This window comes from Halobacillus amylolyticus (genome assembly GCF_022921115.1).
GTDB lineage: Bacteria > Bacillota > Bacilli > Bacillales > Halobacillaceae > Halobacillus_A > Halobacillus_A amylolyticus.
In genome coordinates, this window is the sequence record NZ_CP095075.1 from 1,211,101 (window position 1) to 1,268,086 (window position 56,986).

The 56,986-nt window shown below is 40.0% G+C and carries 61 protein-coding genes, 2 pseudogenes and 1 other annotated feature (2 of these 64 running past the window's edge); of the genes and pseudogenes, 22 read left to right on the plus strand and 41 right to left on the minus strand.

Annotation, left to right across the window (positions count from 1 at the left end):
* Both MUO15_RS06375 and MUO15_RS06380 read left to right on the plus strand, forming a co-directional pair.
* Positions 1-787: the 3' portion of a DUF3231 family protein gene (locus MUO15_RS06375; RefSeq protein ID WP_245034472.1), read on the plus strand. The gene continues 281 nt to the left of window position 1, outside the view; only the last 787 of its 1,068 coding nucleotides appear in the window; the start codon falls outside the window, past its left edge; it ends in the stop codon at positions 785-787.
* 26 nt (positions 788-813) lie between these two features.
* Entirely contained in the window at positions 814-1,818 is a 1,005-nt protein-coding gene (locus tag MUO15_RS06380) for a DUF3231 family protein (protein ID WP_245034474.1), read from the plus strand.
* A gap of 42 nt (positions 1,819-1,860) precedes the next feature.
* Here the strand turns inward: MUO15_RS06380 and mgtE are convergent, their stop codons facing one another.
* A complete protein-coding gene (gene mgtE, locus MUO15_RS06385; protein WP_245034476.1) occupies positions 1,861-3,225 on the minus strand; it encodes a magnesium transporter in 1,365 nt (454 codons plus the stop codon).
* A gap of 180 nt (positions 3,226-3,405) precedes the next feature.
* Between mgtE and MUO15_RS21875 the strand changes: the two genes are divergently transcribed.
* From MUO15_RS21875 to prpE, 3 genes and pseudogenes are all read left to right on the plus strand, one after another.
* Complete coding sequence (locus MUO15_RS21875; protein WP_318036198.1) at positions 3,406-3,690, plus strand: hypothetical protein; 285 nt, start codon at positions 3,406-3,408, stop codon at positions 3,688-3,690.
* A complete protein-coding gene (locus tag MUO15_RS06390) occupies positions 3,687-4,577 on the plus strand; it encodes an FtsW/RodA/SpoVE family cell cycle protein (RefSeq protein WP_318036199.1) in 891 nt (296 codons plus the stop codon). The genes MUO15_RS21875 and MUO15_RS06390 overlap by 4 nt, the downstream gene beginning before the upstream one ends.
* Positions 4,578-4,685: 108 nt before the next feature.
* Positions 4,686-5,425, plus strand: a pseudogene (prpE, locus tag MUO15_RS06395) (bis(5'-nucleosyl)-tetraphosphatase PrpE).
* Between the two features lie 248 nt (positions 5,426-5,673).
* On the opposite strand, the gene MUO15_RS06400 reads toward prpE, so the two are convergent.
* Genes MUO15_RS06400 through MUO15_RS06410 form a run of 3 tightly spaced genes read right to left on the minus strand, consistent with a single transcriptional unit; the run spans position 5,674 to position 8,010 of the window.
* Positions 5,674-6,549 carry an RluA family pseudouridine synthase gene (locus tag MUO15_RS06400; protein WP_245034478.1) on the minus strand — a complete coding sequence of 292 codons (876 nt, stop codon included), beginning with the start codon at positions 6,547-6,549 and terminating at the stop codon, positions 5,674-5,676.
* A complete protein-coding gene (locus MUO15_RS06405; protein ID WP_396266325.1) occupies positions 6,549-7,355 on the minus strand; it encodes an NAD kinase in 807 nt (268 codons plus the stop codon). Before MUO15_RS06405 ends, MUO15_RS06400 begins: the two co-directional genes overlap by 1 nt.
* A 16-nt stretch (positions 7,356-7,371) precedes the next feature.
* Positions 7,372-8,010, minus strand: coding sequence for a GTP diphosphokinase (locus MUO15_RS06410; protein ID WP_245034482.1), 639 nt, complete (start codon positions 8,008-8,010; stop codon positions 7,372-7,374).
* 172 nt (positions 8,011-8,182) lie between these two features.
* On the opposite strand from MUO15_RS06410, the gene MUO15_RS06415 reads away from it, so the two are divergent.
* The 4 genes from MUO15_RS06415 (at position 8,183) to MUO15_RS06430 (ending at position 11,284) form a co-directional block, all read left to right on the plus strand.
* Complete coding sequence (locus tag MUO15_RS06415) at positions 8,183-8,764, plus strand: CYTH domain-containing protein (protein WP_245034484.1); 582 nt, start codon at positions 8,183-8,185, stop codon at positions 8,762-8,764.
* Between the two features lie 55 nt (positions 8,765-8,819).
* Positions 8,820-9,221 (plus strand): globin domain-containing protein, encoded by a 402-nt coding sequence (locus MUO15_RS06420; protein WP_245034486.1) that lies wholly within the window; start codon positions 8,820-8,822, stop codon positions 9,219-9,221.
* Positions 9,218-10,105 (plus strand): ClpXP adapter SpxH family protein, encoded by an 888-nt coding sequence (locus MUO15_RS06425; RefSeq protein ID WP_305853282.1) that lies wholly within the window; start codon positions 9,218-9,220, stop codon positions 10,103-10,105. Before MUO15_RS06420 ends, MUO15_RS06425 begins: the two co-directional genes overlap by 4 nt.
* Before the next feature lie 999 nt (positions 10,106-11,104).
* On the plus strand, positions 11,105-11,284 hold the full coding sequence (locus tag MUO15_RS06430) for a hypothetical protein (protein ID WP_245034488.1): 180 nt from the start codon (positions 11,105-11,107) through the stop codon (positions 11,282-11,284).
* Positions 11,285-11,364: 80 nt separating this feature from the next.
* Here the strand turns inward: MUO15_RS06430 and pepF are convergent, their stop codons facing one another.
* From pepF to mecA, 3 genes are all read right to left on the minus strand, one after another.
* A complete protein-coding gene (gene pepF, locus MUO15_RS06435; RefSeq protein ID WP_245034490.1) occupies positions 11,365-13,176 on the minus strand; it encodes an oligoendopeptidase F in 1,812 nt (603 codons plus the stop codon).
* A 64-nt stretch (positions 13,177-13,240) separates the two neighbouring features.
* Complete coding sequence (locus MUO15_RS06440; RefSeq protein WP_245034492.1) at positions 13,241-14,389, minus strand: competence protein CoiA; 1,149 nt, start codon at positions 14,387-14,389, stop codon at positions 13,241-13,243.
* Between the two features lie 95 nt (positions 14,390-14,484).
* Positions 14,485-15,189 carry an adaptor protein MecA gene (mecA, locus tag MUO15_RS06445; RefSeq protein ID WP_245034494.1) on the minus strand — a complete coding sequence of 235 codons (705 nt, stop codon included), beginning with the start codon at positions 15,187-15,189 and terminating at the stop codon, positions 14,485-14,487.
* 279 nt (positions 15,190-15,468) lie between these two features.
* On the opposite strand from mecA, the gene MUO15_RS06450 reads away from it, so the two are divergent.
* The gene (locus tag MUO15_RS06450) at positions 15,469-16,137 is read left to right on the plus strand and encodes a TerC family protein (RefSeq protein ID WP_245034496.1); all 669 of its coding nucleotides are present in this window, start codon (positions 15,469-15,471) and stop codon (positions 16,135-16,137) included.
* Between the two features lie 41 nt (positions 16,138-16,178).
* Here MUO15_RS06450 and spxA read toward each other — a convergent pair whose 3' ends face one another.
* The 10 genes and pseudogenes from spxA to MUO15_RS21880 all read right to left on the minus strand — a co-directional run bounded on the left by spxA (position 16,179) and on the right by MUO15_RS21880 (position 26,896).
* Positions 16,179-16,574, minus strand: a complete 396-nt coding sequence (gene spxA, locus MUO15_RS06455; protein WP_079529418.1) for a transcriptional regulator SpxA — start codon at positions 16,572-16,574, stop codon at positions 16,179-16,181.
* A gap of 314 nt (positions 16,575-16,888) precedes the next feature.
* Complete coding sequence (locus MUO15_RS06460) at positions 16,889-17,470, minus strand: GNAT family N-acetyltransferase (RefSeq protein ID WP_245034498.1); 582 nt, start codon at positions 17,468-17,470, stop codon at positions 16,889-16,891.
* Positions 17,471-17,623: 153 nt separating this feature from the next.
* Positions 17,624-18,832 (minus strand): putative glycoside hydrolase, encoded by a 1,209-nt coding sequence (locus MUO15_RS06465; protein ID WP_245034500.1) that lies wholly within the window; start codon positions 18,830-18,832, stop codon positions 17,624-17,626.
* A 155-nt stretch (positions 18,833-18,987) separates the two neighbouring features.
* On the minus strand, positions 18,988-19,932 hold the full coding sequence (locus MUO15_RS06470) for an ABC transporter ATP-binding protein (RefSeq protein WP_245034502.1): 945 nt from the start codon (positions 19,930-19,932) through the stop codon (positions 18,988-18,990).
* Positions 19,929-20,986, minus strand: a pseudogene (locus MUO15_RS06475) (ABC transporter ATP-binding protein). Before MUO15_RS06475 ends, MUO15_RS06470 begins: the two are co-directional and overlap by 4 nt.
* 15 nt (positions 20,987-21,001) lie before the next feature.
* Positions 21,002-22,132 (minus strand): oligopeptide ABC transporter permease, encoded by a 1,131-nt coding sequence (gene opp3C / locus MUO15_RS06480; protein ID WP_245034504.1) that lies wholly within the window; start codon positions 22,130-22,132, stop codon positions 21,002-21,004.
* Positions 22,133-22,140: 8 nt separating this feature from the next.
* Complete coding sequence (opp3b, locus tag MUO15_RS06485; protein ID WP_245034506.1) at positions 22,141-23,067, minus strand: oligopeptide ABC transporter permease; 927 nt, start codon at positions 23,065-23,067, stop codon at positions 22,141-22,143.
* A 160-nt stretch (positions 23,068-23,227) separates the two neighbouring features.
* Positions 23,228-24,919, minus strand: a complete 1,692-nt coding sequence (locus tag MUO15_RS06490) for a peptide ABC transporter substrate-binding protein (RefSeq protein WP_245034508.1) — start codon at positions 24,917-24,919, stop codon at positions 23,228-23,230.
* A 310-nt stretch (positions 24,920-25,229) separates the two neighbouring features.
* Positions 25,230-26,450: a peptide ABC transporter substrate-binding protein gene (locus MUO15_RS06495; RefSeq protein ID WP_318036200.1), complete on the minus strand. Its 1,221-nt coding sequence runs from the start codon at positions 26,448-26,450 to the stop codon at positions 25,230-25,232.
* Positions 26,447-26,896 carry an ABC transporter substrate-binding protein gene (locus MUO15_RS21880; protein WP_318036201.1) on the minus strand — a complete coding sequence of 150 codons (450 nt, stop codon included), beginning with the start codon at positions 26,894-26,896 and terminating at the stop codon, positions 26,447-26,449. The genes MUO15_RS06495 and MUO15_RS21880 overlap by 4 nt, the downstream gene beginning before the upstream one ends.
* A 171-nt stretch (positions 26,897-27,067) precedes the next feature.
* Here MUO15_RS21880 and MUO15_RS06500 point away from each other — a divergent pair, with 171 nt between their 5' ends.
* Positions 27,068-27,436 carry a DUF3899 domain-containing protein gene (locus MUO15_RS06500; RefSeq protein ID WP_245034510.1) on the plus strand — a complete coding sequence of 123 codons (369 nt, stop codon included), beginning with the start codon at positions 27,068-27,070 and terminating at the stop codon, positions 27,434-27,436.
* A 588-nt stretch (positions 27,437-28,024) separates the two neighbouring features.
* Positions 28,025-28,202, plus strand: a binding site (T-box leader).
* A 57-nt stretch (positions 28,203-28,259) separates the two neighbouring features.
* Positions 28,260-29,258 carry a tryptophan--tRNA ligase gene (gene trpS, locus MUO15_RS06505; protein ID WP_245034512.1) on the plus strand — a complete coding sequence of 333 codons (999 nt, stop codon included), beginning with the start codon at positions 28,260-28,262 and terminating at the stop codon, positions 29,256-29,258.
* 217 nt (positions 29,259-29,475) lie between these two features.
* Here trpS and MUO15_RS06510 read toward each other — a convergent pair whose 3' ends face one another.
* Entirely contained in the window at positions 29,476-30,237 is a 762-nt protein-coding gene (locus tag MUO15_RS06510) for a DUF3603 family protein (RefSeq protein WP_245034514.1), read from the minus strand.
* A 78-nt stretch (positions 30,238-30,315) separates the two neighbouring features.
* A complete protein-coding gene (locus tag MUO15_RS06515) occupies positions 30,316-30,528 on the minus strand; it encodes a YuzI family membrane protein (protein WP_245034516.1) in 213 nt (70 codons plus the stop codon).
* A gap of 161 nt (positions 30,529-30,689) precedes the next feature.
* Here MUO15_RS06515 and MUO15_RS06520 point away from each other — a divergent pair, with 161 nt between their 5' ends.
* Entirely contained in the window at positions 30,690-31,673 is a 984-nt protein-coding gene (locus tag MUO15_RS06520) for an LCP family protein (RefSeq protein WP_245034518.1), read from the plus strand.
* A gap of 71 nt (positions 31,674-31,744) precedes the next feature.
* On the opposite strand, the gene fabF is transcribed toward MUO15_RS06520, so the two are convergent.
* Both fabF and MUO15_RS06530 read right to left on the minus strand, forming a co-directional pair.
* Positions 31,745-32,986: a beta-ketoacyl-ACP synthase II gene (fabF, locus tag MUO15_RS06525; RefSeq protein ID WP_245034520.1), complete on the minus strand. Its 1,242-nt coding sequence runs from the start codon at positions 32,984-32,986 to the stop codon at positions 31,745-31,747.
* An 18-nt stretch (positions 32,987-33,004) separates the two neighbouring features.
* Positions 33,005-33,946, minus strand: coding sequence for a beta-ketoacyl-ACP synthase III (locus MUO15_RS06530; protein WP_245034522.1), 942 nt, complete (start codon positions 33,944-33,946; stop codon positions 33,005-33,007).
* A gap of 343 nt (positions 33,947-34,289) precedes the next feature.
* Between MUO15_RS06530 and MUO15_RS06535 the strand changes: the two genes are divergently transcribed.
* The gene (locus MUO15_RS06535; RefSeq protein ID WP_245034524.1) at positions 34,290-34,487 is read left to right on the plus strand and encodes a hypothetical protein; all 198 of its coding nucleotides are present in this window, start codon (positions 34,290-34,292) and stop codon (positions 34,485-34,487) included.
* Positions 34,488-34,519: 32 nt separating this feature from the next.
* Here the strand turns inward: MUO15_RS06535 and MUO15_RS06540 are convergent, their stop codons facing one another.
* A complete protein-coding gene (locus tag MUO15_RS06540) occupies positions 34,520-35,470 on the minus strand; it encodes a BMP family ABC transporter substrate-binding protein (RefSeq protein WP_245034526.1) in 951 nt (316 codons plus the stop codon).
* Positions 35,471-35,549: 79 nt separating this feature from the next.
* Entirely contained in the window at positions 35,550-36,089 is a 540-nt protein-coding gene (locus MUO15_RS06545) for a hypothetical protein (RefSeq protein WP_245034528.1), read from the minus strand.
* A gap of 136 nt (positions 36,090-36,225) precedes the next feature.
* Here MUO15_RS06545 and MUO15_RS06550 point away from each other — a divergent pair, with 136 nt between their 5' ends.
* Positions 36,226-36,399, plus strand: a complete 174-nt coding sequence (locus MUO15_RS06550; RefSeq protein ID WP_245034530.1) for a DUF2929 family protein — start codon at positions 36,226-36,228, stop codon at positions 36,397-36,399.
* A gap of 154 nt (positions 36,400-36,553) precedes the next feature.
* Positions 36,554-37,360, plus strand: coding sequence for an undecaprenyl-diphosphate phosphatase (locus tag MUO15_RS06555; RefSeq protein ID WP_245034532.1), 807 nt, complete (start codon positions 36,554-36,556; stop codon positions 37,358-37,360).
* A gap of 422 nt (positions 37,361-37,782) precedes the next feature.
* Here the strand turns inward: MUO15_RS06555 and moaD are convergent, their stop codons facing one another.
* From moaD to MUO15_RS06580, 5 genes are all read right to left on the minus strand, one after another.
* Positions 37,783-38,016, minus strand: coding sequence for a molybdopterin converting factor subunit 1 (gene moaD / locus MUO15_RS06560; protein WP_245034534.1), 234 nt, complete (start codon positions 38,014-38,016; stop codon positions 37,783-37,785).
* The gene (locus tag MUO15_RS06565; RefSeq protein ID WP_245034536.1) at positions 38,013-38,480 is read right to left on the minus strand and encodes a molybdenum cofactor biosynthesis protein MoaE; all 468 of its coding nucleotides are present in this window, start codon (positions 38,478-38,480) and stop codon (positions 38,013-38,015) included. The genes moaD and MUO15_RS06565 overlap by 4 nt, the downstream gene beginning before the upstream one ends.
* Complete coding sequence (mobB, locus tag MUO15_RS06570; protein ID WP_245034538.1) at positions 38,473-38,997, minus strand: molybdopterin-guanine dinucleotide biosynthesis protein B; 525 nt, start codon at positions 38,995-38,997, stop codon at positions 38,473-38,475. The genes MUO15_RS06565 and mobB overlap by 8 nt, the downstream gene beginning before the upstream one ends.
* 279 nt (positions 38,998-39,276) lie before the next feature.
* A complete protein-coding gene (locus tag MUO15_RS06575; protein ID WP_245034540.1) occupies positions 39,277-39,588 on the minus strand; it encodes a metal-sulfur cluster assembly factor in 312 nt (103 codons plus the stop codon).
* A gap of 77 nt (positions 39,589-39,665) precedes the next feature.
* Positions 39,666-40,433, minus strand: a complete 768-nt coding sequence (locus tag MUO15_RS06580) for an alpha/beta fold hydrolase (RefSeq protein WP_245034542.1) — start codon at positions 40,431-40,433, stop codon at positions 39,666-39,668.
* A 185-nt stretch (positions 40,434-40,618) separates the two neighbouring features.
* Here MUO15_RS06580 and MUO15_RS06585 point away from each other — a divergent pair, with 185 nt between their 5' ends.
* The 3 genes from MUO15_RS06585 to MUO15_RS06595 all read left to right on the plus strand — a co-directional run bounded on the left by MUO15_RS06585 (position 40,619) and on the right by MUO15_RS06595 (position 41,893).
* The gene (locus tag MUO15_RS06585; protein ID WP_245034544.1) at positions 40,619-41,443 is read left to right on the plus strand and encodes a Cof-type HAD-IIB family hydrolase; all 825 of its coding nucleotides are present in this window, start codon (positions 40,619-40,621) and stop codon (positions 41,441-41,443) included.
* Positions 41,444-41,541: 98 nt separating this feature from the next.
* Complete coding sequence (locus tag MUO15_RS06590) at positions 41,542-41,682, plus strand: hypothetical protein (RefSeq protein ID WP_245034546.1); 141 nt, start codon at positions 41,542-41,544, stop codon at positions 41,680-41,682.
* Between the two features lies 1 nt (position 41,683).
* Positions 41,684-41,893, plus strand: a complete 210-nt coding sequence (locus tag MUO15_RS06595; RefSeq protein WP_245034548.1) for a DUF3813 family protein — start codon at positions 41,684-41,686, stop codon at positions 41,891-41,893.
* Between the two features lie 114 nt (positions 41,894-42,007).
* Here MUO15_RS06595 and MUO15_RS06600 read toward each other — a convergent pair whose 3' ends face one another.
* Positions 42,008-42,835 carry a DUF2785 domain-containing protein gene (locus MUO15_RS06600; RefSeq protein WP_245034550.1) on the minus strand — a complete coding sequence of 276 codons (828 nt, stop codon included), beginning with the start codon at positions 42,833-42,835 and terminating at the stop codon, positions 42,008-42,010.
* A 131-nt stretch (positions 42,836-42,966) separates the two neighbouring features.
* Between MUO15_RS06600 and MUO15_RS06605 the strand changes: the two genes are divergently transcribed.
* Positions 42,967-43,230, plus strand: a complete 264-nt coding sequence (locus MUO15_RS06605; protein ID WP_245034552.1) for a NifU N-terminal domain-containing protein — start codon at positions 42,967-42,969, stop codon at positions 43,228-43,230.
* 275 nt (positions 43,231-43,505) lie between these two features.
* Here MUO15_RS06605 and MUO15_RS06610 read toward each other — a convergent pair whose 3' ends face one another.
* Both MUO15_RS06610 and MUO15_RS06615 read right to left on the minus strand, forming a co-directional pair.
* Positions 43,506-44,444, minus strand: a complete 939-nt coding sequence (locus tag MUO15_RS06610) for a BsuPI-related putative proteinase inhibitor (RefSeq protein WP_245034554.1) — start codon at positions 44,442-44,444, stop codon at positions 43,506-43,508.
* A 33-nt stretch (positions 44,445-44,477) separates the two neighbouring features.
* Entirely contained in the window at positions 44,478-45,329 is an 852-nt protein-coding gene (locus MUO15_RS06615; RefSeq protein ID WP_245034555.1) for a YitT family protein, read from the minus strand.
* A 202-nt stretch (positions 45,330-45,531) separates the two neighbouring features.
* Here MUO15_RS06615 and MUO15_RS06620 point away from each other — a divergent pair, with 202 nt between their 5' ends.
* Positions 45,532-46,392: a DegV family protein gene (locus tag MUO15_RS06620; protein ID WP_245034557.1), complete on the plus strand. Its 861-nt coding sequence runs from the start codon at positions 45,532-45,534 to the stop codon at positions 46,390-46,392.
* A gap of 97 nt (positions 46,393-46,489) precedes the next feature.
* Here the strand turns inward: MUO15_RS06620 and MUO15_RS06625 are convergent, their stop codons facing one another.
* The 3 genes from MUO15_RS06625 to MUO15_RS06635 form a co-directional block, all read right to left on the minus strand.
* On the minus strand, positions 46,490-48,010 hold the full coding sequence (locus MUO15_RS06625) for an alpha-amylase family glycosyl hydrolase (RefSeq protein ID WP_245034559.1): 1,521 nt from the start codon (positions 48,008-48,010) through the stop codon (positions 46,490-46,492).
* A gap of 285 nt (positions 48,011-48,295) precedes the next feature.
* Positions 48,296-50,140 carry an asparagine synthase (glutamine-hydrolyzing) gene (asnB, locus tag MUO15_RS06630; protein WP_245034561.1) on the minus strand — a complete coding sequence of 615 codons (1,845 nt, stop codon included), beginning with the start codon at positions 50,138-50,140 and terminating at the stop codon, positions 48,296-48,298.
* Positions 50,141-50,353: 213 nt separating this feature from the next.
* A complete protein-coding gene (locus tag MUO15_RS06635) occupies positions 50,354-50,713 on the minus strand; it encodes a YisL family protein (protein WP_245034563.1) in 360 nt (119 codons plus the stop codon).
* Positions 50,714-50,870: 157 nt separating this feature from the next.
* Here MUO15_RS06635 and MUO15_RS06640 point away from each other — a divergent pair, with 157 nt between their 5' ends.
* Positions 50,871-52,064, plus strand: coding sequence for an ornithine--oxo-acid transaminase (locus MUO15_RS06640; RefSeq protein WP_245034565.1), 1,194 nt, complete (start codon positions 50,871-50,873; stop codon positions 52,062-52,064).
* A 297-nt stretch (positions 52,065-52,361) separates the two neighbouring features.
* Here MUO15_RS06640 and MUO15_RS22120 read toward each other — a convergent pair whose 3' ends face one another.
* The 7 genes from MUO15_RS22120 to MUO15_RS06670 all read right to left on the minus strand — a co-directional run.
* Positions 52,362-52,532, minus strand: a complete 171-nt coding sequence (locus MUO15_RS22120; RefSeq protein ID WP_396266326.1) for an ArsR/SmtB family transcription factor — start codon at positions 52,530-52,532, stop codon at positions 52,362-52,364.
* Between the two features lie 202 nt (positions 52,533-52,734).
* Positions 52,735-53,004, minus strand: coding sequence for an iron-sulfur cluster assembly accessory protein (locus MUO15_RS06645; protein ID WP_245034567.1), 270 nt, complete (start codon positions 53,002-53,004; stop codon positions 52,735-52,737).
* Positions 53,005-53,036: 32 nt separating this feature from the next.
* Entirely contained in the window at positions 53,037-53,984 is a 948-nt protein-coding gene (gene trxB, locus MUO15_RS06650; protein WP_245034569.1) for a thioredoxin-disulfide reductase, read from the minus strand.
* 20 nt (positions 53,985-54,004) lie between these two features.
* Positions 54,005-55,780 (minus strand): arsenical pump-driving ATPase, encoded by a 1,776-nt coding sequence (gene arsA / locus MUO15_RS06655; RefSeq protein WP_245034571.1) that lies wholly within the window; start codon positions 55,778-55,780, stop codon positions 54,005-54,007.
* Positions 55,781-55,796: 16 nt separating this feature from the next.
* Positions 55,797-56,165, minus strand: coding sequence for an arsenite efflux transporter metallochaperone ArsD (gene arsD, locus MUO15_RS06660; RefSeq protein WP_245034573.1), 369 nt, complete (start codon positions 56,163-56,165; stop codon positions 55,797-55,799).
* Positions 56,166-56,256: 91 nt separating this feature from the next.
* On the minus strand, positions 56,257-56,676 hold the full coding sequence (arsC, locus tag MUO15_RS06665; protein WP_245034575.1) for an arsenate reductase (thioredoxin): 420 nt from the start codon (positions 56,674-56,676) through the stop codon (positions 56,257-56,259).
* A 114-nt stretch (positions 56,677-56,790) separates the two neighbouring features.
* Positions 56,791-56,986, minus strand: the end of a protein-coding gene (locus tag MUO15_RS06670) for an arsenic transporter (RefSeq protein WP_245034577.1). Its footprint extends 1,103 nt past the window's final position; 196 of the gene's 1,299 nt are visible here — the last part of the coding sequence; its start codon lies off the right edge, out of view; it ends in the stop codon at positions 56,791-56,793.

The following is a 56,986-nucleotide window of genomic DNA, read 5'->3' on the forward strand; positions in this document are numbered from 1 at the left end:
TGGTCCGTCAGATATAAATAAAAGCGCCCCCCGCTTATTTGAAGATACCTATATACTATTTTACATTCAGCAGATGAGTATTAGCGCGTATGGACAATATACGAGAGCTTTAACGACCTCCATACGTCAAGATATTATCGATTTCTATCAACAAGGAATTCGTGAATTAAATGAAATATATGAACGGTCAACCCATCTCCTGCTTAAGAAAGGAACGATTAGCAAGCCACCGAAAATTCCCTACCCCAAAAAGGTGGATTTTGTTGAAAACACTTCCTTCACCTCTGTTTTTTCTAAGAAAAGCCGTCCATTAGCTTCTCTTGAGATCAAATACTTATCTATAAATATTTCAACCAATATTTTAGGAAAAGCCTTAATGATGGGGTTTAGTCAAGTCGCTTCTTCAAAAAGGTTAAGAAAGTTATTCCAAACCGGAAGAGACCTTGCAAATAAGCAAATAAAACAATATGGAGCTTTACTTACAAACGATAATATACCTAGCCCTACACTGATGGATTCGAGCGTCACAGATTCACAAGTAGCCCCGTTTAGTGACAAATTAATGCTGTATCATGCTAGTTTGGCAAATCAAATAGGGTTAGAAAATATCGGAACATCGATGTCAAGAACGTTACGACACGATATTCATGTCAAATACGAAAAATTCATTATTGAAATTGGTTTATATTCCAATCATGGACAACAGTTAATGATCGATCATGGTTGGTTTGAGCAGCCCCCATTAGCCCCTGACCGTGACAAAATCGTCCGGAACACGATTCAATAGGATTAAACTTGATTGGAGAATTAAAGATGGAAATTCACCATAACACTAGATTAACTTCAGCAGAGATCTCACAAATATGGGGATCTTATCAAAACGATACATTAACGGTTTGTGTCCTTCGTTATTTTTTGGCACATGTTGAAGATGACGATATCCGCCGCCTGTTACAATATAATTTGGAGGTAGCAGAGTCCCACGTCCACAAGCTAACAACGATGTGTAAGAATGAGAACTTCCCCGTTCCCGTTGGCTTCACTGAGGATGATGTACACGTGGATGCACCAAGGCTTTTTTCGGACACATTTATGTTGTTTTATGCCCAACAGATTGGAAAATTGGGGATGAATGCACACAGTGTATCTACAGCTCTGTCAGCACGACCAGATATTCATGCTTATTTTTTTGAGTGCTTGAAGGAATATGGCGATCTCCATGAGAAAGCTAACCATTTATTATTATCAAAAGGACTTTATGTTCGTCCCCCTTATATTCCTTATCCTGAACAAGTCGATTTTGTGTCAAACCGTGATTTCCTTACAGGTTGGTTTGGTGACAGACGACCTTTGACTTCTTTAGAAATAACCAATCTGTATGACAATATTCAACGAAACAGTTTAGGAGTAGCGGTTTTAATGGGATTCAGCCAAGTTGCTAGATCAAAAAAAGTAACCCAGTACATGAGAAGAGGTAAAAAAATTGCAGCTAAGCACGTGGAAGTATTTGGCTCAATATTAACTGAAGATGATATACCATCAGCCGTTACATGGGATTCAGAAGTGACTAGATCAACTACTGCACCTTTTTCCGACAAACTGATGATGTTTCACGTTACAGCGCTGATCGCCATTGGAATCGGTTATTATGGAACAAGCATGTCTACATCAATGAGAAGGGACATTCCTTTAAAATACACACGCCTTACAGCCGAAATTGCTAAGTACTCTGAGGATGGAGCTAAACTTATGATCGATAACGGATGGCTGGAGAATCCACCGCAATCCCCCGATCGCGATAAATTAGCCAAAGAATAGAGAAACCCCGGTCCCTTTTTGATAAGGTTCCGGGGTTTTTGATTATATAAGCAGATTCATAAACGCAGTTGCCATCCCAAAATAAATCAAGATTGATATAATATCGTTAATCGTTGTAATAAATGGACCTGAAGCAACGGCCGGATCAATATTAAAACGATGCATCACAAGCGGTACAAGTGAACCCGCCAATGTCGCCACAATTAAGGTGGCCATAATCGATAGCCCGACTAATAACCCGAGATAAAAGTTATTTTGCCAAAAATAGACTATAACCGTAATAATAATGCCGCAACTTACCCCCGTAATCAATCCTGTTCCTGCTTCACGCATAATCATTTTAAATTTACCTTGCTTATCAATCTCACCTGTAGCAATCCCGCGAACAGCCACAGCCAGCGCCTGTGTTCCCGTGTTTCCAGCCATTCCGGCAATTAATGGGATGAATATAGCTAAAATCGCTACTTGATCTAATGTATTTTCAAAACGACCTATCAAGCTAGCTGTTAAACTTCCAAGAAACAAAAGGATAACGAGCCATGGCAGTCGTTTTTTTGCTGAAGCAAATGCGTTTTCATCTGGAGAATCTACATCAGAGATCCCGGCAAGTTTAGAATAATCATCACTCGCTTCTTCCTCCATGACATCCATAATGTCGTCAACGGTAATAATTCCAAGTAAATGGTCTTGAAAATCAACGACGGGTAAAGCAAGAAAGTCATAGTCACGCATCATGCGGGCAATCTCCTCCTGATCCTCACCAACAGGGACGGAAACCACACGTTCACTCATCACATCGGATATATACCAGTCTTCCTCTGATATAATAAGGTCACGAAGCGAAATCACACCAACTAAACGTTTATCTTCATCAATGACGTAGGTATAATAAATCGTTTCCGCATCAGGCGCTTCTTTTCTTAAATGAAGCATTGCTTCACGAATCGTCATACCTGTTTTCACCACAACGAATTCGGTCGTCATAATCGAACCGGCCGTTTTTTCCTCATAATGAAGCAAATCTTTAATTTCATCTGCTGCATCGTCATCCATAATTGTTAAAAAACTGGCCACTTTGTTCTTATCCAATTCATTAAGAATATCAACCGCATCATCTGTAGACATTTCAGCGAAAACTTGGGCCGCAAATCTAGGATCCATTTCAGTAAAAAATGGCTCAATTTCTTCAAAGTCGATATGTTCCATAACATCGGCAACTTCTTCAGGGGATAAGTACGTATAGATTTGCAGCCGAACATCATCAGCTACCTCTTGAAAGATCTTTGCCTGGTCATATGGATGAAGTTCAAGGAACTCTGCTCTAAATTGGTCTATATGATCATGGAGAAGAGCATCTTGAATCGTTTGCCATACATCCTGGCGTTCTCGGTCATCTAAATGCTCCAAACATCTCCCTCCCTTTTGTTCATCGAAACTTGTTTTATGTTAATTGTACGTCATACTTTTGTCAATGAATGTCGATTCTTTTTCTAAAATGAAAAACGTGACTTAAAAAAAATGGTTGAATGATGTACACTTACTATTATACATGAGTTTAACAGACTGATTTAGAGAAAGGGAACATACATGAATGAAAATCAACATACCTCGCCAATAGATTATACGATCATTTTCGTTGTTATTGCGCTAGGAATTACCAGCTGCTTCACTTTATATACACTAGACCCACTTTTAGGATCTGCGGATCAAGGTTCCTACCTAAAACAAATGGTTTGGTATCTGTTAGGCGGAATAGGTGCCGCCGTAGTTATGATTATGGATTACGACCGCCTGCATCAACTCGTCTGGTTTTTGTATGGCTTCGGAATTTTAATGCTTTTAATGCTCTTTTTCAACTTCCCCCCCAGATGATTGTCACATCAGGTGGAGCGACAAGCTGGTTTGGTCTTCCTGGCGGTGTCACTTTACAGCCAGCTGAATTTGTAAAAGTATTTTTGGTCATTACATTAGCACATGTCATTGTCACACATAATGAAAAACATCGGGCGAAGACAATTAAATCTGATTTTTTATTACTGGGAAAATTGGTTGGTCTTTCTCTCCCACCTATGGGGTTAATTGCTGTGCAGCCAGACCTTGGTTCCTTCCTCGTTCTCGTTGCCATTACTAGCTTTTTGATTCTCGTATCAGGTATTCAATGGAAGATTCTAATTTCCATACTTGCATCGGCTTTATTGTTCGTTAGTGTTACCATATTGATGTTTTTTCTAAACCTTACTAGTGTAACGAACTACTTAGAAGAATCTGTATTTGCCCACGTAGATTCACGATTTTATGGGTGGCTGCAACCTGAACAATACGCACAAGGATACGGCTTGCAGTTGATTAAATCGATCACTGCGATCGGTTCTGGACAGCTTACGGGTAAAGGAATCGGAAACTTTGAAGTATCTGTTCCCGAGCGTCATACAGATATGATCTTTACGGCAGTAGCGGAACAGTTTGGTTTTATCGGGGCTAGCCTAGTATTAACCTTATTCTTTTTACTTCTGTACAGAATGATTCAAATCGCATTAGAAAGTAACGATTCCTTTGGCAGCTACATCATTGTAGGGATCGTAGGAATGATCACCTTTCAAGTGTTCCAGAATATCGGAATGTCCTTACAATTGCTGCCTATCACAGGATTACCCCTTCCTTTCCTAAGCTATGGGGGCAGCTCTACACTTGCCTACTTGCTTGCGATCGGGATCGTATTGAATGTTAAATCCAGAACAAGAACGTATATGTTTGAATGAATGTACAAAAAGGTGGAGAAGCTTTTAGCACTCCGCCTTTTTTGTATACGGAAATGGCTAGGGGAAAATCTATAAATGCTACATCAATTTGAGCAAGGGGGTATGTGAATGAAAGTAGATGTGATTGGTGATGTTCATGGTTGTTTGGATGAACTTACACTTTTATTTAATAAAATGGGATATCAATGGAAAAATGACCTGCCCTTCCACCCTGACGGCCGTATTCCCGTCTTTTTAGGTGACATCACAGACCGGGGCCCCATTCAATTAACACGATTCGTCTCGTTCACCGCTTAGTTATTGATGAAAAGCTTGCCCAATATGTTCCAGGAAATCACTGCAGTAAGCTATACCGCTTTTTTCTTGGAAACCCTGTTCAGGAAAAACATGGTCTGGAAACGACGACAGCTGAATATCGCGAGCTTTCGAAACATGAACAACAAAACGTCAAGCATATGTTTATGGAACTGTTTGAAACAGCACCTCTTTACCTGGAACTTCCTGAATTAAAAGCAGTCGTAGCCCATGCAGGCATTCGTGCCGAGGATATTGGGAAGAAAAATAAGCGAATCAAATCATTTGTCCTGTATGGGGATATCACTGGTGAGAAGCTTCCTGATGGCAGGCCTGAAAGAAGAGATTGGGCTCAAACATATAAAGCGGATCAATGGGTAGTTTATGGGCATACACCTGTATATGAACCTCGTTTTATCAATCTGACTGTAAATATTGACACAGGATGCGTGTTCGGCAATCAGCTAACCGCTTTTCGGCTTCCTGAAGAAGAAATCGTTAATGTTCCCTCATCGATGCCGCTTATAAAAGAAAAGTTCAGTTATCATGCTTAGAAAAATTCTTGCGAGGTTCGGCGAATCAGCGAATGGGTAGAATCACTGCTAGTTTGGATAGAATCTTTCCTGCTTGAGGAAGAATCATCGTAGATTCGGACAGAATCTCTCGCAATTTCGGCAGAATTCTTATCACTTTGGGTAGAATAACCCTGGTATCAAAAACCAGGGTAAAGGCCAAACAAGAGCAGAAACGGTCAGCATAAAAAAGCCAGCTTCTGCTTTTTTATTAAACAGGAGCTGCTTTTTTATTTTCGTTTATCCCATGTTTTCGGCGGAGGGGAGTGAAAGCAGAACTCCTCTCCTGATAAGGGATGGATAAACGTTAATTGATGACAATGCAGAGCATGTCCTTCACTCATTGAGGAATTGAATTCGCCATACAGCGTATCTCCAACAAGTGGGTGGCCAATTGAGGACATATGCACTCTAATTTGATGTGTCCTCCCTGTTCGCAAAATGAGATGTACTAAACTGGCAGAATGGAAACATTCCTCCACCCTATATTCAGTCGCTGATTTTTTTCCAAAAGGTGAAGTTTCCCGCTCTATAATTGAGCCTGGTTTTCTCCTTATTGGAGAGCTAATCAAACCAGCGCGAGGGTCAGGGCATCCTTTAACAAGTGCCGTATAACAACGTTTGATTTGATGATCTTTCATTAGTTTTCCGTGACTATATTGATGTTTTGCAACTAAGAGAAGACCGGACGTGTCGCGGTCAAGTCTTGTTACAATATGAACAGTATAGTCATACTTTTGCAAATCATAATAGTGAATAATTCCATTCGCTAATGTTTGTGAAGGGTGGTTAGCCGATGGAGATACGGCCAATCCAGGTTGCTTGTTAATAATTAGAACGTCCTCGTCCTCGTAAATAATCTGTAGCGGGATAGATACAGGAACAAGCACATCCGCACGCTTTTCAGGCGGAAATAAGACCGTAATCATATCTTCACTTGTAAGCCTTGTCCACATAGATGTTTGACCACCATTGACTAAAACCAGCCCTTCCCCCTTCACTTTTTTCATTAGCTGCCTGGAAAAGGATGCTCCATCTACTAAATAATCCTTTACCGTTTTCCCTTCAAACTTTTGAGAAATGACCCATGTCTTCTGATATGGCATTAGGAAGAATAATCATCAGATACGAAGGAGTCGTGTACCCTTTTCCAAAATGGGAAAGGCCGAAAACGGGCAAAACGTACCTTCTCTTTTGCAACTCGAAATTGGATGGATTTTACATCTTTATATGTTCGTGTAATGTGATCAATTGTAAACAAGAAGCTGCGCTCATTTAATGGTTTTAACAAGCATGTGTGATGGCCTGGCAGGATTAATGGTGAGCCGATGGTTCGAAACACGCGGTTATTAATTGATGCCATCTCAGCAATTTGAATCGCTTCAAGTGACGGATGAAGGATGGCCCCGCCTAGTGCCTTATTGTAAGCTGTACTCCCTGAAGGCGTAGATATACAAAGTCCATCTCCTCGGAATGTTTCAAAGTGATCTCCTTTTATATCAATATCAAAAACGACAGAACCTTCTGAGGTTTTAATCGCGCACTCATTTAATGCTAAATAGCGATCTTCTTCTTCGCCACTCTTTGGTCTAATAATCACTTCAAGCAGAGGATATTCCACAACTTGAAATGGAGTTCGAGCAATTTCAATGATCAGCTTCTCGAGCTCCTCAGGCATCCAGTCTGCATAGAAGCCTAAATGCCCTGTATGCACACCAATAAAGGCCGTTTGATCTAGGCGGTGTACATAAGTATGAAAAGCCTCTAGTAACGTTCCATCTCCCCCAACTGAAATCGCAAGGTCGGGTTCCTCCTCATCGTACTCTAATTTAAATTCCGTCAGATAGCTTTTTATTTTTGTGCGAATCTCATTCGACTTTTTGTCGCCTTTTGAGAGTATAGAGAACTTCATTTGCTTATCCACCCCTCTATGATTTCTTCGTTTGTCTTTTTTGCTCTTCTTTACGGTTGAAGATTTTCTGGGCCTCTTGAATTTCGTGCTTAATCTTTGACATTTCCTCATCTAGTAAAAAGGCAGCCTCTGCTGCACGCTTTAAACGTGCCTTTATATCAGACGGAATTTTTCCTGCGTATTTATAATTAAGAGAATGCTCATTTGTCGCCCAAAAATTCATCGCCAATGTGCGGATTTGGATTTCAGCTAACACTTTTTTCTCCCCATGAATTGTTTCAACAGGGTATTTAATAATCACATGATAGGATCGATAACCGCTGTCTTTTTTCTCACTAATATAGTCCTTCTCTTCAACGATATCGAAATCCTTACGATTGGTTAGCATATGAACAACAGAATAAATATCGTCTACAAATTGGCAAACGACTCTTACTCCGGCAATATCTTGCAACTCTTCTTCCATGTCTTCAGGGTTAATACCTCTTCGGCGAGTTTTTTCAATAATACTTGTCTTCGGCTTTACTCTTCCTGTGACAAATTCAATAGGAGATTGCTCGCGCTCATATTCAAATTGTTGCCTCATACCTTTTAATTTAACCTTAAGTTCGTCAACTACTTGCGTATAAGGTGCTATAAAAATATCCCAATTCATTCGAAGAGAACCACCTTTATGTATCAATCTGTATAATATATATGTGTGTTTAGACTCACAAACATTGTATCATAATCTCATTCCATCACCAGAATTTAACTCAGGTGATCAGTGGCTAACTTTTGCAATTCTAACCTAATATAAACCATAATTAAAGATGAGGTGACACATTATGGCCCAAGAAATCGAAATTGAATTTAAAAATTTATTATCCGAAAAAGAATATTATAAACTTTACACTCACCTATCCTTCGAAACAGTTGATCGTATTGAGCAAACGAATTATTATTTTGAAACAGAGGATCTCAAATTGCGAAATAAGGGCGCAGCTTTAAGAGTACGACAAAAGAATGATACATGGACAGTAACTTTAAAGGAACCTCATCCTGATGGGCTTCTAGAAACTCATGATCAACTGTCCAAAGAAACAGCTGACCTCTGGATTAACGACCAAATTTCGGATGCTCCCAACGTAGACAATCAATTAAATAAGCTCGGTATTTCCACAAGCGACTTACGTTATATCGGGTTTTTAACAACTCACAGAAAAGAACGCGAATACAAGGACACGCTTATCGTGTTGGATCATAGTTTTTATTATGATGAATCTGATTATGAGTTGGAATTAGAAGCATCATCAAAGCAACAAGGTGAAAAAGTATTTGACGAGCTTTTAAGTACCTATCATATTCCTAAAAGGCAGACAGAAAATAAAATAAAAAGGTTCTATCAGGCTAAACTAAAATCAGAATAGTTGCCGTTCACGTTCAGCGTTGCTAAAATGAATAAACAGACAAGGAAGGGATCGTATGAATGATAAGCCTGGCAGCATTTACGAGGCTATAGGTGAAGATAAGATCAATGTGCTGGTGGATTGCTTTTATAGTCACGTAAGCAAGCATCCAGATCTTATCCCTATATTCCCAGAAGATTTAACGGAAACCGCCCGAAAGCAAAAACAGTTTTTGACACAATTTTTTGGAGGCCCTCCTCTATATATACAAGAGCATGGTCACCCTATGCTAAGAGCACGACATCTCCCTTTTGTGATTACACCTAAGAGAAAAGATGCCTGGCTGTCCTGTATGGCAAAAGCACTCGAGGAAGCTGACATTCAGAATCCTTATCGTCAAGCCATGTTTGAACGGTTAATGATGACAGCCAACCATATGATGAATACACCAGAAGATGAGAAAGGAGAATCGATGTGAGTTGGAAAAGCATGAGCAGCTCTTCAGAGAAACAGGAAACCTCAAGTGGTTTTTTTGACCTTCTAAAGCGGCCTATTGAGATGTATGTTTTTATTGATCCCCTCTGTCCTGAATGCTGGTCACTTGAACCGTTCTTAAAAAAGCTCACGATCGAATATGGACGCTTCTTTACCATTCGCCCAATTATTAGCGGCAATTTAGCATCGTTTCAACAATTAAAATCAGAGAAGCGCGAAATCCTCAAGAAAGTATGGGACAAAACAGGGTCACGCACAGGCATGTGTTGTGATGGGGATGTATGGATGGAAAACCCTGTTTCTTCCCCTTTGGTTACTGCTCTAGCTGTAAAAGCAGCCGAACTCCAAGGGAAGAAAGCCGGTATGCGTTTCTTAAGAAAAGTACAAGAATATGTATTCCTAGAAAGAAAAAATATATCTGATGAAAACATTTTGATTGAATGTGCAAGTAAAAGTCATTTAGACGTTGATGAATTCCAAAAAGATTTGCATGCTGATGCTGCACGAAAAGCGCTTCAGTGTGATTTAAAATTAACGAAGGAGATGGATGTGGACTCTACACCAACCATGGTCATCTTCAATGAATCCGAAGAAGATGCCGGTCTTAAAATTACCGGACTTTATTCATATGATGTATATGTCAAAGTTTTAAAAGAAATGCTTCAGAAGGACCCAAGGCCAGCCGTAAAGCCTGAACTAGAAGATTTCTTATGTCACTATCGATTCGTAGCAAACAAAGAGGTTTCCGTTGTCTACGACTGGACAGAGCAGCAAACAAAGAAAGAATTGAAGAAGCTAGTACTGCGGCAAAAGGTGCGCGAAGTTCCTGTTAAACAAGGAACATTTTGGAAATATATCAGTTCTTGACTTGTTAACGGTTACAGGAGACCGTAAAAATTCGAATAGGAGCGTATGTAGGAAGCATTAGCACATGACTGCTTATGCTTCCTTTTTTAGGGGTATTGGTGACCTGCACAGTTAAAGCTGTGAATTTCTTCACTAATTAAGCATATCAATCTATCCCCTGATAGACAAGATTTAACTGCAAATGTTCACAATGTTGTCAATAGACATATTTTTTGATTGCAGAAATAATGGGAATTTTATCGTTCATATGCCTGCAGTCACCTAGAACCATTGATTAGCCGACAAAACATTGGATTGTTATCTTCAAACACATGTGCTTATAGGATGAGAATAACCCTCTTACGCATTTATCTTATTTTCGGTCGTCAACAAAACAGCTAGTAAGAAATAAAACTTTGCAGAGATTTCACCTATAGTGAGTGTTCAAAGAGTTGCCAAATTAGAAACAAGAAGTTCGAGGCGCGAAAGGTTTGAGGACCACAGCGTATGACTTTCATACGTGAGGACCGGAAAAACCGAGCAATGAAGAAATTCGCCGTTTATCATTTGGTGACTTTTTGAACAACCTCTTACAGGCAAGCACCTATAACAAGTAATTTCTTATCATTGGCCTCACCCTATCATTATCTAATGGTGGCGGTTCCGTTCGTCTTAATAATCATAAGTGGCGGGGAAACGGCGAGACTCCCTGTGGGAGCACCAAACTTGTCGAGACCCACAGAGGCTCGATGTTCGCCCACGGAAAGCGAGCCGTTGCCCCGTCCCCTCCTCCTTTTTTATAACGGAACTCACCCTCAACAATCGGAAACCTTTGTAAGAATATCACCAACCAAGAGAACACAAATATACATGTTTTATTCATCAGCTTGTATATCTGTGCTCTTTGTCATACAAAAACCACCCGGCCAGTTCATACCTAACAAAAATGCCAAATAACAGAATGAGCTGTTCTGATTTTCACTTGAATTAATAAAATAATGACAAAGGAGGTTTCTACAAATGAAACGATGGGTTATTTTGGGCTATATCCCCTTATTTATTTTGTTGATCATGTTCCACATATTTGGATTAATGTTCCTGTTCCCATTATATATTACTGCCCCTCTCCTTTTCGTTTCCATTTATATGTTTATTGCCCTCATCTATCATAAAAAAAAATTTCGCGGGTTTATAAAATGAATAACCAAAAACGATCCCGTATCACCTGAGGTGATACGGGATCGTTTTTTTTTTAGAATAACCTTTAGAAATTCGTTCACTTAATTTAGAAGAAGCTGTTCCATCTCATCAAGTTTCTCTTCAAATACGTCCAAAGCTTTTAGAATAGGCTCTTTTGAAGTCATATCTACCCCTGCTTTCTTCAACACTTCTATTGGATAATCACTGCTCCCTGCCTTTAGAAAGCTCATATAACGTTCAACGGCAGGCTCCCCTTCAGTTAGAATCTGCTCAGCCAGGGTAGTCGCTGCTGCATACCCAGTCGAATACTGATACACATAGTATCCCATATAAAAGTGAGGGATTCGGGCCCATTCCAAGCCAATCTCTTCATCAATGACAATATCATTTCCGAAGTATTTTTTATTTAAGTCGTAATAAAGCTGTGTCAGTTTATCAGCTGTCAATGCTTCACCTTTTTGAGCTTGGATATGGATTTCATGTTCAAACTCTGCAAACATTGTCTGACGGAAGACGGTTCCGCGGAATCCTTCAAGAAAGTTATTTAACAGGTAAAGCTTCTCTTTTTTATCATCTGTTTGCTTCTGCATATAATCATTCAATAATGCTTCATTACATGTTGAAGCCACTTCCGCTACAAAAATAGAATAATTTCCATAACGATAAGGCTGATTGTTATGTGTGTAATAACTGTGCAGGGAATGACCAAGCTCATGGGCCAAGGTAAATAAATTATTCACATCATCCTGCCAATTCATTAAAATAAATGGTTTTGTTCCGTAATGACCGGAAGAATAGGCGCCGCTGCGCTTGCCCTTATTCTCTTCGACATCAATCCAGCGGCTTGAAAGTCCTTTTCGAACAATGTCCACATAATCCTTCCCTAGAGGTTCAAGTGCTTTGAGAACATGTTCCTTTGCCTCATCATAGGATACTTCCATTTCGGCATCTTTCACGAGTGGTGTATACAAGTCATACATGTGAAGCTCATCCAGCTCAAGTACCTTTTTCCTAAGTTCGACATATCGATGCATAAGCGGCAACCGTTCTTCTACGGCTTCAATTAAGTTATCATACACTTTTTCGGGAATTTTGTTGCCATCTAATGCTGATTCACGGGCGCTCTCATACTTTTTCGTTTCCGCAAAGAAGTTGTTCTTTTTCACATGGCCGCCTAATGTGGAAGCAAACGTATTTTTAAAAGAGCCAAACGTATCATACATCGCTTTAAATGCATTCTTTCTAACTTCCCGATCCTCTGACTTTAGGAATCCGACATAACGTCCGTGGGTCAGATCCACCTCGTTCCCCTCCTCATCTTTAATGGAAGGAAAAGTTAAGTCAGCATTGTTTAAAGCTCCAAATGTTTGAGAAGGATTTGATGCTATTTCAGAAAAGCCTGAAAGCAATTTCTCTTCCTCTTCACTAAGCACGTGTTCCTTTTTTCTCATAATTTCGTTTAATGTATGCTCATACTCCTTGAGCTTGTCATGTTCCTTCATATATTGCTTCACTGTGTCTTCTGAAAGTGACAAAATCTCAGGTACAATAAAACTCATTGAGGAAGAAACCTGTGTTAACAAGCTTTCTGCTTTTGCATTCATCTCTTGATAGTGTGAATTAGTTGTATCTTGATCACTTCGCATATGAGCATAAGTAAATAACTTCCCTATCTTATTAGAAATACGGTCCTGTATGGAGAGCAGTTCATATAATTGGTCTGCTGAGTTACCAAGCGTTCCTTTAAAAGCTTGTACTTCAGGAATAAGCTTTTTAATTTCTTCAAATTCTTTATACCATTCATCATCACTAGCAAAGATCGTGTTAAGATCCCACGTTAATTCCTCTGGGATCTCTTCTCTTTTTGGTAATTGTTTTGTTGTAGATGCCATGTACATCCTCCTTCTAAAAATTCGCTACCCTTAAAAATTCTCTATTTTGAATCAAAATCCCTTCCTACAAAACTACATTCGTCTGTCTTCTTAAAAAAAACATTACTCTTTTATCTTCCTCTAAGGCTTGATCAATATGAGTTGGAAATTGGATCTCCTTTAGTTTAACCCATTCCCCTTCACCAGTTTTTTTAACAAAGCCCAGTTTTCCAAGCATAAGAATATACTCTTGGATAGGATTAGCTTGGTACTGATTAATTGTCTTACACCTTACCTTTTGCTCATTATTAATCACGTCACCAATTGGCTTTTCCATAAAGTGATCAAGTATAAATCGTGTTTGCCACATATAAGCCTTGACATGATAAATAGACTGAGACGGGACAGGTAAAAAGCAGACAGAAGGGATTAAAGAAAAGTGTTTTCCCTTTAAGTAAAGGTACTGACGCCATTGAAGCTCCTCACTTCCGACCCTTCTATGATAGGTTGTGCGCAAATGATACATTGATTTTTCCCAAATGTTCAAGTATGAAAAAGAAGGGTAGGGAACAGAGGTGAATAGTTGAGGGAATGTAACGGATTTAAGGCTGTAAAACCGAGGATTTGCATAGCAGAGAGTAGTTGAGGATCCCTGGATATGATCTGCAATAATTATAGTTTGAGCTTTTACATCTAAATAATACATGCAGAAGTTACTGTGAAAATAGTACATTAAGGACCTGTGAAAGGTTGTGTGTAATAATTGGTGCTTCCCTTTCTGTCGATATTGATTCTTTCCTATGATCCATAAAGGGAAAATTCCAGCTTCATTAAGACTTTTCGTCCGTTTTTCGATGATCTCAGGTGGAATAGTTGAACACTGAAATTCAATAGCAATTCGTTTATCGCCCACTGTAAAAAATAAGTCCGGTCGTTGGTTGGTCTCTTTCAGAAAAAATTCTAACTCAACGTCATACCCTTGGTGAGTTAACCACTGGTAAAGCAGCCACTTCCCGGACTCATGGTATTCACTTTCTCCCTGGTGTTTTCGTTCACAGTTACTGCTTGGAAAATGGGCAAAGTGAGCTGTGTGTAACCTTCCAGAACGGATTTGCAATGATTCTTTGCAGGTCGGGCAAAAATATGTTTTCTCCTTTCTTAACTGTTCGATACGCTGCTTTGAAAGTTGGTATAGAGAACTGAGCTTTCCATTGTCGTCATACGCATACAACAAGTTTTCCACCTCCACTCTATATCATTCTATATCTAGTCATAATATCCTCTTTTTTGCACAAAAAAAAGCACACTCCATTCAGTGTGCAGCCAAAATCAACTATTTGGAAAATAATCTTTAATTTGCATTAAAGCATCCTCAGCGAAAATCACTTTACCATATTCTTGCAGACGATAAATTGTAACAGAAGACTCATGTCCATATTCCATTAGTTGACTTAAAATATTTTCTTGTTCATCATCACTCATATTTTCGTCATTGAATTGAATATATAAATAGTAGGTGTCCTCAAAATGAATAAGTGAATTGTCCATCCTATAATCATTTATCATATAGTGACTTAATTGGATGACATCTTCAAATTCACTAAATCGTAAAGTAAAGTTCAATGGTTCAAAGGCACCTTCTTCTTGTGAATCATCTTCACCATTGTCTTCCTTATCGTTTCGTTCTGTTTGGTTATATTTATCATCAAGTAAAGATTCTAATTTCTCATCAACCGGCACATCAATCGAATTACCTTCATCACTAGGGAGTTCGAGCTTTTGACCATCTTGGGAAACCTGCGCTTTAGTGACGATCACTTCTAGTCCCTTGTCCATAGCCTGAACTTGGATCCAAAGCGGTCCATCTGCTTGAAAATTTTCCTGATCATTCACTTCATCCATCATTTCCCAGAAAAGTTGCTCACTACGCTCTCGATTATACCAAATTTCTTCTCGGTCAAATCCTAGCCGTTCAACGTCATGATAAGAAACATAAAATTTCACCGTATTTTCATTAATGCGTTCGATTTCCATGTGTCTCTCTCCCTTCTATCTGATTATCTGGCGGAAGGGATCGTTCACCCTAAATCGCTTATTAATACCTTACCCTTTAGACAAAAACTTCAACCATCGTGATGTTTAAGGGTCACAAAGATCGATGTACTTCTATTGTATGACAGGATACGTTAAATGGAAAACAAATTGCATTATTTCAGCATATGACCACAAGCAAGCCTATGTTTGCTTTTAGGTTGACTAATTATTTTAGCTTATTTTTATCTGTTTGTCACTACATTGTAGGAGGATTTTCTAATGAATTGGGACTTGCTTGAGCCGATTTTTATTATCATATCGATTGATCTTATTTTAGGTGGAGATAATGCTGTTGTTATAGCCTTGGCAAGCAGGAACCTCCCTAAACATCAAAGAAACAAAGCCATTTTTTTAGGGACAGGCCTAGCCATAGCCGCACGCGTTTTGTTAACAACGGTAGCCTTGTTTTTACTGCACATCCCATTTTTACGATTAATTGGTGGGATCCTTCTTTTATATATTGCGATTAAATTGCTTACTGATACGGACGATTCACAAAATATTAGTGGCAGTGATAATCTTTTCACAGCTGTTAAAACAATCGTTTTTGCTGATATCGTTATGGGTTTCGATAACGTGCTCGCCATTGCAGGTGCGTCCCACGGACGAATTACGCTCGTTATTATCGGTCTACTTATTTCTGTACCGATTATCATTTTCGGAAGTCGTTTTATTTTAATTTTGATGGACAAGTTTCCGATCCTTGTTTACATAGGATCTGGAATTCTTGCTTTTACTGCAGGGGAAATGATCCTTGAAGATCGCAGAATCATGTTGTATTTGGAACCTAACTCCATCGTTCATCTACTATTCCCAATCATAACCGTAATTCTCACAATTGGCTTGGGATATTTGATTAACAAAAGATCACCTGCAACAACTGAATAAAAAAAAGCTGCCTCTCTCTTAGTGAGATGCAGCTTTTCTATTTAATTTACTAAACGTTGTGCTTCTCTCAACTGGAAGGTACGTACGCTTCTCGGCAAGAAACGTCTGATTTCGTCTTCATTGTAGCCTACCTGCAAACGCTTATCATCAATAATAATCGGTCGGCGTAATAGGCCGGGATTTTCTTGAATAAGGTCAAATAAATCTTGCATAGGCAATTGATCAAAATCAACTTTTAATTTTTGGAATACTTTAGATCTTGTAGATATGATCTCCTCTGTACCATCCTCAGTCATTCTAAGAATTTCTTTGATTTCATCAATCGTTAACGGTTCAGAAAAAATATTTCTCTCCGTATAAGCAATGTTATGCTCCTCAAGCCACGCTTTTGCTTTTCGGCATGATGTACAACTTGGTGAGGTATAAAGTGTTACCATACAGAAACTTCACTCCTCAAAATGTATTATATTCACTTATTGACTACTTATTAGTTTAAAATTAGTATAATCTAATCTTATATACTTACTATAACACACATGTCAACTAAAATCTATAACACATTAGTAAAAAAAGCTTTAAATCACTTATAACCTCGCTATTCATCCATTCTGTACTATTGGTAATACCACACACATTCATTAAATAAACCTGTGTTTATTGTTAAAAATGACTTAATCAATATTATTTATTTTCAACTACCCTCGATGATTGAAAATCCCCGCCATTAGGGGCCAGGGACCGCAGGCAATTTTTACTTCTTTAAATCTTTTAGAATATCGTCTGATTCACGATCTTCATCTAATGTTAATACCTCATCAACAGGCTGATAGGATCTCCCATAGAATTCGTTATCCTTGTAAGTGTGAATTTCTTCATACATTCTCTTCATCTGTTCGTAAATACTCTCTTCAGATGCATCGCTTGGAGACCAATAGAGAATTTCCATTGGATTGGTTTCATTCGTGGCTAGGGACCTTCTCGTGTACCCGATGGATTGAGCATGTGTGAAGCCCTCACGTTGGTAAAAGTGTAGTCTTTTCGCCGAATCGGTATCATCATAGTCAACCGGTTCTACTTCTAGAATAATCGGTTTTCCTTTGGCTTTCATCTTTTCAATAAGCTGATGACCCAATCCTTGTCCGCGAGAAGCTGATGATACATAAACATAGTCAATAAAGATAAACGAGTTAAACTCTGCGTACATTAAAACGTGGTGTTCTCCCTCATCCTTATAATACACATCACTTTTCTCTTTTAACAACGCTTCCATATGCTCTTGGGATTTCATTTCCTCTACAGGGAAATATTGATTTAACTTTTCATACCAGTCCATAAATCTACTCCCTTTTTTTATAATCACTTTTATTATACCGAATAATCACACAATTGTTAAATACTCAAATTAACCTTACTTTAATAATTCCCGAATTAGATGTTCATTAATCAAAAAAGCACTGGTTAACCCAGCGCTTTTCCTCATCTTATCCTACGGTGTATAATCTACATTTGGTGTATAATTATTCCTAGCATTCCAAATTAAATACTCGTTTATACCATTATCTTGTAATGCCTTAATTTGTTGTTCCACCTCAGCTTTTCCATATTGCTTTGTGGCTCCCGAGTAAAGCCAAGGTGCCTCAAAGTCTTGGATCCATGGTCTTGATGTTGGAGGGTCTTCTAATTTATCCAACACAGCGTTCTCAATTTTGGCATATGCACTAATTGTCTTATATGGGTGCATATCCGGCACATCCAGGCCAAAGAATGGTCCCCAATGACTTGGATAGATCATCGATGAAATAACATCAACATGACTAGAGATTTTTGAAAAGTTTTGCCCGATATTAGGTGCTTCTTCGATTGTAGCTGCATAGCCAAATATATCAACAGACACATCGACATCGTATCCACTTAGTTCCTCTTCAGCGAACTTAACAAAATCTGTTACCGCCTTGACACGTTTATCTACGTCACTCATTTCTAGGTCAGCATAATCACCCTGATCGTAATTTAGAACGTCGTCACGCGAACCGAACCCTTCTGGAAAACGAACATAATCAAACTGGATTTCTTGGAATCCAAGTTCGGCAGCCTTCTTGGCAATTCCTAAGTTATACTCCCATACTTCTTTCATAAACGGATTTGTGAAGGCCTCCCCTCTGCCGTTCACCCATACCTCCCCATTCTTCGTATAGGAAAGCTCCGGTCGTTTCTTAGCTAACAATGAATCTTTGAAAACCACTACCCTGGCGATGGGATAAATCCCTTGTTCTTCAAGCTTTTCAAGCATGGCTCTGGGATCGTCAATGAATGGTTCAGCTATATCCTTATAGGGGGAATCCTCCGATGGTTCAAAGGTAATGTTGCCGTGATCCTCTTTGATATCGATAACCATTGCATTTAAATCGGTTGTTTTCACTAACTTTGTGAGTTCTTCCATGTTTGAACCACCAGCTGATGGACCTGTCACATAGATCCCGCGGACAGCCTTAGGGTATGTAAAGTCCAAACCAGAATCATAAACGAAACGAGCAGCCGACTCTGGAGATTCCAGTGGGGCCAGGGCAAGTTGTTTACCAGTAAGCATTTGTACCTCTTTAGAATCCCCTTCTGCTGCACTTGCATTATGTAAAGGAAATGCGCAAACTAGCAAAAGAAGACTTGCAAAAAAAAGTACGAGATGATTTTTTTCCATTATATCCTACTCCTATTTTATGTGCTTTCTTAAGTATATAAGAAGACTAGCCATTATGAATAGTACTTTTTGACAACTTTTGATGATTTTTTTTATTAGTTTTACATAAAGAAAGACCTTGCTTTATCATACACAAGGTCTTTTCTCCAAAGTAACTAGTTTTTCACACTAGTACCATGTTCTTTTTTATAATGGTCAAATTCTTTCGTTGTACATAGAACCCAGTGCCCTGGACGGACTTCTCTAAATTCTGGTTCTTCACTTGTATCGTGATCATTTGGATCATACGTAAAACGCTCACGAGAACGTTCGTAATCTGGATCTGGTAATGGAATCGCCGATAGTAACGACTGTGTATATGGGTGCATCGGATGCTTGTAAAGATCTTCAGCACTCGCAAGCTCAACCATTTTACCAAAGTACATCACGCCAATTCGATCACTAATGTACTTGACCATAGAGAGATCGTGGGCAATGAACAAGTAAGTGAGCTCATGTTCTTTTTGTAATTGCTTCAATAAATTAACTACCTGTGCTTGAATGGATACATCAAGTGCAGAAATCGGTTCATCCGCGATAATGAAGCTTGGATCTACAGCCAGTGCTCTAGCTATTCCAATACGCTGACGTTGCCCGCCACTAAATTCGTGTGGATAGCGGTTGGCGTGCTCTCTATTTAAGCCAACCGTTTCCAGAAGTTTATGAACACGATTTTTTCTTTCTTCATCATTATTCACAAGATTGTGAATATCCATGCCTTCTGCAATAATATCCTCTACCTTCATACGAGGATTTAACGATGCATAAGGATCTTGGAAAATCATTTGCATTTCGCGGTTAAACTTCTTCAGCTCGCTACGAGACTTCTTACCATGAACATCTTCACCGTCAAATAATACTTGGCCATCTGTTGCATCATAAAGGCGGATAATTGTACGTCCCGTTGTTGATTTCCCACAGCCAGACTCACCTACAAGTCCAAATGTTTCCCCTTTATAGATATCAAATGTCAAACCGTCGACGGCTTTGACTACACTATGCCGCCCCGTTTTAAAATGCTGCTTCAAGTTGGTTATTTCTAACAATTTTTCTTGACTCATAGTCGATCACCTTCCGTAGACTTAGACGATTTAGCCATCCCCTCCATACGTTTTTTAATTGATTCTGGAGGGTCAACGTCTGGTGCATTCTCATGTAACAGCCATGTTGCTGCATAATGAGTGTCAGATATTTTGAACATTGGCGGCTCCTGCTCTAAGTCAATTTGCATGGCATACTGGTTACGAGGTGCAAAGGCATCTCCCTTAGGCGGGTCAAGTAGATCCGGGGGAGAGCCTGGAATGGCATAGAGCTCTTCGTCCGCGCTGTCTAATGACGGCATCGAACCGAGCAGCCCCCAAGTATAGGGGTGTTTAGGGTTGTAGAAGATATCATCAACTGTTCCTACTTCTACAATGCGCCCTGCGTACATAACTGCTACACGGTCAGCGACGTTTGCTACTACACCAAGATCATGGGTAATAAAGATTGTTGCAGAATCTGTTTTCTTTTGAATGTCCTTCATCAGTTCTAAAATCTGTGCTTGAATCGTAACATCAAGAGCAGTCGTCGGTTCATCAGCGATAAGCAACTTAGGATTACAGGCTAAGGCAATCGCAACCACTACGCGCTGTCTCATTCCCCTGAAAATTGGTGGGGGTATTGTTTAATACGACTTTCAGGGTCGGGAATTCCTACAAGCTCAAGCAGTTCGATAACACGCTTACGAGCTTGAGTTTTATTCATCTTTTGGTGTTTAATAAGCCCCTCCATAATTTGGCTCCCAACTTTCATAGTCGGGTTAAGAGAAGTCATGGGATCCTGAAAAATCATTGAGATTTCTTTCCCGCGAATCTTTTGCATTTGTTTCTCGCTCATCTTAGTAAGATCGCGTCCTTCGAAAAGGATCTCTCCCTCTTTAATGCGTCCAGGGGGCATAGGGATTAGCTTCATCAGTGCTTTTGTTGTTACTGACTTACCAGACCCCGACTCTCCTACAATCGCAAGCGTTTCCCCTCGCTTCAAATCGAAATTAACCCCACGTACAGCTTGTACTTCACCGCCATAGGTGTCAAAGGATACATGCATATTTTTCACTTCTAATAATTTTTCCATAATTAAACCTACCTCCTATTCGCGCATCTTCGGATCAAATGCATCTCGAAGTCCGTCAGCTAATACATTAAACCCAATCATAATTAAAGAAATAACAATGGCTGGGAATACTAGAATATGCGGGTAAATTTGCAGTGATGAGAATCCGTCATTAACTAGAGTACCCAATGATGCCAATGGTGTTGGCAGACCAAGACCGATAAAGCTTAAGAAAGCTTCAAAGAAGATTGCACTTGGTATGGTAAACATCGTGTTAATAACAATTAACCCCATTACGTTTGGAATAAGATGTCTTCTTAAGATCCGATTATCCTCGGCACCTAGAGTTCTTGAGGCTAGGACAAATTCTTGGTTTTTCAGCTTAAGAATTTGCCCCCTGACTATCCTGGCCATCGATATCCAACCGGTTATCGCCAGGGCTATCGTAATCGATAATATCCCGGGGTCCAAAATTAAGATCATGAGGATAACAACGACTAAGTTCGGGATACCTACTAGTATTTCAATAATACGCTGCATATAGTTATCGACGCGTCCGCCATAATAGGCAGAGATTCCGCCGTAAGCCACACCAATCACCATATCAATCGCTGTTGCTAAGAAGGCAATATAAAGTGAAACCCTTGTACCATGCCACGTTCTTGACCATAAGTCACGACCAAGCCCATCTGTACCAAACCAAAAGTTTGTTTGCTGGTCTTTTGCCGCATAAACATCATATTCAGCTTCAACCTTAGCTGGTCCCCCATTGCTTCCGTCATTCACAACGGTTGTCTCAATATAATCTTCCTGATTGTTATAACGCATTAGCGCCTTTTCTCGTGCTTCTTCGACAGTTTCTGCACTTTGGACAGAACTTAACGTCCCATCGAAACCTAACCAGCCTAAACCATCAATCTTTGGAGGCATCTTCGCAACAGATAGGTCTTGATCATATTGTCCAAAGTCATTAAGATACGGTCCAAATATAGCTAAAAGTCCTAATAGTATCAGTACTCCTAGCCCAACCATCGCCCCGGCATTTTTTCGTAGCCGGATAAATGAATCCTTCCAAAAGGATAAGGACGGCCGAGTTATCTTTTCACTTTCATTACCTTTTAAATCTACAGGTACAAATGAATCTTTGTTCGGTTTGTGATTATCCATAATAGGTACTACTCTCCTTCTGCCAGTCGGATTCTAGGATCAATGACACCATATAATAGGTCAATGACAAATACGATGAAGATAAACATAAATGCTAATAATAACGTCGTACCCATTATGATTGGAAAGTCGTTCGTGTTTACGGACTTCACAAACTGCTCCCCAATGCCTGGTACAGCAAAGATGTTCTCAATAACAAGAGTACCTGTCATTAAACCGACCGCGAGAGGACCGAGAACCGTAATTAATGGGATTAAAGCGTTACGTACACCATGTTTAAACACAACTCCGAATTTATTTACACCTTTAGCTCTTGCTGTTGTAATGTAATCTGATCCCATAACTTCAAGCATCTCTGTTCGCATAAAGCGGGCTGCAATCGCCATTGGGAAAATAGCTAAAGCTACTGTCGGCAATACCGTATGCTGCCACGTTCCCCAGAGGGCAACTGGGAACCATCCTAACTTTACGCCAACGAAATACTGTAAAATCCCCGCAAATACAAAGGAAGGAATCGATTGTCCAAGGATCGCTACAAATGTAGATCCATAGTCGAGTGGACCGTTATGATAAAGAGCTGAAACCAGTCCAAGTAACATGCCTAAAATTGTACCAACAACCATCGCTTGAACCCCTAATTGTATAGATGGCCCGATACGGCTCATTAGAATATCTGTAACTTCACGGTTATCAAATTGAAAAGAAAGCCCCATGTCCCCTTGTGCTAAACCAGCCATATAGTTGAAATACTGCACAGGCACCGGCTCATCCAATCCGTACTTTTCTAAAACAATTTGTTGCTGTTCCTCCGACAATTTATCCGCAGCACTTAGGGGTGTACCAGGTAGAAATTTCATTAAGAAGAAAGATAATGTTGCGATCAAAAACAATGTTAATATCATATATACCAATCGTTGAAGTATATAACGTGCCATTCAAACACCTCCTGTGAAATCATCCAATGTCTAAATTCCGCGCAATTAACTGAAATTTGTCTATTATTAGAATATTTTCTTTACAGGGAAAAAGAGAGCATACGCCAACTTTTTGGACATATACTCTCTCCCCTATTAGCCAGCCTATATGTGGTTAAATTTATTTACCTTCGATATAAGCATATTTGTAAGTGTAGTCAGGACCCATTGGTTGAACAAATACGTTCTTCACATATGGTTTCCAAAGCTGTGCTAGTGCACGCTGATAAAGAGGTGCAAGTACTGCATCTTCTTGAATCAGCATCTTCTCAGCTTCTAGGAATGTTTCAAAACGAGGAACAGGATCAAGTGCGAGTTCAGTATTAGCTTTTTCGATCAAAGCATCATACTCTTCGCTTGAATAACCAGTCTTGTTGTTTCCACCGTCTGTTACCCACATGTTTAGGAATGTATTCGGATCAATGTAGTCAGGACCCCAACCAGAGTTTTGAAGATCATATTCCATATTCGCATCACGCTCTAGACGGATTTGGAATGGAACACTTTCAACATTTACGGTTAGACCTTCAAGCTGTTCAAGCTGGTCTTTAATGTAAGCATCAAGATTTTGTGCTGTTTCTGTGTCACCGCCAAGGTAACCAAGCTCAGCTGTTTCGATACCTAGCTCTTCTTTCGCTGTCGCCCAAAGTTCTTGTGCTTTTTCCACATCATGTTCGACAAGTGGTCCGTTAATTTCACGGAAGTCTTCCCCAGTTTCAGGGTGTTTAGCAAAGTTAGCTGGTACGTCACCGCCGGCAGGGATAGAACCGTTATTAAGAATAACGTCTACCATCGCTTGACGGTCAATAACCATCTGAATGGCTTTACGTGCATTTACGTTAGCCAAGATTTCATTTTCCTGGTTCATCTTAAGATAGAACAATGTTGGTTCTTCTTCTATACGGAATTCATCAGAAGAACGGTACTCGTCAACAAATTCTGATGTTAAAGTAGTACGGTCAATTTCTCCTGTTTGGTATAGGTTGACTGCAGAAGATGTTTCTTTAACAACACTTACGTTAATTTGGTTAAGCTTAACGTTTTCTGCGTCCCAATAATCTTCATTCTTTTCAACTGTCCAGCCTTCACCGTGATTCCATTCAGTAATAATGAATGGACCGTTAGCAAGCATTGTATCTGCTTCAAGGGCATAATTTTCACCTTGTTCTTCAACGAATGCTTGGTTCATTGGCAGGAATGTACCGAATGTAGTCATAGATTCGAAATATGGAACAGGCTTTTCTAAAACAACTTCTAAAGTATAGTCATCTACAGCTGTTACACCTAGTTCTTCAACTGGTGTTTCGCCTGCAGCAATTGATGTAGCATTTTTAACGACGCCGCCTAGCATATATGGTCCGTATTCAGAGCCCGTGTCAGGGTTAACGGCACGCTGCCATGCAAACACGAAATCATTTGCAGTAACAGGATCTCCGTTAGACCAAGTTGCATCTTCACGTAGAGTAAACGTCCAAGTAAGTCCGTCTTCACTTACTTCATGACTTTTCGCAATCCCTGGTTCTGGCTCTCCATTTTCGCCAAGACGGTAAAGACCATCTTTAGTGGATCCTAACCATTGGAATGCTACTGCATCTGTAGCTAGTGATGAATCCATTGTAGGAATCTCAGCTGTTTCATATAGATTAAGTACTTGCTCGCTGTCACCAGCGGCCTCTTCTGTGCCTTCTCCTTCGCTACCGCTGTCAGTGCCGCCTTCAGATCCAGTTTCTGAATCTCCGCCTCCTGAACAAGCAGCGAGGAACATGCTAAGTACTAGTGCAAGTACTAGCAATAACCAATTTGTCTTTTTCATGTAGAAAATGACCTCCCCTAAAAATTTTCTGAATTTTGGTGTGGCGCTTTGTCCACATTACGAATTATACAAGTTTTCTAACTATTTTGCATTACCTTTTTTTAATAAAAATTACACAAAGCCTGATATTATTACGTTTGCGTAACACAAAACAAGACTAATTACCTAGTTTAATTTACAAAAAATAAACTATTATATAATGGTTTAGGATAATATTTGACTACTTTATGATATGAAACTATTCACGGAATCAATTCTTAGTACAAAGTAAAAAGGAGATATGTCAGAAGACATATCTCCCCTCTATTCTTCATTGTTTACCTTCAATAAATGCATATTTGTACGTATAATCAGGACCCATTGGGTTTGCGGTTACATTTTTCACGTACGGTTTCCAAAGCTGTGCCCTTGCTCGTTGGTAGAGGGGTGCAAGCACCGCATCTTCTTTAATGAGCAATTTCTCGGCTTCTAAAAATGTCTCGAAGCGCTCAACCGGCTTTAATGCAAGCTCTGTAGCTGCTTGTTCAATTAATTGATCATATTTTTCGCTTGAATAGCCTGTTTTATTATTTGCCTGATTCGTAACCCAAATGTTTAAAAATGTGTTCGGGTCGATATAGTCAGGGCCCCAACCGTAATTCTGCAGGTCATAATCCATATTCTTATCTCTCTCTAGACGAATTTGAAATGGTACGCTCTCTACATTGACTGTTAATCCTTCCAGTTGTTCAAGTTGGTCTTTTACATAAGCATCAAGGTTTTGCGCAACCTCTGTGTCGCCACCTAGATATCCAAGCTCCGCTTCTTCAATGCCTAGTTCTTCTTTTGCTTGAGCCCACAGCTCATTTGCTTTTGCTACATTTGTTTCAATAAGGCTTCCGTTGATTTCACGGAAGTCTTCTCCAGATTCAGGGTGTTTAACGAAATTCCCTGGAACAATGCCCCCAGCAGGGATGGATCCGTTATTTAATATAACGTCTACCATAGCCTGACGGTCGATCACCATCTGAATCGCCTTACGCGCATTTTTGTTAGCCAGTATTTCATTTTCCTGGTTCATCTTAAGAAAAAATGTTGTCGGTTCTTCTTCCACCTTAAATTCTTCTGAGGATCGATATTCATCCACGAATTCTGAGGATAGATTCACCCGGTCAACTTCCCCTGTTTGATATAAATTAACGGCTGCTGACGTTTCTTTTACAACACTTACGTTAATCTGATCTAGTTTAACCGCATCTGCATCCCAGTAGTCTTCATTTTTTTCTACTGTCCAGCCTTCCCCATGATTCCACTCAGTCATGATGAAAGGTCCGTTTGAAAGCAATGCATCTGCTTCCATCGCATAATTTTCACCTTGTTCTTTAACGAATTTTTCGTTGAGCGGCAAGAATGTACCGAACGTTGTCATCGATTCGAAATAAGGTGTAGGCTGCTCTAACGTAACTTCAAATGTAAAATCATCGACAGCCTTTACCCCTAGTTTATCAACAGGGACTTCCCCTTTTGAAACAGCTGTTGCGTTTTTAATCACGCCCCCATCATATAGGGACCGTATTCAGATCCTGTTTCTGGATCAACCGCACGCTGCCAGGCAAAAACAAAGTCATGTGCCGTAACAGGGTCTCCATTAGACCATGTAGCATCGTCACGTAAATGAAACGTCCATACTAAGCCGTCATCACTTACCTCATGCTCCATCGCAATTCCAGGTTCTGGCTCACCGCCTTCTCCAAGGCGATATAGTCCATCCTTTGTTGATCCTAACCACTGGGATGCCAGGGCGTCTATCGTTAGAGATGAATCCATTGACGGAATCTCTGCAGTGTCAATCAGATTTAATACCTGCTTACTAGATTCTGAACCTTCTCCATCACTGCTGCTTTCAGAACTAGTCTCAGAGCCTCCCCCGTTACAAGCGGACAGGAAAATACTAAGAACTAGTGCCAATGCTAACAGTAACCAATTTGTTCTTTTCATGTAAATCATTCCTCCATCTTTTATGTACATTTTTTCCAACGTTTACAATTATACAAATTTTAGCACAACTTTGCACCCCCTGTAATTAGATTACATCCACCCTAAAGCGTACATTTTAAAGCAAAAACATGCTATAATATGTAGGAGTTTTCCCGGAAAGGTGTGAACGACATGGCCATTGTCCGAAGCAAATGGACAATCGTTATCTTGAATTTTTTCCTATGTATTCTGCTCTTTGTATTTTGGGCGCCCGCCCAGGACCTCCTTAATTTCATTAATTTATTATTTTATATAGCTTATGTTTATTTATTTATTGGATTGATTTTATGGGTTGTTCGTGGTGGATTCTTCGATGGAATCACTTACAGCATGCGGAGGTTCACGAACCGTATGTCGAAGAATAAGGACTATCTCGATGAATGGGAGGATCGACCTCTACCTTCTGAGATGGTTCATCGTTCATGGTCTCGTTTCTTTATGTTCCAAGGGGTAATCTTATGTATCGGGTTGGCCGCTTTGCTAGCTGTTTATTACAATTAGTAATTAAACTTGCAAGCGGAGAAAGACTCTTCTATAATTTTCTAAAAGCTATTTAATACAACTCAATCGCGACGATAATTTTATTCTATTTTATAAGAGAAACTGTGGTTAGCTGAGAGCAGTGAAGCTGGATAAAATGAAATTGGGGCTTTGGAGCAGATTTACGTAATTCGGCGACAACGAATTTGAGCTGACTTTTTTAGGAAAAGTGTGCTAGGCGCCTTGAAAGACATTGTTGTCTTAGTGGCTTGCTTCAGGCATTTTAAAAAGTAATAAGGGTGGCACCGTGAAGCATGTGCCATGAAACCACAAAACATTTTAATAAAGAAGATAATCTTACATCCATTAAAGGCTCTTCAACACCTTTTGGAGCACAACCAATAAAGAAGTAAGAACAAGGAATTTTCTCCAAATAGTATGCAAATTTGGAAAACTCGCCTGTTGATGCACTAACTAGTGGTTTCATTTGCAATATCGATGAAAAGAAAGTTTCCAAGCATAATAAACCTTTTGCCAATGAAACATGGATTCGACTGTAAACCCTTGCTTTATGATTAAAAATTCGGATATAATAAAATAAAATTTTATATCACAGTGATGAAAAAGATAGAGTACAATTACCCTCTGGACTTTTAGAGAACTTGTGGCTGGTGGAAACAAGTACCAAGGTAATTTGGAATTGGGCTTTGGAGCTATAATTGATCAAGTGATCTCGCCAAAATGGGTGAGATAAATAGGGTGGCACCGCGAAACATTCGTCCCTTCCAATTATGGAAGGGACGGGTGTTTTTTTATTTAAAAACTAAAACAAGAGGTGAAGAAAATGAAAACGATTTTTTCAGGCATTCAACCTAGTGGTACGTTAACATTAGGGAATTATTTGGGGGCGTTGAAGCATTTTGTTGACTTACAGGATGATTACAACTGTTATTTCTGTGTAGTAGATGAACATGCCATTACGGTCCCTCAAGACCGTCTTCAGCTGAGGCAAAATATTCGATCTTTGTCGGCTTTGTACATTGCTTCAGGGATTGATGTAAGCAAATCAACCTTATTCATTCAATCCGAGGTCCCTGAGCATACGCAACTAGGATGGATGCTGCAATGTGTCAGTTACATTGGAGAACTTGAGAGGATGACACAATTCAAGGATAAATCCCAAGGAGGTAAGGAAGGGGTCACTTCAGGCCTATTAACCTATCCCCCTTTGATGGCTGCTGATATCCTTTTATATAAAACGGATATTGTACCTGTAGGAGAAGATCAAAAGCAGCATCTAGAATTGACTAGAAACTTAGCTCAACGATTTAACAATAAATATAATGATATCTTTACTGTACCAGAGGTCAGTATACCTAAAGTCGGAGCCCGTATCATGTCACTTCAAGAACCAACTAAAAAAATGAGTAAATCTGATGCTAACCAAAAAGCATTTATCTCCATGCTTGATGATGAGAAGAAAATTTTGAAGAAAATCAAAAGTGCTGTGACGGATTCTGAGGGTATTGTGAAATACGATAAGGAAAATAAACCAGGTGTAGCCAACTTGCTCACCATTTATTCCATTTGCTCCGGTATTTCTGTTGAGGATTTAGAGAAAAAATACCAGGATACTGGATATGGAGTATTCAAAGAGGATGTGGCTCAAGCTGTTATCGCAACGTTAAAACCCATCCAAGAACGATATGATCAACTCATCGAATCAGAGGAATTGGATGATATGCTGGATCAAGGAGCCGAACATGCTAGCTTCCAAGCAAATAAGATGCTAAATAAAGCCAAGAAAGCTATGGGGTTAGGACGTGTCAAAAAAAATAAGTGACAAGGCAGGTTCTCCCTCTTTGAAGCGGAAAGTTTCTGCCCAAACTTGAGATCATTCTACCCTAATTTGCAATGATTCGGACGAAATCGGACGGTTTCTGACAAATTTTTAAAAGATTCTAACCAAAAGGCCTATGATTCTGACTAAATGCGAGAGGATTCTGTCCAAACACATGCTTTCATTAGTCAAGTGGCAAAAGCCAGAATTGAGGTTAACCTCAATTCTGGCTTTTAATATGTTTGGCTGCCTTTTGGTTTTCCCCTTCCCAAATAGTTTCGAAAAAAGGCTGCCCTTTAATAAGTTTTCCACATAATTCTTCATGGTGTATACTCCAGCCATGAGCTGCACCATAGTACAGACGCTCCCATGCTTCTTCATTCGTTAATTCTTTTATAAAACGGTATTCAGCGGGGTTCCATTCTGTTAGCCAATAACGAACTTCCTCCGGATAATCCGAATGTTTCAACTGATCAAGTGCCATCATTAACAGCTGTTTCAATTGTCTCTCTCTTCTTGTTAACCCTGCCATTTTTTCTGGTTCTAATGAAAGAATATGGTATTCTTTAGTCACTGGTTCTTCCATTCTATAGGAAGCTGGTTTTTTACCATGAACCATTTCAAATACAAGTCGTTCCTGGCGTGGAATCAATCTGCTTTTTTTAACAGGTAACGTGTAACCTAGTGTATCAAACACAAGTACATCCTGTCCGTTAGTCACGACAGCGGCGTATTCAATCGTATGTCGTTCTTGATTTTTCTTCATATAAGTTCTTTTTTGTACATCTTGCAGTAATGACATCGGTAAATCCTGTAAATCATTTTGAATACATTCAAAAAGCTGATCTTCAATAAGTAATAATGGAATTTGATCAACGATCTCTATTCCATCCTCTTTCCGCCACTCGTGAAACCTGCAAACATTGTAGCCATTCTCTTCTCCTTCAAACCAGTTAACCCATAAATCGTGCATATATAACATCGTGCACCCTCACTTTCTAACAGTGATCTCTTTAGGTTACATTATGACCAATACTGGCTTTTTTATTCTTTGAATCCATTATTTAGTAAAGGAATCACTCATTAATAAGAGTGCAACAGATATAAACAGGATCCCAAGGGGGAATAAATAGCATTCCGGACGGGACTTGATAAATAGTAAAAATTCTATCCAGCCTAATCCTGCAGGAATAAGGTTTAAATAGGTGATCGTTACTGTTCCGCCTGCCACAGAGAATCCAAAGCCTGTTAAAAATAATAGCCACCGTACCATTGCTTGTCCTCCCGGTCTTGTCCCTTTCTTTATTTTATGAGAATGTGAGTGTGGACATGCCTTTCATTAATCGGGGAATTCATACATAATTCCCCCTTTACTTACACTGAAAATACAGGTAAATTTAATAGAGGAGCTTTCAGATAGAAAGGATGATATATATGACAGCTAAGCGCTCCGTGCGTAGACGAAAGAGACGTTTACGTAAAAAGAGGCTGTTCGTAGCTGCGTTATTGCTTATTTTTATTACTACCCTGGGTTATTCAGGTTATCAATATATGATGGGTAAACAAGAGTCCCTGGGAAAGGTATCCGGGGAAGATGGTGAAGTTCAACTCGAAGAAATCTCAAGTAAATATAAAGAGGAATTTAAAGGTGTCGACAATCACGATGGAAAAACAAATGTTTTGCTATTAGGTGTTGATCAACGCGGCAGTGAAACCCCCCGCTCAGACACAATTATGATCGCACAATATGACCCTGAGAATGAAAGTGCGAAACTCGTCTCGATTATGAGAGATACTTACGTTAATATTCCAGGTCATGGATACAACAAGATTAATGCTGCATTCGCCTTTGGCGGACCTGAACTATTACGGCAAACGATCGCTGAGAATTTCGGTGTTGAAACAGAATATTATGCCATCATTGACTTTACTGGTTTTACACATATTGTGAATACGTTAGCTCCAAATGGTTTAAAGGTTGACGTAGAGAAAGACATGAAATATAACGGTGGAGAAGATACGAACATCAACTTAGAGGCAGGCACACAAAGGCTAAACGGTGATGAACTTCTTGGCTATGCGAGGTACCGTAGTGATGCAAGAGGTGATTTTGCTCGTGTAGAAAGACAACAAAAGGTTATTAAACTATTAAAAGATGAACTTCTGTCGTTTAGTGGTGTGTTGAAAGCACCTCGTTTAATTGGAACGATTCAGCCTTATGTTGATACGAATATGGGAAGCGGTAAAATCTTAACTCTTGGAAAAGATTTTATCTTAAATCCTCCAAAAGATATTGAGACGCTAAGTATTCCTACAGACGATAATGTACAGAATCTGCGTAAACCCTATCCTATTGGGCTGGTGTTAGCGCACAACGAGCAGGAAACCGCACAAACGATTCAGGAATTCCTGGAATAGAAAAACAATGCTAGCTCCTTGGAAAAATACGAAATAAAAAATCCCGATGCCACTCCGGCATCGGGATTTTTTTAATCATTAAACTTTTGAAAAATTAGAGACGCATTATGACCACCAAAGCCTAGAGAATTACTCATCACGATGTTTAACACCTTTTCTCTCGCTTCATTTGGTACATAATCCAAGTCACACTCAGGATCAGGGGTCTCATAATTGATTGTTGGCGGCATAATTCCTTCATTTATTGCTTTTAATGAGATAATTGCTTCGATCGCACCTGCAGCCCCTAACAAGTGTCCTGTCATTGATTTTGTTGATGAAATCGCCAAATTGTATGCATGGTCCTTAAATACAGACTTGGCAGCAATGGTCTCAAACTTATCATTGAGATCTGTAGATGTACCATGCGCATTTACATAATCGACTTGTTCAGGCTCAACGCCAGCATCGCCCAGTGCTTGATTCATTGCACGAGAAGCGCCTTCTCCTTCTGGTGCAGGTGAAGTAATATGATGGGCATCCCCAGTTGAACCATAACCTGTCAACTCACCGTATATTTTTGCTCCACGTTGTTTAGCTGATTCAAGTGTCTCCATGACAAGGATGCCTGCTCCTTCACCCATTACGAAGCCATCTCTATTCTGGTCAAACGGGCGACTCGCTGTATTTGGGTTTTCATTTAATGAAAGTGCTCGTGCTGCAGCAAACCCAGCAAATGACATTTTATTCATAGGGGCTTCTGTCCCACCTGCAATCATAACATCGGCATCTCCACGCTCAAGCACTCTGAATGCATCTCCAATGGAGTTTGCCCCTGAAGCACAAGCTGTGACCGTACAGGAGTTAATCCCTTTGGCTCCTAAAGAAATGGAAACCTGTCCGGCTGCCATATCTGGAATCATCATCGGGATAAAGAATGGACTGACACGACGATAGCCTTTCTTCTGAAAGGTTTCAAATTGAGACTCATATGTTCCCATGCCGCCAATTCCAGATCCAATCCACACCCCTGTTCTTGGGGCATTCTCTTCATTGATTTCTAAGCCCGCATCCTCTACGGCCATAAGGGAAGCTGCCATTGCGTATTGAACAAAAGGATCCATACGGCGCACATCTTTACGATCAATATACAAAGAAGGGTCAAAATCCTTTAATTCAGCTGCTACACTGACAGGATAATCCTCTTTGTTCACTTTCGTAATTTCACCAACTCCTGATTTTCCTGCTTTAATATTTTTCCACATTTCATCGACTGTATTACCTACTGGAGTGACTGCTCCCATGCCGGTAATGACGACACGACGTTTATCCATTACTATATTCCTCCTTGATTACTTACCCCACTTGAGTGCAACGGCGCCCCAAGTAAGTCCGCCACCAAATCCTACAAGTACGACAAGATCATTTTCTTTTATTTTACCTGCTTTTACGTCTTCTGACAAAGCAAGTGGAATCGAAGCGGAAGATGTATTTCCATACCTCTTCACAGATGTAGCCATTTTCTCTTCTGGAACACCAAGTCTTTGTCTCGCTGCTTCCATAATACGAATATTCGCTTGATGAGGGATCAAATAATCCACATCTTGCTCATTTAGCCCTATTTTCTTAATGACATTCACAGACGACTCAGGCATCTGTCTAACTGCAAATTTGAAAACTTCTCTCCCATTCATATAGAGGAAGTCATCTTCTTTATCTTGGTACAAATGAGGTCCGCCACTACCGTCAGAGCCTAACTCAAAAGATAGAATTCCTTTTCCATCACTTACTGGTGCTACTATCGCGGCACCAGCTGCATCACCAAAAAGGACGCACGTGTTACGGTCTTCCCAATTAGTAATTTTAGAAAGCTTTTCAACACCTACAACGAGAATGTTCTTATAGGCGCCATTTTCAATAAACTGTTTTGCCGTAATGAGACCATACATAAAACCAGCACAAGCAGCACCTACATCCATGGATGCTGCTTTCTTTGCACCTAGGCGATGCTGCAGCATGTTAGATACGGATGGAAAAGGTTGATCAGGTGTAACCGTAGCTACTACAATCATGTCCAATTCCTCTGCTTTAACACCTGCATCCTCAAGCGCATTCTCAGCTGCGTGGAAAGCCATATCAGATGTGTCCATATCATCAGAGGCAATTCTTCTCTCCTCAATTCCCGTACGCGTGCGAATCCACTCATCACTCGTATCGACAATTTTCTCTAAATCCTGGTTTGTCAGTACCTTTTCTGGTACGTAATGACCCGTTCCGATGATTCCAGCATTCATATGTTCATCCCCTTAAAGGTAAAATCTTATAGTGACTGTTCAAAAAGTTGCCAAAATAGAAGGTCGACAAGATCGCCACGACACGCGAGCAACGTCGACACTAGCACGTCTTGTGCGTCGAAAAAAAGGTCGAGCAAACGCTCCTCAAAGCAGGTCAATGAGGAGATTGTCTTTTACCATTTGGTGACTTTTTGAACAACCTCTTATATCAAATATTATGACTTGGTACTAATTTTAATTCATATCTATTTTTTCTGCAAGTAAACAAAGTCTGTGTACGTAGGCATCTTAATCCCACATCCGAGCGTTTTTCCGCATATCGTAAAAAAGGAGGTGATTATAAATGAAGAAAGAAACTCCTTCGTCCTTTGATTCCTTTATGTGGGGAGAAAGACCTGAATCAAGTACACCTGCAGAAACGGAAAATAAAGCAGAAACAGAAGATAATGCTGATTGGTCCACTATTATAAAGGAAGTTCAGCATACTTGGGTTGCCGTATCCCCCTTGGTACAACCGCTTCTTAAAAAATTCAAGAAATAAGGAAAAGCTCAGAAGCATGCAGCTTCTGAGCTTTACTGATTAGGAAGTTGACCCGTTTCTTTGTACCTTTTTACAGTCTTCTTCATTGTAGCCTGAAAACTTTCGGGAACCATTGGACTATATTTGCCCATTTCTATTGCACCTTCCTGAAAATCAAAACTAATTGCCTTACCAGGTAACTCTCCGGCCAAAAATTTCTCCATCGTAATATTATAAACACGGTCAACACGTTGCACTGTGCTAGTCAGGACAGTATTGTTCGCAACGAAGGACTGATCTGATACGTAGCCAATCCCATAATGTCCGTCGTCTTGAATTTCGCGAATCAATGGTATATTAAAAATATCACCCGCCGGATAAAACACATCTGCCCCCTTTGCTTCAATCCGGTTGTACAGTTCAATCGCCCTCTCCGTGTCTTCCCAGTTATTTGTATAGGTAATATCAATTTCAACTTCTGGATTTTGGAATTTAGCGCCTTCATAGAATCCTTCGACCTCAGGCTGCCACTGAAAAGCTGCTATTAATCCAATTTTATTGGTTTCTGTCATTTCTCCCGCAACCATACCGGCAAAGAAGCCCATGGCATTTGCGCTGAAGTTTAAACTTGTAACATTATCAGCCGAAAACTGGCCATTGAAATATATAAAATGAACATCCGGATAGGATTGATGAAAATCTTGAAAGTAACTGCCATATACATTCCCATGACCGAAAATAACATTTACCCCTTTATTGACAAGCTCAACAACAGCTTGAGCTGTTTGCGATTCGGTCTTTACTCCCTCTTTAAAGTACACATCTACTCCAAAGTCCTTTTGAATAGACTGTAGACCTTTGTAGCCCTGTTGTCCCCACGCTTGATCGTGGATAGTAGTTTCAACAAGCATTCCTACTTTATCAGTCTGGCCTGATGCAAATGGCTGCTGACAACCCGATAGCAGCATAAGTGTGATTAGAATCAAAATATAAAAAGTTTTCACCCGAAGCACTCCTATTAACCTTCATTCACCCCTTTTATTTTACATGTTTCTCTACAGGAAAGTAAATGTGTAGATGTGCTTACAAGGTAAAATTATCCACTTCCCCTCTAAACTTTTGATAGGTGTGCCATACATTCTCAAGATGACCTTTGTCCGTTTCACCTCGGGAAAAACGCTGGTCATTTAGGCGAAAAACATCTCCATCACTCACATATTTAAATATTTCACTAATAAAATCCTCTACATAAACTGCCTGGGATTTTACTACCCAATCACGAAAATCTTCATAAGTGTCTGCTTGGATATCCATCCATTCCCCATAAAGTTGAGGGAGTTCGACACATAACCTGTTTGAGGTACGTCCATTAGGACAAATTTCGATCATATCATTATAAATATAAAGCCGTTGGTCTTCATCAGATTGTTGGCTATGATTTTCACGATCTTCTCCTGAGTTAAAATGCTGAAAGTTACTATTTCGACCCACATTCATATACAAAAGTTCCTTAACCTGTGTATCGATTTTGTCTATTCCTACTACTGCCTTGCCCTCTTGAAGTAAATATTGAATACAGTGATATCCAATCCAGTGAAAACAATTATATATAACTGAAGCCATATCTGTTTCCCCCTTTTCATCTCACATTTTATTCGTAAACAGCTTGCCCCATGCTGAATCAAGCGATTTCATATTTATTTTTCATGAGAACTCTGGTAGAATGAATAAAGAATGTGTGAAAATGAGGTGAATATCCATGCGGATTGTTATGACGATAGTATGGGCCTTCTTGTTAAGCCTAATGACAGCATATGTCATCAGTAATATGACTGGAGCAGATTATTCCTTCGTTCAAGTAATAGTTATGACCATTTTGTTCGGTGGTACCACTATTGTGCTTGGTGAAGGAGTTATTAAAGAAGAAGCCTAATATTCGGGGAAAACGCTGCTACTTATGTATTTCGTAATTAGCAGCGTTTTTTTGTTGCAATAGTGTAGGGCATCATTTGTCCTATACGTCTATAGTTAATAAGGAATAGCAGCCTATTCGCTATTTTTCTGTTCATGAAGGGGGAATACATACAATGCAGGAGTTTTGGTTGTTAATTAAGTATTTATTTTTAGGATTATTCCAAGGAATCACAGAACCTATCCCGATATCCTCAAGCGGGCATTTGGTCATCTTACAGTCGTTAATGAACCTGGAACTCGAAGGTCTTGAATTTCTAGTTCTTGTAAATTTCGGATCACTAATAGCTGTCCTTGTGATTTATTATGACGATATTATTCGTTTATTAAAAAATAGTGTCGGCTACCTAATCTCTAAAGATGACAGACAGAAGGACGATTTTGAGTTTGTATTATATTTACTCATTGGTACCGTGCCAGCAGGGGTGCTGGGGTTATTATTTAAGGATTTTTTCGAACAGCTTGAATACGTTGAAACCGTTGCTGTTGCTCTAATTATTACTGGGATTGCATTGTGGATTATTCGTAATATCCGTGGCAGTAAAGGAGAAGGAATGCTAACATGGAAAGATGCGGTTATTGTAGGCCTGGCCCAGGCTGTCGCATTAATTCCGGGCATCAGCCGTTCAGGAGCTACCATTGTAGCGGCTATGCTTCTCGGAATGAAGCAGCAAACAGCCCTGCGCTTCTCGTTCCTGCTTTATATACCAGTAAGTTTAGGAACGATGCTTCTGTCGGTAGATGAATTGCTGGCAGACGATTTATCAACACTCTGGTTACCTTATCTGTTCGCGTTTATTGCTTCTGTCTTTGCTTCTTACTTTTCACTGAAATGGTTTATGAATATTATGGAACGAGGAAATTTGAAATACTTTGCCTTCTATTGCTTCATTGTCGGAGGACTTGTATTGTTTTTCCTTTAAGTCAGGATATAATACGTTAAACGCCCTAACCAGCTTCTTTAGTTGAGGCCACTGAAAAACTGCGTGCTTTTCAGTCGCAAGGCATTTAATGAGGTCCTTGTCTAGTTGGGGAAGCTTTTGCTTATTTAACTTGTCTTATGCACGATTTAAAGCTATATATGCGTATTTACATTCCCGTTCATTTATGCCTACTTCTTGAAGCTCATGAGGCGATTCATACTCTGGTTTAACTTAAAAATGGCTTCCGACTTTGGATGATATCCAAAGTCGGAAGCCATTTTAATTGTCCCATCGACCCTATATTGAAATATTCGTCAGTTCTTAAGTGGCCTTAGTTAGACCGTTTCTTTGGTGAAGCTATAAAATTATGATGGTAATGCATTTTTATGAAATAAAGGCAGCCTTACCATTGCCTGACCTCTTTATCCACCACTAACTGGAGGAATAAATGCGATCACATCACCCTCCCCTATCTTCTGCTGATTATCTGCATACTCTTCGTTTACTGCAGTCATTGCTTCATTAAGTCGATCCAACTGAAACTGCTTCCCTATATATTCTTTTACTTCGCTAACTGTTTTTCCAGTCACGTCTAACTCCAAACTTTCTTGTCCGACTTTCTCTTGTAATCCGGCAAAAAATAGAATACGATTCATTTCATATCCTCCTTCTTTGGTGAGCCTTCTGGGTATGCTTTCTGTTCCTTCTGATCGCCGATCCATGCTTCCCCATCCTCCCAGTTTTCCTTTTTCCAAATGGGTACGATCTCTTTAATTCGCTCTATGGCATAACGACTCGCATCATAAGAATCAGCTCGATGCGGGGTGGAAACAGCAATGACTACAGCGATGTCTTCTATTTCTAAACGACCGATCCGGTGTGCGATGGCTGTTTTAGTATCCGGCCAGCGTTCCTCTATTTCCTGACCAAGCTGTTCAAGCTTTTTCTCAGCCATTGGGCGATAAGCTTGATACTCTAAATGAAGTGTTCGTTTTCCATATGTAAATTCCCTTACAGTACCTATGAATGTGTTAATCGCGCCAGCCTCACGCCTTGAGACGAGTTTAACAACTTCTTCGATAGAAATCGGGTGATCTGTAATCCAAAATTGCTTACTCATCGGCCTCTCTCCCCTTCATGATGCTATATATGTTTTTAATCGAATGCTTCCTTTCGTTCATCGTAAAAACGGGTACGTCAACATGTTTCACCCATTCCAAGTTCCACGTTAACACAAACGCAACTTGCTCTAAATCCAATAATTGCACATCTGATTCCTCTTTTAAAATAACTGCTTTCTTATAGGCTTCCTTTTTAAAACCTTCTATGACAATTAGATCTGGTTCAAATGATTGATAAAGTTCAACTAATCGCTGCAATGGGGGACTTTGTTTATGATTGTATTCTAACTGAAAGGTATCTGCACTATCTACACCTGTTAAAAACGATCCGGCCTTTTGTAAACGGTAGCTATCAGTCTGGTCATGCATCGGTTCAAGAGGCTGCTTATGACCATGGTGTTTGATCGTTGCGACTTGATCACCAATCGATGAGCCATATTCAATTAGATCACATAACACAGTCGTTTTCCCGCTATTTTTATAGCCCACAATTTGAAAAATGGGTGCTTGCATCATGATCCTATCATCCTTTACTAAAGGAATTATGAAAAAACCCCCGCCATCTTATGGGCAGGGGAACTCCATGTTGTTTAGGAAATTATAAAATATTTCCCCATGGATAAGCTTACATGAAGTTAGTCACATCCAGCTCCAGCGCGCAAGACTAGTCAATCGCCGCCGTGGGCCCACGTGGGGTAGTTCGGCGTTGGCACAGGACGTGCCCCGTTAACCGAACTTCCTTTAGTCGAACTTCCTCTGTCGTGTCTATCAGGGCGCTTGCGCTTTTGCTCTTAATCAATCCGGTATGCCGAGAGCAATTTTAGCATAGCGGCTCATCCGGTCTTTCGTCCATGGTGGATTCCAAACAATATTGACAGTGATTTCATTTACTTCTGGAAGATCAGCAACTACGCGTTTAACATCTTGTTCAATATGGCCTGCTAATGGGCAACCCATTGCCGTTAATGTCATTGTTACTGTTGTATTACCGTTATCATCCATATCGGCTCCGTAGACGAGGCCAAGATTAACGATATCGATACCCAGTTCAGGGTCAATAACATTTTCTAGGGCACCCATGATATTTTCTTCAAGTGCAGTATCCACAAATATTTCCTCCTTCACACTTTAGTACAACTCTATTATAAACAAATTTCTTCCGATATTAAACCTCTAAGCCTTGGCTAAAGGACAATTTCAATCCAATTCACCATTTCTTTAATGGCAAAACGACTCACCTTATGGTCCCTGCCTACTTCACGAAGGAAGCGAATGTTCTCTGGATTTTTATAATATTCAATTGCCTGATTGTAAAAATCATAGGAATGATCGAATGGAACGACGGGATCTGCATCACCATGCCAGAAGAATAACGGCCGTTCCTGCAGCTTATCCATTTGCATCGATAAATCGCCAGCTTCTAGTGAGTCGTATAAGCGGTTTAGCTCTTCTTTACTAATAGGAAGCTCGATGCCCGTCATCTCAACATCTTTAATTAATTTTTTGGCAAAATCAACAGGCTTCGGTGATCCCATCATAACAGCAGCGGTTTGAATCCAAGGATACATTGTTAACGCTGCACTCGTTGTGACACCGCCCATCGACGTCCCACCAACTCCAAAACGTCGGTCTTTGACTAGATTGCGACGGTCAAGGTCCTCTTTTATATCCTTGAGATCTTTTAAATTTTGATTCACTATATCCCAAAATTTAAAGTTTAATTCTCTCTTAGTAAGTTGTGCTTCTTCTCTATCTCCATGATACAAACTGTCAGGTAAAATGACACGGTATCCTTTTTCAGCAAGCAAATAAGCTTGCGGCAAGTTGTGTTCTTTGGCTGAAGTAAATCCGTGAAAATATGTAAACACAGGAAGCGCTTTGTCCTTTTTCTCATCTTCTACAATAACTAGTACAGGGATGTCATTAAACTTCTCTCGATAGATGCCAATCATATACTCGAATCCTTTCTACTATCCAAGCTTTACTTTCGTTTAACATGTCTCTAACATTTGTTGTGTAGTATAATCGTAACACTGCTTCTATTAATTTGGAAAGTATTAGGTTTTCATGGTAGTATTTCTTTACATAAAGCCTTTATACCCGCTAAACTTAATGATATATAAATGAGGTGAAGGATATGAAAAAACAACATTTAATTGCACTTGACTTAGACGGAACATTACTAACAGATGGGAAAACAATCAGTCCTGAAACGAAGGCAATGGTGTTAACCGCGATTGAACACGGGCATATTGTGTCCATTGCCACTGGCCGCCCGCACCGGGCCAGCATTGATTTTTATAATGAACTCGGGTTAGACACCCCGATGGTAAACTTTAACGGGGCATTAATCCACCACCCCAAGGATGAACGCTGGGATGCCTTGCATTCTCCGTTATCCATCCGCATCGCCCGTAAAATTATTCATACTTGCCAGGAACTTGGTGTGAAAAATATTTTAGCCGAAGTAATGGATGACATTTATTTGGACCGCCATGATGAAGAGATCATGGAAATTTTCCATACGACAGATAATAACCCAGTAACAATCGGTGGTCTGAGGCAGAACTTAACAGAAGACCCAACTTCCCTGCTTATCCACCCTGAAGAAGGTCAAATTCAGGCACTACGTGAAGAATTGGATACACATGCCTCACTGATTGAACATAGAAAATGGGGTGCACCATGGCACGTGATTGAGATTGTCCGAGCTGGCATGAATAAGGCGGTTGGTTTAGAAAAAATTGCTCACTATTATCATATCCCGAAAGAACGGATTATTGCATTTGGTGATGAGGATAATGATTTCGAAATGATTGAATATGCCGGGGTCGGTGTAGCGATGGGCAATGCGATTGATGAACTTAAGGATAGAGCTAATTATGTAGCCGACACAAATGAGAACAATGGGATTGCTGGATTTTTAGCTGAATACCTCCAACTGAATACGAAGGCCATCTGAGTTAATTTTTACCGTGAGTAATCAGAGGTAAGTCAGCCATACTAAGCTTGGACGCGAAAGAAGCGTTCAGGCTTTTTTTAGTGACAGGAGGGCTTGTCATGGATAAGAAAAAGCAAAAGGATGAAAAACGCTGGGTAGAGGTTAAACCATTTGAAGAAAGTCAAATGGAGCCAAAGAGGCTGACTGATGCTAAGCGCAAAGAGATCGAAGCTGATCAGCATACTGTAGGAGGGTTTTAAAATGGAAAATTCCCTATTTAATAATGCAAAAAAAGCTGTGAGCCGCTTCACACAGAAAAACCGTGAAGGTGCGCATGCTACGAACCAACAAGATATGCAAGCAGCCAAGCAAGCGATTCAATCTGCATATAGCCAGTGTTCTCAAGAAGAGAAGCAACAGCTACAGCAGTTAGAACAGCAGCTTGATGCTGAACATCAAAACATGCGTTAATTTAAGCCATTAGGATCAGACCATTTTTTGGTCTGATCCTTTTTATCGTTCACTGTGTAGATACTAAGTTCTGTGAACTCCTTGCTATTCCCCAGGAAATAACAAATTAAAAAATTAATACGCTTCTTGCTTTCTTAGTTCCCGAAGTAAGTCTTCTAAAACTTTGCGCAATTGACCATTGTTTCCTTCGAGCATTCTAAAGTAAAGAGCACGTAATAGGTGTTTACAGTTATTAATGATAATATCTTCGTTCGGATTATCCCAGCTTTCACGTTCATAAAGCAGTGTTTCGATCCAGTCTTGCTGTTCATCAGGTTCAATCTTTTTGAACATAGTTAAAATGGCTGTAACCATTCTCTCTTCTTCATCGAACAAATAAGGCTGATCAATTAAAAATTGCTTACGAATAATCGGAAGCATTTGTTTTACTTCCTCTGATGTTATCTCATCACAAGCGGCCACACTATCTAATGCATCGGCAGCATGGGCCATTGCGTGGGCCCAGCCTTTCCCCTGGACATAGCCTCTATGGTCTGATTCTTGCTGCATGTATTTTTTTAAATTATCCCAAACCCTGTGAATCTCTTCTTCCTTAAGAAACGCTTTTTCCTGGTGTTTCTTCATGATGGGCGGGATTAACAGGACAGAGAAGCTTCTTTTAAAAACTGCATCCTCTTCCTTCTTAGACATACCAATTCGGTAAAATAAATAATTTTTATTTAAAACGGATTGAAGAATGTTCCTCAACTGTTCATTATTATAATGGCCTCGTTCAATAAAGGCTGTAAAGATCGTATGAATTAAATCATCACGAAGAACAGGATGAACAGAGCCAATCCTTTGAAGCATCAATGTTGTTAGTTCTTGCAGGCTTTTACCTTCAGGCAATACAAAATCATTTGCCTTTATCGGTTGCAGCACATCGATCAATTTGGTCTCCATTAAACCCCTCCCTAAAAGTGTATTCATTGTACCATACAGCATTATAAATAACGCAAACATTATGCTGTGAGTTTAGTCTATGATCATTTTCTGCTAAAATAGATGAGACAAGTAGTAGAGGAGGAACTTTGATGGCTATTAAAATTGAAGAAACACCAAATCCGAATGCACGTAAGTTTACCACAGACTCATTAATCTTCAGAGGGGATGGCAGCGTGTCTGTTATGCCTGGTCAAACGAGCGAACACGCTATTATGAATGAATTGATGGCACTTGATGGTGTAGATAATGTATTCGGCTTTCAAAATTTCATTACAATAAACAAATTACCAAATGCAGACTGGGAGGCACTTGCTCCTAAAGTAGAAGGCTTGCTTTCAGAAAACGGATATTAAAAGAACAAAAGCGCAAGCCCCCGGTAGACACGACAGAGGAAGTTCAACAAAAACCTGGTTCAAGGAAGTTCGGTTAAAAACGGCACGTCCTGTGCCAACACCGAACCCCCCACGTCCTGTGGGGCAACGGAGGCTATTGTCTAGTCTTTCGTGTCTTACGCGCTGGATCTGGATGTAGCTAACTTCATGTAAGCTTGCCCACAGAGAAATATTTTTATAATTTACAGACCACAACAAAAGGCTGAAATGTGAAGAGTCACATTTCAGCCTTTTTGCTACCCGTTTGAACCAAAGTTCTCTAAAGGAACGTAATTCATGTTGACGGGTTGACCATTCTCATCAAGCTGGTAAATAGTCATGACAAGTGCACCTTTATCAGGCAGTTTTTCTTTTGGTATGTCAATCTGTATGTCAAATGAGGACCACTCCGGTGCTGCCTTCTCCACTTGAACCCTCTTTTTATCAATAAGGATATTATGACCATTATCTACACTATAATAAAACGTGCCTTCATTTACACTGGCTTCTCCGGAAATCGAATAGTTCCCCTTCTCACCATCCAGCGTGAAGTTGCGAAATACCTCTTTGCCAATATCTGTACTCTGTCCTGTATGAGGTGATGTTTTTGTTTTGGGTTTTTGCCCTGATTCAGGACTATTTTTTGCCTCCACATCCTCTCCTACTGCAAATGATTTTGTCATTTGAAACGGATAGGATTCGAGAGGCTGATCATTGATGGTAGTGACTAAGAAAGTCATACGAGCCTCATATTGTCCATTCTCAAGCCTCTGTTTGACCTGTTCTTTTGCCTCAAGAACTTCTCCCGGTTGTAATTCCTTTGTCGTCAAGGCCTGGGCAAAAGCTTGCCCATCTGAATATTTGTACACTGTGTCCCCTGCTTCATTGACGATAGTAATTTCATACAATTGACTGGAATTAAACCCAAGAATAGCAGCTTCATCCGCGTCATTTGTCAATGAAAACTGAATATTCACTTGACTCTCTGAAGCCTTTACATTTGCATTAAACGTAAGCTGTTCAATGAAAGAAACGACATTATACTGAGGGTCAGAGTTACTTTCATTACTTTGTGTCTGTTCATCATTATTCATATCTCCATCTCCACCTGATGTTGGTTCCGATTTTGATTCTGAGCACGCTACTAACAATACAACCATTAGCCCTATCATAATAGGAAAAAATATTTTCAGCATCATCACTTCCTTTTTGTAGGCTCATCCTCATTATTATTTGTCATCTTTTCTAAAGAAACCAAATATGCCTGTGGTTTGCACAATATTCGTAAAGGCTTGTGGATCTACCTCTGTAATAATGTGCTGTAAATCATACAATTCATACCTGGTAATTACCATTACAAGCATATTCTTATCCTGCTGGGTAAATGCCCCTTTAGCAGGTAATGTAGTGATTCCTCTAACCATTTTTGCATGAATGGCTTTCTCCAAGTCCGCTGCTTTTGTTGTAATAATCATAGCCGTAAGCTTCTCATGACGGGTATGGACTGCATCAATAACTCGTGTCGTAACATAGAGAGTTAACAAAGTGTATAACGCATTTTCTGGCTCATACAAAAATCCGGCTACAGCAATAATCACACTGTTTATAAGTAGGAAGTAAATCCCGATCGGACGGTCTTTCATTCTTGATAAGATCATCGCAACAATATCCAGGCCACCTGTAGAAGCACCCCATTTAAGTGTGATCCCCACACCAATACCGCCAATGACGCCGCCGAATACCGCATTTAATATAATATCTTCTGACAGCTGCTGCACGGGAATAAGTCCAAGAAAAAGCGTTGTAAATACAACAGAGATGACACTATAAACGGTAAATCCTCTTCCAACTTTAAACCAGCCTAGTACCGCAACAGGAATATTAAGTATGAATAAAAGCAAACCTGTACTCACACCTGGCACATGTAAAATATCTTGAAAAATACTAGTTAATAACTGAGCAACCCCAGTGAATCCACTAGCATACACATTTGCTTCAATTAAAAATAAGTTTAGAGAAGCTGCATTTAATACTGCTCCAAAAATTACAATGAATATTCGTTTGAATTCAAATGAAAACATAGCTACCTCCTTTTTACAACTCTCTTTATATAGCACTATTCTTTTTTTATCACCGGTACCTTGCAAAATCAAGCCTTTTATTTATGGATTCCCATAAACAGGCCACAATAATCCTTTCTTTTGTGAAGGAAATTGTTTTGACTAACGATCCTCTTAAGCCTAAACTTAATATATACAAAATAAAGGAATGTAGGTGAGAATGATGAGTGTACAAATTCTATGCGACTCCGCTAGTGACTTATCAGAGGAAACATTACATAAATATAACCTGGAGCGGGTTTCGTTAAGTGTGACTATTGACAACCAGGAATATGAAGACGGCAAGACCATTACACCAAAGCAAGTGTACAAACTAATGAGAGATGGTAAAGCTCCTAAAACTTCACAGGTTTCTCATAAAACCTTCCGTGACACCTTCACAAGTCATGTAGAAAATAATCAAGCCTTTATTTATTTTTCCGTCTCATCAGAACTTTCAGGAACATACCAGACAGCTAAGATGGTCGAACAAGAGATAAAGGAAGACAACCCTGATGCTCAGTTTAATGTGATTGATACAAAGGCTGCCTCCCTAGGCTGTGGTCTTATTGCAATAAAGGCTGCTGAATTAGCAAGAAGTGGGGCGTCTTTCGATGAAATCATCGAAATAGGAACCTACTATGCCGAGCATATGGAGCATATTTTCACAGTTGACGACCTCGAATATTTGCATCGCGGAGGACGAGTGAGCAAAACTGCCGCCTTTGTCGGAAGCCTCTTAAAAATAAAACCACTGCTTCATGTAGAGGATGGCAAATTAGTCCCACTTGAAAAAATCCGTGGTTCTAAAAAGGTCCTTAAACGGATGGTTGAAGTGACGCAGGAAAGAGGCCAGGCACTGGAACAACAGCGAATCGCGATCAGTCATGGGGACGATCTTGAGACAGCTGAAAAGCTCGCTGACATGATAAGAACGGAATGTGGGACAACGGACATTTATATTGATATGATTGGTTCAGCTATTGGCGCCCATGCCGGGCCCGGCACGATCGCTTTATTCTTTTTGAATAAATCTCCTAAATAGAAAATAATTGATATCATAGAAAGAAGCATGGACTATTTTAGTCCTATGCTTCTTTTTACTTGGTGCAAGATCATGTAACAGCCCCATGTCCCCTATTCTATTGATCACTCCGCCTGTTCTTTATGCTAATAGTAATGACACTACCTACAAACAAAAGCATAACTCCGCCTACAAAAGCAATAAATGACCAGTTGTATCCTTGGTCCGGTTCAATAACAAATACATCAGCTGTTTCCCGTTCCATTCCAAGCTTGTAAATCCCATCATCCGATTGGCGAACAAGTCCATCTTGTAAAAGTCCTCGCATTTGTCTATCATCAGGTAAATCTGTCAGCTCAGCCGTTTGGGTTTCAGTCCCGTTATTAATGGCAACAATCATTGTTTCATCGTTATAAGTTCGTTTAAAAACGGCAAGCCCGTCCTGATTATGAAGTTCTTCGAAATCCCCTCTTGTTAAGGCAGGGAATTCATTTCGTATAGAATTTAGCTTTCCAATTCGCTGATTAAGTTTCTCGTTTTGTGCTTTAAAGTCCATCATTTTGCGATTAGCTGGGGGCTCAGCACCATCAAGCGGAATCTCTGATCCATAATAAATCATTGGGATACCCGGTGATGTAAACAGATACGTTAGTCCCAATTTCCAGCGTGTAATCGGATTTTGACCTGCTTTAACGGCTAACCTTGTAGAACGCGCACTGTCTTCATAATCGAGGAAGTTGCCTAGAAGTTGAGGAGAATCAAAATTTTGCTTGCTTTGTTCCCACACAATATAAAGTTCATCTAGTGGATGCCCAGCTTCTTTAAAGGTCTCTGAAGCTGTTTGGTAAAATGGATAGTTGACAAAAGTATCTATCCCTGTTGATTGATAGTCAGCGATCGTCTCCACATCATTACTTTTCACTTCACCCAATAGTAAGAAATCCTCTTTAACAGATTTCACATGTTGAGAAAAATCAGCCCAAAACTCTCTAGGTACATAGCTCACACTATCTAAGCGGTAACCATCCACACCGGTTTCTTCAATCCAAAATTCCGCTGCCTCAAATAAGTATTGCTTCACCTCAGGGTTTTCTGTATTCAAATCGGGCAGCCCTGATTTCCAGCCGTCTTCGATTTGATCTGTTGTTGGCTGCTTCTCATGAAACCAATCTTCTTTCCCTTCCTCATCAAGCCAAGGATGGTCCTTGCTTGTATGATTGACAACAAATTCGAATATGACCTTCATATCACGTTTATGTGCTTCCTCGACAAGCTGTTTAGCATCCGCTACCGTTCCAAAGTGTTCTTCAACAGCTGTAAAGTCCTCGATCCATTTACCATGATAGCCTTTCTCACTGTTAGCCATGATCGGTGATAACGAGATTGTTGTAAATCCCATTTCCTTAATATAATCAAGCTGTTCAATGATCCCCTGCAAATCTCCCCCATGATAAGCTTCGGGATCTTCAGGATCAACATTATGATCGTTACTATTGCTTCCATTCATAAATCGGTCTACCATGATATGATAAATACTCTCGTCCTGCCATGTTCGTTCTTCTTTTTCAACGGCACCTGCCTTAAGGTCGCAAAAAAGAAGAAACGGGATGATCATGAGAATCGTTGCAAGTTTTCTCATCGCCGCTCCTCCTACTAGATATAGTATGTACGCCTTTAAGGTTATCCCTTTGTACCTCCAGCCGTCAAACCAGAAATAAAGTATTTGCGGATTTAACTCGCTTTATGCACGATTTGAAGTGATATATGCATAACTTAAAGCCATATATGCGCATTTACATATTTCAATCTATACGCCTACTTTCCTGTTTCAATATTCCGATTCTTATTAAAAAAACTGCCCGAACTGGGAAGCCGCTGAAAACTGCAACGTTTTTCAGCGGCAAGCATTTGTCCGGACTTTTTACTACTTTATACTGATGTGATACCTCTTTAACCAATGATTAATTTGGCATAAGTGTGCAATCAATTGTGGTCCTGCCATCAGCTGGCCAAACCAAGGTGTATCCATCGATGTTCCACCTGAATCATTAAGCTTGATGATTTCTTTGCGTTCAAATAGATCAAACAGTGGCGACTGAGTATCCGCAATAATTTCCTTCATCCACTCTTTTACACCTGCCGTATATTGCGGATGAAATGTTTTTGGATAAGGATTTTTCTTTCTAAATAACACTTTATCAGGCAAAATTCCTCGTAAGGATTCCCGCAGTAAACCCTTCTCCAGGTCGCCCGTATGCTTCATTTTCCAAGGAATGTTATACGCATATTCGACAAGTCTGTGATCACTGAACGGTACACGAACCTCTAAGCTTGCTCCCATACTCATACGATCTTTGCGCTCAAGCAATGTCTGCATGAACCAGTTCATATTTAAATAAAACATCTGTCTTTGTTTAGATTCGAGTGCATCTTCCCCGTCTAGTAACGGCGTTTCATCAATTGTTTCTTGATAACGTTTCAGCATATACCGCTCAATATTAACTTCATTTTTTAAATCTTGTCGCACAAGCTGGTTTCGTTCTGCTAATGATCGAAGCCAAGGAAACCCATTTCGATCACGGTCTTCCTTACGATAAAACCATGGGTAGCCGCCGAAAATTTCATCTGCACACTCACCTGAAAGGGCAACCGTTACATGATTTTTTATTTTTTCACAAAACCACAATAGTGAGGAGTCTACATCTGCCATTCCCGGTAAATCACGCAATTCCACTGCCCTCTCAAGCCTTGAGATCAAATCTTCAACTCCTGCTTCCATCGTCATATGGTTTGTTTTGTTTTGATCACTGATGAGTTTAATATATTCACCATCTTGATCAGGTTGAAACGCATTCTTCTCAAAAAATTTCTCCTGCTCTTCATAGTCAATGGAATATGTTTGCAGGCTTCCCTTTTGATTTTTTTGATAATGATCAGCTGCAATCGCCGTAATTGCACTTGAATCCACTCCACCTGAGAGAAATGTTCCAAGCTTTACATCGCTGACAAGTTGACGTTCAACCGCATCGGTAAATAAATCTCTGACATGCTCAACCGTTTCCTCCCATGTATCAGTGTGTTCTTCACTTTTCACGTTCCAATATCGATCCACTTTCAACTTGCCTTGTTCCCAAACAGCATAATGTCCTGGGCGAAGTTCTTGGATATGATCAAAAATTCCATGCCCCGGTGTTCGTGAAGGACCTAAGGCCAAAATTTCATGAATGCCCTCTTCAGAAATGCTCGCTTTGATAGACGGATGAGCCAGTACAGCCTTTATTTCAGACGCAAACATCAGTCCGTCTTTTTGCTCACTGAAGAAAAGCGGCTTAACCCCAAGTCGATCCCTAGCAATAAAAAGCCTGGATCGTCTGGATTCCCATACACTAAAAGCAAAAATGCCGTTCAAATGCTCAACACACTTTGCTCCCCATTCCATGTAACTAACGAGAACGACTTCTGTATCTGAATGGGAACGAAACGTCCACCCTTTTGACTTCAGTGCATCTCTCATTTCATCGGTATTGTACAGCTCACCGTTATAGCACAAAACATATTCCTCATTATTTGCTGCACGAACCATGGGCTGCCGTCCACCTGCTGGGTCAACAACCACAAGCCTTTTGTGCCCAAACGCTGCGGGACCCTGCACCCAATTTTGGTAGTCGTCAGGACCGCGGTGACTTAGTGTTTGAGCCATCCTATCGATCGTTTGCAGCTTATTACCTTCATTTGTTCGCAAATCAACCCACCCAACAATTCCACACATAACTCCACCATCCTTTTCACAAAAAAAGCACCATATATCACTATATGATGACACGGCAAGTTGTGATGAAGAATACTTGACATGTTTAATGAGAATGATTATCATTGATACTGATACCAGTTATCATTTACCCCCCAAAAAGTGATACCCATTTAACACCATTTTTTCCCATAAAAAAATCCTGCATGCCATCAGCATGCAGGATTTTTTGTGTTATGCAGGCAAAATACCAAGTTCTAAGAAACCAAATCCTAGAACAAGGGCGATGACTGCAGCAATAAGCAGCTGTCCCCACCATGACGCGGCAGGCTGTTTCTTCTTGTATTTAATACACACCATTTCCATTGCAGCAATGGCCCATAGACCAACAAGCAACTTAATAATAACGAGTGCATCATAGTTTGCATAGCTTGCAAAGAGTGACCCACCTGAATAAAGAACCAATAAATAGTCAACTCGCAAGATCATATGCGAAATTTTTGCCGCTTTCTCATTTCCACTTCTTGTAAATGTTGTCACAAGTGCTACTAAAGCAAAGGCAATTACCCAAGAGGTAATATGTAAATGTGCCAATTGTTACCCTCCTTTTACATCTTCATCAATAATAATACCATGTTCTTCTTTTAGTTTCCTAATTGTAACTATTTAAAACCCACTTTTTAATAGTGAGAAAATTTCTATTAAACCTGTTATAATTGGTTGTGATGCTTAATTGAAATGGAGGGATAACATGACAAATTCCAGTCAAAACATTATCGACCAAACTCAAGAGTACGGAGCTAAAAACTATCACCCCTTGCCAATCGTTATCGCAAAGGCCGAGGGAGTTTGGGTAGAGGACCCTGAAGGTAACCGTTATATGGATATGTTAAGCGCTTACTCTGCCGTGAATCAGGGACACCGTCACCCAAAAATTATCCAAGCACTTCATGATCAAGCAAGCCGTGTAACCCTTACTTCACGTGCTTTTCACAATGATCAGCTTGGACCTTGGTTTGAAAAGATTTGCAAGCTGACTAATAAAGAGATGGCTCTTCCTATGAACACAGGGGCAGAGGCTGTTGAAACAGCGATTAAGGCTACGAGAAGATGGGCATATGATGTCAAAGGCGTAGCTAAGGACAAAGCCGAAATCATTGCATGTACAGGAAACTTCCACGGACGAACAATGTCAGCCGTTTCCTTATCATCAGAAGAAGAATATAAACGCAGCTTCGGGCCTATGCTGCCTGGAATTAAGGTAATTCCTTATGGTGATATTAAGGCTTTGAAAGAAGCTATTAATGAAAATACGGCTGGATTCCTTTTTGAACCTATTCAAGGAGAAGCCGGTATTGTTATGCCTCCCGAAGGCTTTTTAAAAGAAGCTTATGACATTTGTCAAAAAGAAAATGTACTTTACATTGCTGACGAAATTCAAGCAGGTCTCGGGCGAAGTGGAAAAATGTTTGCTTGTGATTGGGAGAATGTTACACCTGATATGCTGATTCTTGGAAAAGCATTAGGGGGAGGAGTTTTCCCGATTTCTTGTGTTGTGGCTAACAAAGATGTTCTTGGTGTCTTCAATCCTGGATCACACGGTTCAACATTCGGTGGAAACCCGCTTGCCTGTGCCGTATCTGTTGCCTCACTCGATGTCATTGAAGAGGAAAATTTAGTGGATCGCTCACTTGAACTAGGTACTTACATGATGGATGAGCTAAAAAAAATTGATAATCCTACTATCAAGGAAGTACGTGGAAAAGGGCTATTCATTGGGGTCGAATTAACTGAACCTGCCCGTTCCTATTGTGAAAAGCTGAAAGAAAAAGGGCTGTTGTGTAAAGAAACCCATGAAAATGTCATTCGCTTCGCTCCTCCACTCGTGATTGAGAAGAAAGATTTACAGTGGGCGATTGATCAAATTAAAGAGGTTTTGCAATAAAAGTTAATTAAGCCCTTAGAAGCAAAAAAACGGCAACAGGATATAACCTGATGCCGTTTTTTTATGAAATATAAATAAAGTTAATTCCCTTTCAATGCCCTGAACACAGATTTCCCTTTTCTCCAACTTAAGAAATTTGATTAACAAATTGAAACAAGAAGTAAATGCTGTAACACAGAACGGCTTGTCCTCGTCTTCTATAACAATCTTTCACCAAGGTGGAGAAGTATGGCCAGCAGCATAAACCAAACGAAGGCACCTATTAATACCGCCAGGGGATAAACGACAGATAGACTACTACCAGAGTCTACGATGGGGGTAAGCAATCCCATCCACCAAACACTCAATATTTTTTCCTTTTCGATCCATACGTATTAACCCAGCTTGTCTCAACTCTTTTAGGTGATGTAAAACAGTAGACGGTACAATATTTAGCCTTTCTCCCAATTCACCCACCGTCATACGCATTTCTTGATCTGTACTAAGCTCACCTGGTTACAGTATTCAGCTAAATAAAGAAAAACATTTAACCGATGAACATTAGAAAGTGCTTTGAAAATTCCACTAAAATGATTTAGGCTTCCATTATTATAATTCGACATATGTAGAATTGTGAATCAATACATGACAATCGTCAAACCAACTAAAAAAAGGCCTCAGAAGAGACCTTTTAACAACAATTATCTAACCCTAACAATACAAATTGTTCTCCATCTTTATCTAGAGTTACTTCATCAACGGTACTCATCACTTGTTGGTCGATGGCAACACGAACACCATTTACTTCTTCAACTCTATCGGTTTCCTCTGGGTGATCAAGGGATAACCCTATTTGCGGGCCACAACATCCCGCTCCTGCAGAATGAACGCGAATTCCTTCAGCTCCACGTTCTCCTATGAGTTTAGTTAAGGTTTGTTTGGCTTCTTCGGTAATCTTCATAATATTTCTTCCCCCTGTATAGTAAACTGGACTTACAATGATTGACTCCAATCTAATGTCGCTTCTCCTTCTATGAAGCGTTCAGAATCCATAGCTGCCATGCAGCCTGTTCCTGCAGCTGTAATCGCTTGTCGGTATTTTTGATCCTGAACGTCCCCACAAGCGAAGATACCCGGGATATTGGTGTCTGTGGTCCCCGGATCGACGAGGAGATAGCCTTTTTCATCCATATTCAACTTACCCTTCAGAAATTCGGTATTAGGGTTGTGTCCAATCGCAACAAAAATGCCATCTGTCTCAATTAGTTCTTCTTCATCTGTATCATTATCCTTCACTTTTAAACCAGAAATCTTCATGCCGTCAGAAACCATTTCAACAGGGGTTTTATTAAGAGACCAGGTGATTTTTCCATTATCTCGAGCACGGTCTTGCATAATTTTAGATGCTCTTAATTCATTACGGCGATGGACAATTTGGACTTCACTTGCAAATTTAGTGAGGAAATTCGCCTCTTCCATCGCAGAATCTCCTCCACCAACGATTACGACTTTCTTTTCTCTAAAGAAAAAGCCATCACAGGTTGCACAGGTGCTCACCCCTTTGCCGATATTTTCTTTCTCACCCGGAATTTGCAGGAGTTTAGCTGATGCTCCAGTTGATACAATCAATGACTGCGTTTCAAGCTCTCCTAAACCATCCACAGATAGTTTAAAAGGACGATTCTCCACATTGACATCTGTTACCCAACCTCTTTTAAACGTGGCTCCAAATCGCTCGGCCTGTTGTTTCATATTATCCATAAGTTCAGGTCCCATAATGCCGTCAGGAAAACCTGGAAAATTCTCTACCTCTGTTGTTAGTGTCAGTTGGCCACCAGGCTCGGGACCTTCAATGACTAATGGCTTCATATTAGCTCTAGCTAGATAAACTGCCGCCGTCAATCCGGCAGGTCCTGTTCCTAAAATAATAACTTTTTCCATTATAATGCCTCCATCAAAAGTTAGTTCACTATATATTCTTTCAGCTTTGTATAGCCTATTTTCTCTTCACTGATCCACGGAATAATCGCAGTACTTTCAGCCAATTCATCTCTTACTCTTTCAATCCATTCACTTTCTGTTTTCGCTCTACCCGCTAATACAGGGTCTAGTGTTCCTGTGGCATGTAAGCTTTGATTAATAATCCACCACCCCGGCTTAATATTTGCCCGTAACAGATCCTTCTGTAGTCTTTCAGCTTCGAGCACAGGTGTCGTTTCAGCTAACGTAACGATGACTACACTCGTTTCCTTAGGGTTTCGCAGTCGCGGGAGTAATTCTCTGACACTGTCTGGTACTTCTCCCGTGGATCGAGACAATTCCTTATGATATTCCTCAGCAGAATCCAGGAGCAGTAACGTGTGCCCCGTAGGAGCTGTATCAATGACAACAATTTCATCATCGCACTTAGCGACCTGCTCAGCAAAGGCGCGAAAGACAGCAATCTCTTCCGTACAAGGAGAATCAAGATCTTCTCTAAGATAGGCGAGGCCTTCATCATTAAGACTTTCACTCGCCTGTGATAATACCTCCTCTTTATAAGCTATCAACTCATCTTTGGGATTAATCGAGCTAATCGATAACTTCTCATGATCGACCTTATTAGAAAATGTGTACGCCAAATGCGCGGCTGGGTCCGTCGTTGTTAAATGAACCTTATGCCCCTTTTCAACTAAGCCTACGGCGATGGAGGAAGCAATCGTTGTTTTACCGACGCCACCTTTTCCCATGGTAAAAATGACTCTGGTCTGATTATCAGAGAAGTGATTAACCAGGGAATTCAACCCAGGTAACTGAATGCTCTCATGTTGGGATTGAGGGTCTATTCTTGCCGGTAGAGTATATTGTTTGAATAGATAACGAAGATTATCAATCCCTGTAAGAGAATAGGAAACAAATGGCAGTGAATAAACAACCAATTGTTTGAGTCCATCTGGAAAGCCTTTTAGAGCCTCCTGTTGTCGTTGGTAAAAAGCCGTTGAAACTTTATCGTCAGAAAGATACGTTTGCAATAATCCATTAACGATCAACATTTGGTTCCTTATGCCAATTTCTTTTAATTCTAGTGCAGAACGATTGGCTTCATACAGTGATGCGGTTTCAGGCCTTGTGATCAGAATTAAAGTGGTTTTGTCCTTATCGGATAACGACTCTACGGTTTGTTCATATCGTTCTTTTTTTTCTTGTAAGCCTGATAAGGGGCCTAAACAAGAAGCACCGTGGGTACTTTCTCCCAAAAATTCATTCCAGGCTGTGGGCAGTTGTAATAGTCTTAAGGTGTGACCAGTTGGAGCTGTATCGAATACCACGTGATCATAGCGACTGCTAACTGCTGGGTTTGAAATAATACTAGAGAACTCATCAAAAGCAGCCATTTCCACTGTACAAGCACCGGATAACTGCTCTTCCATACTTTTTATAGCCGCTTTAGGTAATTTATTACGATAGGGACCAACGACTTTTTCCCGATACATTTCGGCTGCTTCTTCCGGATCGATGTTAGATGCATGCAAATTTTCTATATTGGGAACAGGTTTTGGAGAATTGGTTAGTTCAACTTCTAATACATCTTGTAAATTGGATGCAGGGTCTGTGCTAACAAGCAGCACTTTCTTCCCTTCGTCTGCTAAATGGATTGCCGTTGCACATGCTGTAGATGTCTTTCCTACCCCTCCTTTTCCTGTAAAAAACAAGAATCGGGTTTGCAAAAAAGTCTTTGGATTAAAGGATTGATACATATTTTCTCACACCTTGTTATTTCAATTCAGTGATATCTATCGTCACACTGCTGTTTTTAGGTTGATCAGTTAATTGCGTTGTATCGATCTCAAACCAATCTGAGAGTTCACCATTACTTGGATAAATGGATTCCAATACGATCTCTCCGTCTAATAGAATGACTGGGAGTGCATCAGGGCCTTTCTCCTCAAGAAAGTCTGTCACTGTTTTGTTTTCAGTGAAATTGCCGGGATCATTGGCTAAGTTGTATCGTTCAATATCAAAACCTCTTTTTTGAAGAGAAAATACAGCACTAGCGACACGAGTTAATTCTGGGTCTACACTTGGACCACACACACCCGTAGAACAGCACATCGCTGGATCATAAATTTCAAGTTTACTCATCATAACCCCTCCATAACAAAATAATATGTACTTATATATTTTAGAAAGAATAGCCAAAACGGAAATGCGTTTTGGCTGCTATTCTTGGTTTTTACTCCCCGGTTTCAGCGAACCGATTAATGCGTTCGCCTATTTGATCACGAACACGTTGGAAGACAGCCCATTTTCCCTCTTCCGTTCCTTCCGCTTTAGCAGGATCGTCAAATCCCCAGTGCTCTCGTTTTACATGAGGAGGAGTTATCGGGCACTTATCTGCTGCATCTCCACAGAGTGTTACAATCAAATCTGCTGTATTGTAGATTTCAGGATCAATAACATCAGATTGTTGATTTGAAATATCAATGCCTACCTCTTTCATTGCTCTTACTGCCTTTGGATTCAATCCGTGGGCTTCGATTCCAGCACTATTTACTTCCCAGTCATCACCAAGATATTTTTTGGCCCATCCCTCTGCGATTTGACTTCTACAAGAGTTACCCGTACATAAAAAGTATATTGTTTTTTTAGACATGTGGTGAATTCTCCTTTTTTGTTCCAAATATTTTTTATAAGACTCCTTCATAATAAAAGCCGCCATGTTTCTCTCTACTCTTGTAACATATCGTTATCAGGTAAAAGCTTTTTTCTATAGAATAAGCCATAACCACAAATATAATCCTGTTAACGTAATGAACAACGTTGGTACAGTGAGGAGAATACCTACCTTAAAGTAGTATCCCCACGAAATCTTAAAGCCTTTTGTCGAAAGTACATGAAGCCATAGCAATGTCGCAAGCGAACCAATCGGTGTAATCTTCGGTCCTAAATCTGAGCCGATGACG

Excerpts from the sequence above, each read along its gene's own strand:
- MUO15_RS06520 (WP_245034518.1), top strand. The coding sequence starts at position 30,690 with ATGACAGCTAAGCGCTCCGTGCGTAGACGAAAGAGACGTTTACGTAAA.
- MUO15_RS06625 (WP_245034559.1), bottom strand. The coding sequence starts at position 48,010 with ATGAGAAAACTTGCAACGATTCTCATGATCATCCCGTTTCTTCTTTTT.
- asnB (WP_245034561.1), bottom strand. The coding sequence starts at position 50,140 with ATGTGTGGAATTGTTGGGTGGGTTGATTTGCGAACAAATGAAGGTAAT.
- MUO15_RS06405 (WP_396266325.1), bottom strand. The coding sequence starts at position 7,355 with ATGAAGTTCTCTATACTCTCAAAAGGCGACAAAAAGTCGAATGAGATT.
- arsA (WP_245034571.1), bottom strand. The coding sequence starts at position 55,780 with ATGTATCAATCCTTTAATCCAAAGACTTTTTTGCAAACCCGATTCTTG.
- moaD (WP_245034534.1), bottom strand. The coding sequence starts at position 38,016 with ATGAATCGTATTCTATTTTTTGCCGGATTACAAGAGAAAGTCGGACAA.
- trxB (WP_245034569.1), bottom strand. The coding sequence starts at position 53,984 with ATGGAAAAAGTTATTATTTTAGGAACAGGACCTGCCGGATTGACGGCG.
- MUO15_RS06585 (WP_245034544.1), top strand. The coding sequence starts at position 40,619 with ATGAAAAAACAACATTTAATTGCACTTGACTTAGACGGAACATTACTA.
- pepF (WP_245034490.1), bottom strand. The coding sequence starts at position 13,176 with ATGGCATCTACAACAAAACAATTACCAAAAAGAGAAGAGATCCCAGAG.
- MUO15_RS06490 (WP_245034508.1), bottom strand. The coding sequence starts at position 24,919 with ATGAAAAAGACAAATTGGTTATTGCTAGTACTTGCACTAGTACTTAGC.
- MUO15_RS06400 (WP_245034478.1), bottom strand. The coding sequence starts at position 6,549 with ATGCCATATCAGAAGACATGGGTCATTTCTCAAAAGTTTGAAGGGAAA.
- arsC (WP_245034575.1), bottom strand. The coding sequence starts at position 56,676 with ATGTCTAAAAAAACAATATACTTTTTATGTACGGGTAACTCTTGTAGA.
- arsD (WP_245034573.1), bottom strand. The coding sequence starts at position 56,165 with ATGAGTAAACTTGAAATTTATGATCCAGCGATGTGCTGTTCTACGGGT.
- MUO15_RS06640 (WP_245034565.1), top strand. The coding sequence starts at position 50,871 with ATGACAAATTCCAGTCAAAACATTATCGACCAAACTCAAGAGTACGGA.
- MUO15_RS21875 (WP_318036198.1), top strand. The coding sequence starts at position 3,406 with ATGAATGAAAATCAACATACCTCGCCAATAGATTATACGATCATTTTC.
- MUO15_RS06410 (WP_245034482.1), bottom strand. The coding sequence starts at position 8,010 with ATGAATTGGGATATTTTTATAGCACCTTATACGCAAGTAGTTGACGAA.
- MUO15_RS22120 (WP_396266326.1), bottom strand. The coding sequence starts at position 52,532 with ATGCGTATGACGGTGGGTGAATTGGGAGAAAGGCTAAATATTGTACCG.
- MUO15_RS06530 (WP_245034522.1), bottom strand. The coding sequence starts at position 33,946 with ATGAATGCTGGAATCATCGGAACGGGTCATTACGTACCAGAAAAGGTA.
- MUO15_RS06430 (WP_245034488.1), top strand. The coding sequence starts at position 11,105 with ATGAAACGATGGGTTATTTTGGGCTATATCCCCTTATTTATTTTGTTG.
- MUO15_RS06590 (WP_245034546.1), top strand. The coding sequence starts at position 41,542 with ATGGATAAGAAAAAGCAAAAGGATGAAAAACGCTGGGTAGAGGTTAAA.
- mecA (WP_245034494.1), bottom strand. The coding sequence starts at position 15,189 with ATGGAAATCGAACGCATTAATGAAAATACGGTGAAATTTTATGTTTCT.
- MUO15_RS06470 (WP_245034502.1), bottom strand. The coding sequence starts at position 19,932 with ATGAGTCAAGAAAAATTGTTAGAAATAACCAACTTGAAGCAGCATTTT.
- MUO15_RS06535 (WP_245034524.1), top strand. The coding sequence starts at position 34,290 with ATGAAGAAAGAAACTCCTTCGTCCTTTGATTCCTTTATGTGGGGAGAA.
- MUO15_RS06555 (WP_245034532.1), top strand. The coding sequence starts at position 36,554 with ATGCAGGAGTTTTGGTTGTTAATTAAGTATTTATTTTTAGGATTATTC.
- MUO15_RS06620 (WP_245034557.1), top strand. The coding sequence starts at position 45,532 with ATGAGTGTACAAATTCTATGCGACTCCGCTAGTGACTTATCAGAGGAA.
- MUO15_RS06500 (WP_245034510.1), top strand. The coding sequence starts at position 27,068 with ATGGCCATTGTCCGAAGCAAATGGACAATCGTTATCTTGAATTTTTTC.
- trpS (WP_245034512.1), top strand. The coding sequence starts at position 28,260 with ATGAAAACGATTTTTTCAGGCATTCAACCTAGTGGTACGTTAACATTA.
- mobB (WP_245034538.1), bottom strand. The coding sequence starts at position 38,997 with ATGATGCAAGCACCCATTTTTCAAATTGTGGGCTATAAAAATAGCGGG.
- MUO15_RS06510 (WP_245034514.1), bottom strand. The coding sequence starts at position 30,237 with ATGTTATATATGCACGATTTATGGGTTAACTGGTTTGAAGGAGAAGAG.
- opp3C (WP_245034504.1), bottom strand. The coding sequence starts at position 22,132 with ATGGATAATCACAAACCGAACAAAGATTCATTTGTACCTGTAGATTTA.
- fabF (WP_245034520.1), bottom strand. The coding sequence starts at position 32,986 with ATGGATAAACGTCGTGTCGTCATTACCGGCATGGGAGCAGTCACTCCA.
- MUO15_RS06450 (WP_245034496.1), top strand. The coding sequence starts at position 15,469 with ATGAATTGGGACTTGCTTGAGCCGATTTTTATTATCATATCGATTGAT.
- MUO15_RS06515 (WP_245034516.1), bottom strand. The coding sequence starts at position 30,528 with ATGGTACGGTGGCTATTATTTTTAACAGGCTTTGGATTCTCTGTGGCA.
- MUO15_RS06605 (WP_245034552.1), top strand. The coding sequence starts at position 42,967 with ATGGCTATTAAAATTGAAGAAACACCAAATCCGAATGCACGTAAGTTT.
- MUO15_RS06550 (WP_245034530.1), top strand. The coding sequence starts at position 36,226 with ATGCGGATTGTTATGACGATAGTATGGGCCTTCTTGTTAAGCCTAATG.
- MUO15_RS06610 (WP_245034554.1), bottom strand. The coding sequence starts at position 44,444 with ATGCTGAAAATATTTTTTCCTATTATGATAGGGCTAATGGTTGTATTG.
- MUO15_RS06420 (WP_245034486.1), top strand. The coding sequence starts at position 8,820 with ATGAATGATAAGCCTGGCAGCATTTACGAGGCTATAGGTGAAGATAAG.
- MUO15_RS06415 (WP_245034484.1), top strand. The coding sequence starts at position 8,183 with ATGGCCCAAGAAATCGAAATTGAATTTAAAAATTTATTATCCGAAAAA.
- MUO15_RS06565 (WP_245034536.1), bottom strand. The coding sequence starts at position 38,480 with ATGAGTAAGCAATTTTGGATTACAGATCACCCGATTTCTATCGAAGAA.
- MUO15_RS06615 (WP_245034555.1), bottom strand. The coding sequence starts at position 45,329 with ATGTTTTCATTTGAATTCAAACGAATATTCATTGTAATTTTTGGAGCA.
- MUO15_RS06580 (WP_245034542.1), bottom strand. The coding sequence starts at position 40,433 with ATGATTGGCATCTATCGAGAGAAGTTTAATGACATCCCTGTACTAGTT.
- MUO15_RS06465 (WP_245034500.1), bottom strand. The coding sequence starts at position 18,832 with ATGGAAAAAAATCATCTCGTACTTTTTTTTGCAAGTCTTCTTTTGCTA.
- spxA (WP_079529418.1), bottom strand. The coding sequence starts at position 16,574 with ATGGTAACACTTTATACCTCACCAAGTTGTACATCATGCCGAAAAGCA.
- MUO15_RS06545 (WP_245034528.1), bottom strand. The coding sequence starts at position 36,089 with ATGGCTTCAGTTATATATAATTGTTTTCACTGGATTGGATATCACTGT.
- opp3b (WP_245034506.1), bottom strand. The coding sequence starts at position 23,067 with ATGGCACGTTATATACTTCAACGATTGGTATATATGATATTAACATTG.
- MUO15_RS06595 (WP_245034548.1), top strand. The coding sequence starts at position 41,684 with ATGGAAAATTCCCTATTTAATAATGCAAAAAAAGCTGTGAGCCGCTTC.
- MUO15_RS06390 (WP_318036199.1), top strand. The coding sequence starts at position 3,687 with ATGATTGTCACATCAGGTGGAGCGACAAGCTGGTTTGGTCTTCCTGGC.
- MUO15_RS21880 (WP_318036201.1), bottom strand. The coding sequence starts at position 26,896 with ATGAAAAGAACAAATTGGTTACTGTTAGCATTGGCACTAGTTCTTAGT.
- MUO15_RS06460 (WP_245034498.1), bottom strand. The coding sequence starts at position 17,470 with ATGGACTGGTATGAAAAGTTAAATCAATATTTCCCTGTAGAGGAAATG.
- MUO15_RS06380 (WP_245034474.1), top strand. The coding sequence starts at position 814 with ATGGAAATTCACCATAACACTAGATTAACTTCAGCAGAGATCTCACAA.
- MUO15_RS06600 (WP_245034550.1), bottom strand. The coding sequence starts at position 42,835 with ATGGAGACCAAATTGATCGATGTGCTGCAACCGATAAAGGCAAATGAT.
- MUO15_RS06645 (WP_245034567.1), bottom strand. The coding sequence starts at position 53,004 with ATGAAGATTACCGAAGAAGCCAAACAAACCTTAACTAAACTCATAGGA.